Raw genomic sequence first — 55482 nt, 5'->3', positions numbered from 1 at the left:
GCCGGACGGATCCCTGGAGGGCCTCTGCGACCTCGCGACGGCGACCCTTCCGGACCAGGATCCGTACGACGACGTCACGCTCCTCCTCGTCCGGACCCGGTCTCTCAGCCCGGGCCAGATGGCCTCCTGGACCCTGCCCGATGACGCGTCCGTCGTCCGCAGCGCGCGTGACCTGGCGGAACGTCAGCTCGCGGAATGGGGCCTGCAAGGTCTTCAGGACGCCACGAAACTGATCGTCAGCGAACTCGTCACCAACGCCGTGCGCCACGGCACCGGCCCGATCGGGCTGCGGCTGATCCGGCACCGCTTCCTGACCTGCGAGGTTTCCGACACCGCCGTCCAGGGCCCGCATCCGCATCGCGCAGGCCCCACGGACGAGGAAGGGCGCGGCCTCTTCCTCGTCGCCAAGACGGCCCGCAGGTGGGGCTTTCGCGCGGTGCCGGACGGCAAGGTCGTCTGGGCCGAACAGGACCTCCCTCGTCCGCCCGTCCCCCGAGCGCTGCCTGCCTGAGGCGGGCCCATCGACTGCGCGGGGCGTCGTGCGCGGCCTCGGACCCCTCGTCCGGGGCGTTGGGGCATGTCAGTTCCGGCGGATCGCCGACAGCATGGACTGCCAGGACCGGTTCCGCTGGAAGGGCTTCTCGAAGATCTCGGAGAAGATCCAGGCAGCCAGGACCGACGTGGGCAGTGCCAGCGCCAGCGTCAACCAGAAGGTGGGCAGCCCGGGTGACACGTAGTGCGGGGCGATCTTCCGGACGACGGTCATGACGATGGGCAGATGGATGAGGTAGAGGCTGTAGGAAAAGCCGCCGAGGCTGCGCACGGGGCGCGTGGCCAGGAACCGCATGAGGGGGGCCGGCTCACCTGTCGCGACCGCGGCGATCAGCATCGTCATGGCGGGGACGACAGCGAGATCGACCCAGTAGTAGTGGTTCACCGTCCACGCCGGTCCCTCGGCGAGGATGAGTGACAGAGGCGGTACGGCGGCCAGCAGGGCCCCCCGGTGCCACGGCAGGCGCCGGATCCGTTCCGGTGCGACGACGACCCCCGCGCCGGCCAGACCGGCGACGAAGACCGGGGCGAGATTCGGAGTCAGCCAGTTCACGCCCTCGGCCGGGTCGGCGTGCGCCGCGGCCAGGCCGCGGACGACGGCGAGCAGCGCCACTCCCGTGACCAGGACCACCGCTCCCAGCCGCCGCCGGACCAGAAGGAGCAGCGGGAAGAAGAGGTACAGCTCCGCCTCCACGCCGATCGACCAGAAGGCCCCGTTCGGTGTCGGCGCCGTGATCACGTCCTGGAGCACGAGCCCGTACACCAGGATCGTTCCGCTGTTCGGCGGTCCGTAGTGCGAGGCCGCCACCACGAAATGAGCGACGAGCACGCTCAGTACGAGGGCCGCCCAGTACGGCGGAAGGATCCGCCAGGCGCGGCGGCGCAGAAAACGAGCGGCGCCGCCGAGTTGCCAGCCGTTGCGGGCCGGAGAGATCGCCAGCGAGAAACCGGACAGCACCAGGAAGAAGACGACTGCGAGGCGTCCGTACATCATCCAGCCGAGCCAGGCCGGACCCGAGTTGCCGGGGAACCCCGGAAAGGTCAGCAGCCAGCAGTGGAACAGGACGACATACAGTGCGGCCAGGCCGCGGAGGCCGTCCAGGCCCAGCACCTGGCCCGGGCCGCGCACCACATTCGGCGCGTCTCCTTCTCGCGCCGGGGCGGGCAACTCCAGAGCACTCCCGGTGGGAGGGTTCGACCCTAGGATCGCTCGCCCCTTTCCTCTGCCGTGCGGTCCCGGCTTCTCCCTGGTTCCGTGGGTGCAGTGCCACCCACGGTGACTGATACGTCGCAGATGGCCAGGAGGTTCAACGGGGAGCGCGGGACGTCCCCTCCTCGGCCGGAGCGGGACGCGTCGCGGTGTTCATGTCCTGCCGGGAGCGCCTCCGCATGGGTCGGCGGGCCCCATCACCCACGTGGTTCATACGAGTCGCGCGCCTTCTGACCCCGGCACAAGATCGAAGAACGCTGACGTCGCGTCACCCCGCGGCCGGCGTCGCCCTCTGCCCCCGCGTAAGGAGAAGTGCGCAGGATGACCACTACGTCTGAACGTATTTCAGCACCGGTGACGCGCAAGGCGTCGAGACGTGTGTCCCAGTCGGTCTTCGACGGCTCCCGCCTCAGGGTCGTACTGCTGGTGGACGTCTACGACGGAGCTCAGCAGCAGTTCCTGGAGGCGTACGAGCACCTGTGCAGTCAGGTCGCGTCCGTGCCCGGGCATGTCAGCGACCAGCTCTGCCAGTCCATCGAGAACCCCTCCCAATGGCTCATCACCAGTGAGTGGGAGAGCGCCCCGCCGTTCCTCGACTGGGTGAACAGCGAGGGGCATGTGCAGATGGTCCGGCCGCTGCACAGCTGTGTCCGGGACACCCGGTCGCTGCGCTTCCACATCGTCCGTGAGACCAGTGCGGCGGCCGCGGCCGACTCGGGTCCCCGCCAGCTGCAACTGGCGCCCCGGATCGGCGACGGAAGGATCCGTCATGCGATCACCTTCACCGTCAAACGCGGCAGCGAGGAGACCGTCGCCAGGATCCTCGCCGACTACGCCCCGCCGGAGGCGCAGGTCGACGAGAACACGCGGCTGTGCCGGACCACGCTGTTCATGCACGGCAACCGGGTCGTACGGGCCATCGAGGTGGAGGGCGACCTGCTCGCCGCGCTGCGTCACGTCGCCCGGCAGCCCCAGGTACGGGCCGTCGAGGAGGCCATCAACCCGTATCTGGAGGAGGAGCGGGATCTGACCGACGCCGAGGCCGCGCGGGTCTTCTTCACCCGTGCCGCCGTCCCCGCCGTCCACCATGTGACGGCGGACGAGGAGTGCCCGGAGGCGGTGCGCTACGCGCTGTACTACCCGGCCCGTCAGGGTCGCGGGATGGAGCTGGCCCGGCTGCTCGCGGAGCAGGACGAGGCGTCGGCGAACGACCCGAACTGCCCGGTGTGCCGCAGCACCGTCTTCCAGCGCGACGAGATCGTGGTGCGGCTGGTCGACGTACGGGGCGACCTGGACGGCGACCCGGTGCACTCCCTCGGCCGCGCCGACTCCGCGCGGGCGGCCGAACTGCTGTCGCTCCTCGACGGCGAGGCCGTGGGCGCGAACGGTTCGGCGCTGAAGAGCGGCGACGCCGCGCGCTTCCTCGAGCTCGCCCGCATGCAACTCGTCACCGACCGCCGGTCGGACCAGGCCTGACCGCCACCCGCGGGCCGTAGCGGCCGCGCCCCCCTGTCGACGCAGCACATCACCGGAGGAACGACGTGATCAAACCCCGGCCCCGGATCGTGAATCTCAGCGAGACCGAGCCCAACACCAAGCGCGGAGGCGATCTGCGCGCCATGCTCACCCCGGCCACGGTCGGCTCCACCAGCGGTTTCATGGGCGTGGCCATCGTGGCGCCCGGCGACCGCATCGGGGAGCACTACCACCCGTACTCCGAGGAGTTCGTCTACGTCATCTGCGGCCGCCTGGAGGTGGACCTGGACGGCGACCCCCAGCCGCTGCGGCCCGAGCAAGGGCTGCTGATTCCCGCCTACATGCGCCACCGCTTCCGCAACGTCGGTGACACGGAGGCCCGGCTCGTCTTCCATCTGGGTCCGCTGGCCCCGCGCCCGCAGCTGGGCCATGTGGACACCGAGGGCACCGACGCGGTTGCGGTCGCGGCGCCCTCGGCGGAGGCCGCCACCGTCCGGGCGGCCGAGCGAGACCAGGTCCGTTCATGACCCGGCGGGTGGCGGTCACCGGCATAGGCGTGGTGGCGCCGGGCGGCATCGGCGTCCCGGCGTTCTGGGACCTGCTCTCCAGCGGCCGTACCGCGACGCGGGGCATCACCTTCTTCGACCCGTCCAGTCTGCGTTCGCAGATCGCCGCCGAGTGCGACTTCGACCCGGCGGCTCATGGGCTGGACGCGGAGCAGGTGGCGCGCTGCGACCGGTACATCCAGTTCGCCCTGGCGGCCGGGGAGGAGGCGGTGCGTGACGCCGGCCTCGACACGGACCAGGAGAACCCCTGGCGGGTGGGGGTCTCCCTGGGCACCGCGGTCGGCGGCACCACCCGGCTGGAGCACGACTACGTCCTGGTCAGCAGCCACGGCGAGCGCTGGGACGTGGACCACCGGCAGGCGCAGCCGCATCTGCACCGCGCGTTCTCGCCGAGCACCCTCGCCTCGACGGTGGCGGAGCGCTTCGGGGCGCGCGGGCCGGTGCAGACCGTCTCCACGGGCTGCACCTCCGGGCTCGACGCGGTCGGCTACGCCCTGCACACCGTCCAGGAGGGACGGGCCGATGTGTGCATAGCCGGTGCCTCGGACTCGCCGATCTCGCCGATCACCATGGCGTGCTTCGACGCGATCAAGGCCACCTCCCCGAACAACGACGATCCCGCGCACGCCTCTCGTCCCTTCGACAACAACCGTGACGGGTTCGTCATGGGCGAGGGCGGCGCGGTGCTCGTCCTGGAGGAGCTGGAGCACGCCCGGGCCCGCGGGGCGCACGTGTACTGCGAGATCAGCGGCTATGCCACCTTCGGCAACGCCTACCACATGACCGGTCTGACCAGCGAGGGTCTGGAGATGGCGCGGGCGATCGACGAGGCGCTGGACCACGCGCGGCTCGACGGCTCGGCGATCGACTACGTCAACGCGCACGGCTCGGGCACCCGGCAGAACGACCGGCACGAGACCGCGGCGGTGAAGAAGGCCCTGGGGCACCACGCCTACGACATCCCCATGAGCTCCATCAAGTCGATGGTGGGGCACTCCCTGGGGGCGATCGGGGCGATCGAGGTGGTGGCCTGCGTGCTGGCCCTGGACCGACAGGTCGTACCGCCCACCGCCAACTACGAGACACCGGACCCCGAGTGCGATCTGGACTACGTGCCACGCGTGGCCCGCGAGCGCAGGCTGAACAACGTGCTCTCCGTGGGCAGCGGGTTCGGCGGGTTCCAGTCCGCGGTGATCCTGACCCGGCCGAGGGAGAGGACACGATGAGCGCACCGCATGGCAGGCGTGCCGGCGTCACCGGAATCGGCGTCGTCGCGCCCAACGGAACGAGCACCGACACCTTCTGGAAGGCCATCCAGGCGGGCGTCAGCGTCCTGGACCGGGTCACCCGGGAGGGGTGCGAGCATCTGCCGCTCCGGGTGGCGGGCGAGGTCCGGGGCTTCGAGCCGGCCGCGACGATCGAGGAGCGTTTCCTCGTCCAGACCGACCGGTTCACGCACTTCGCGATGGCCGCGGCCGATCTCGCGCTGGAGGACGCCCGGTTCGACCAGGCCGATCTGAGTGATTCCCCGTTCATCGCCGGGGTGGTCACCGCGGCCGGGTCCGGTGGCGGCGAGTTCGGGCAGCGGGAGCTGCAACGGCTGTGGGGGAAAGGCAGCCGTTTCGTCGGCCCCTACCAGTCCATCGCCTGGTTCTACGCCGCCAGCACCGGCCAGATCTCCATCCGCCGCGGGTTCAAGGGCCCCTGTTCGGTCGTCGCCGCCGACGAGGCAGGCGGTCTCGACGCTCTCGCGCACGCCGCGAGGGCGGTGGGTCGGGGCACCGATGTGATCGTGGCCGGTTCCACCGAGGCGCCGCTGGCGCCCTACTCGGGGGTCTGCCAGCTCGGGTACCCGGAGCTGAGCACGGCCTCCGACCCGGCCCGCGCCTACCGTCCCTTCACCGCCGACGCCTGCGGGTTCGTGCCGGCGGAGGGCGGCGCGATGCTGGTCGTGGAGGAGCTGGGCTCGGCCCGTGAGCGGGGCGTACCCGTGCGTGCCGTCGTCGCGGGACACGCGTCCACGTTCACCGGCGCCTCCTGCTGGGAGCAGTCCCGGGAGGGGCTCGCCCAGGCGATCCGCGGCGCCCTGGACGAGGCCGGCTGCGCCCCCGAGGAGATCGACGTGGTCTTCGCGGACGCCCTCGGCATCCCGGCGGCGGACCGGGCCGAGGCGCTGGCCATCGCCGACGTCCTGGGCGCGCACGGCAGCCGGGTGCCCGTCACCGCGCCGAAGACGGGCATCGGACGCGGCTACTGCGCGGCGCCCGTGCTGGACACGGCCGCGGCGGTGCTCGCGATGGAGCACGACCTGATCCCGCCCACCCCGCATGTCTTCGACCTCTGCCATGACCTCGACCTGGTGACCGTGCGCGCCCGTCCCGCCGAGCTGCGCACGGCGCTGATCCTCAGCCGGGGACTCATGGGTTCGAACTCGGCGCTCGTGCTGCGGCACAGCGCCTCCGACGCCTCCTAGGAGGTCCGCAGCCCACCACGACAACCCGCAGCAATCCCTGCGGAGACGTCAGCAGGAAGCATCAGCGAAGGAGAGAAAGCGCATGAGCGACCGCATCACCGTGGAAGAACTGGCCGAACTGATGAAGACGGCCGCCGGGGTCACCGTGGCCCCGCAGGACCTCGAACAGAGCTACGACTCGGGGTTCGAGGCCCTCGGCATCGACTCCCTCGGCCTGCTCGGCATCGTGGGGGAGCTGGAGAACCGGCACGGCACGCCGATGCCGCCCGACGCGGAACGCTGCAAGACCCCCCGCCAGTTCCTCGACCTCGTCAACACCACCCTCATGGCTGGAGCCTGACATGGCCGGACACACCGAGAACGCCATCACCATCGCCGCCCCGGTCGACCTCGTCTGGGACATGACCAACGACCTGGAGAACTGGCCCCGGCTGTTCAGCGAGTACGCCTCCTGCGAGGTTCTCGCGCGCGAGGGGAACCGGACGACCTTCCGGCTGACCATGCACCCCGACGAGAACGGCACGGTGTGGAGCTGGGTCTCGGAGCGGGAGACCGACCGTCCCACGCTCAGCGTCAAGGCCCGCCGCGTCGAGCCGGGCCCCTTCGCGTACATGAACATCCGCTGGCAGTACGAGGAGGTCACCGAGGGCACCCGGATGGTGTGGACGCAGGACTTCGAGATGAAGCCCGAGGCGCCGGTCGACGACGCCTGGATGACCGACAACATCAACCGCAACTCCAAGGTCCAGATGGCCCTGATCCGGGACCGGATCGAGCAGGTCGCCGCCGAGAACCGGCCCGCGCCGGCCCTCACCGACTGAGCCGGACGGAGAACAGGCCGATGCACCAAGCCCTGATCGTCGCCCGGATGGCCCCCGGCTCGGCCCCGGACATCGCCAAGGTGTTCGAGGACTCCGACCGGGGCGAGTTGCCGCATCTCGTCGGGGTCACCCGGCGCAGCCTCTTCCAGTTCGGCGATGTGTACATGCACCTGGTCGAGGCCGACCGGGACCCCGGTCCCGCCATCGCCAAGGTGGCCGGGCATCCGGAGTTCCGGGGCATCAGCGAGCGGCTCGCCGCGTACGTCAGCGCCTACGACCCCGCGACCTGGCGCTCGCCCAAGGACGCGATGGCGCGGCGTTTCTACCTCTGGGAGCGGGATGCCACCTCCTGAGCCGCCCATACGACCACCGGTCGCCGGCCCCGCGTGATGGACGCGGATCCGGCGACCGGTGCTGTGAGCGGTGTGCCCGCCGTGTGGTGTGCCCGCCGCGGCGGGTCAGGCGCGGACGGTGCAGTCGAACGCGTGCAGATAGGGGTTGACCGGGCGGACCTCCTCGATGACCAGCCCCGCGGCGGTCAGCCGGTCTACCATGCTCCGGGTGGTGTGCTTGGCGCCGCCCACGTTGAGGAGCAGCAGCAGGTCCATGGCGGTGCTGAACCGCATCGAGGGCGTGTCGTCGACGAGGTTCTCGATGACCACGACCCGCGCCTTCGGTCCGCCCGCCTCGACGACGTTGCGCAGCGTTCGCGCGGTGCTGTCGTCGTCCCACTCCAGGATGTTCTTGATGATGTAGACGTCGGCCCGGACCGGGATCGCCACCCGGCAGTCGCCGGGCACGATGGTCACCCGGTCGGCGAACTCCCCCTGCCCGCGCAGCCGGGGCACGGCGTTCGCCACCACGGGCGGCAGATCCAGCAAAGTGCCGTGCATCGAGGGGTACTTCTCCAGCAGGCTCGCCACCACATGTCCCTGGCCGCCGCCGATGTCCGCGACCGACGCACACCCCGTCAGGTCGAGGAACGCCGCGACGTCCCGGGCCGACTGCTCGCTGGAGGTGGTCATGGCCCGGTTGAAGACGTCGGCCGACTCCGGGGCGTCCTCGTGCAGATAGGTGAAGAACTCCTTGCCGTACAGGTCCTGGACGACGTTCCGGCCGGTGCGCACCGCCTCGTCCAGCCGCGGCCAGGCGGCCCAGGTCCAGGGCTCGGTGCACCACAGGGAGATGGAGCGCAGGCTGCCCGGGTCGTCCTCGCGCAGCAGCCGGGACATCTCGGTGTGCTCGAAGGTGCCGTCCTTGTGCTCGGTGAAGACGCCGTAGCAGCACAGGGCGCGCAGCAGCCGTCGCAGCGGGCGCGGTTCGGTCTTCACCGCGGCGGCGAGCTCCTCCGCGCTCATGGGGCTGTCCCCCAGCGCGTCGGCGACGCCCAGGCGGGCGGCGGCGCGGATCGCGGCGGCACAGGCCGCCCCGAACACGAGCTCCCTCAGCCGCATGGACGGCGGTGGGGCGGGGGTCGCGGTCGTCATGTGCCGTCCTTCCTCTCCGGGTCCGCCGGCGGGTGTCCCGACCCGACGAGCGCGGCCGGGCACGCCAGACCGGCGATATGGCGTTTCGTCATATTCTGTACGCTATGACCCCTTATGGAGGATAGAAAGCCGGGTCGGCCATCCGGTGGCGTGTCATGGTGAACGCGCGTGCGAGAGCGGGGGCGGTGGGCCCGCGCCGGCACGGGGGGCGGCCGGCTCGCCGGGCACGTCGATCGCGGGGCCGCCCATACTGGCGTATGTGGACCCGGTGATACGGCTGAGGCGTGGACTCGGAGCAGTGGCGGCATACGTCCGCAGTGCCCCGGGCACCTACCTCTGGCTGGCGGTCCTGTTCGTCACCACGGTCGCGCTGCACCACATGTCGCCGCGGGTCGAGGAGGACTTCCTGCGGCAGCGGTCCACCAACATCCACGAGCTGTCGTCCCACCCCGCCCGCGTGCTCATCACCAGCGCGATGTGGATAGACGGCGGCCACTGGCTGCCGTACGCCGTGCTCTACACCGCCTTCCACGCGCAGGCGGAGCGTTGGCTGGGCACCGCGCGCTGGCTGGCCGTGTGCGTCGCCGCGCATGTCCTGGCCACCCTCGCCAGCGAGGGAGCCCTGCTGCAGGCGATACGCCGGGGCGTCGCCCCGCTCTCCGCCGCCGACACCCTGGACATCGGGGTCAGCTACGCACTGGCCGGGGTCGTCGCGGTGCTCGTCTACCGGATCGCGGCGCCCTGGCGTTACGCCTATCTGGCGGTCGTCCTGACCGTGTACGCCGTCCCCTTCGTCCTCTCTCCCACCTTCACCGATTTCGGACATCTCATCTCGGTCCTGATCGGTCTCGGCTCTTATCCGCTGACCCGGAGCCGCGGAAAAGCATGGAATCCGAAGGAGACACTGGCCGCCCTCAGGAGTTAACGTCCGCCCCATGAACAGCGCAGCGAGCGGTGTCGTCAACGGCGGCATCTCCTTCTGGTACGCCGACGACGGCCTCCCTGCCCCGCGGGAGCCCCTGGCCGGGGACGCGACCGCCGATATCGTGATCGTGGGCGGCGGCTACACCGGTCTGTGGACCGCCTACTACCTGAAGAAGGCGGCCCCCTTCCTGCGCATCACGGTGCTGGAGCAGAGGTTCTGCGGCTACGGCGCCTCCGGGCGCAACGGGGGCTGGCTCTACAACGGCATCGCGGGCCGCGACCGGTATGCGCGACTGCACGGCCACGAGGCCGCCGTACGCCTGCAGAAGGCGATGAACGAGACCGTCGCCGAGGTCGTCCGGGCCGCCGAGGAGGAGGGGATCGACGCCGATGTGCGCGTCGGCGGCGTCCTGGAGGTCGCGTACACCCCCGCCCAGCTGGCCCGGCTGAAAGCGTTCCACGAGCACGAGCTGTCCTTCGGCGAGAAGGACCGCGAACTGTACGGCGCACGGGGGACCGCCGAACGGATCAGGGTCGCGCACGCGGTCGGCTCGTCCTGGACCCCGCACGGAGCGCGGCTGCAGCCGGTCAAGCTGGTCAAGGGCCTCGCGGCGGCCGTCGAGGCGCTCGGTGTGACGATCCACGAGGGCACGCCGGTCACCGAGATCCGCCCCAAGCACGCGGTGACGCCCTACGGCACGGTCCGCGCGCCCTATGTCCTGCGCTGCACCGAGGGGTTCACGGCGTCGCTGAAGGGACAGCGGCGCACCTGGCTCCCGATGAACTCCTCCATGATCGCGACCGAGCCGCTGACCGACGCCCAGTGGGCCGAGATCGGCTGGGAGGGGTGCGAGGCGCTCGGCGACATGGCGCACGCGTACATGTACGCGCAGCGCACCGCCGACGGCCGGATCGCGCTCGGCGGCCGCGGTGTGCCCTACCGCTTCGGCTCCCGCACCGACAACGACGGCCGTACGCAGCCCGCCACCGTCGAGGCGCTGCACGACATCCTTGTCCGCTTCTTCCCGTCGCTGGCCGGGGTGCGGGTGGCGCACGCCTGGTCGGGCGTGCTCGGGGTGCCGCGCGACTGGTGCGCCACGGTCACCCTGGACCGTGCGACGGGGCTCGGCTGGGCGGGCGGCTACGTCGGCTCGGGCGTCGCCACCGCCAACCTCGCCGCGCGGACCCTCCGCGACCTCGTCCAGCAGGACTCGGGCCAGGCCGGCGGGACCGATCTGACCGAGCTGCCGTGGGTGAACCACCGGGTCCGCAAATGGGAGCCGGAGCCGCTGCGCTGGCTCGGCGTGCACGGCATGTACACCACCTACCGAGCGGCAGACCGGCGTGAACTCACCGCTCCGGCCGCCGAGTCGTCGAAGCTGGCACAGTTCGCGGACCGGGTGGCCGGGCGGCACTGAACGACCTGCGAAATCCGCACCGACCGGCGCGGAAGGCGGGGACGGTGGGAGACGGCGCTTGCCGGATCCCGTCCCCGCCGTGTGACACTGCGCCCATGATCCGCACCGCCACCCCGGACGACATCCCCGTCCTGCACTTTCTGATCCGTGAACTGGCCGAGTACGAGAAGGCGCCCGACGAGGCCCGGGCGACCCAGGAGCAGCTGCGCGAGGCCCTGTTCGGCGACCGCCCGGCGGCGTACGCGCATGTCGCCGAGGAGGGCGGCGAGGTCGTCGGCTTCGCGCTGTGGTTCCTGAACTTCTCCACCTGGCGGGGCGTGCACGGGATCTATCTGGAGGACCTGTACGTACGTCCCGAGGCGCGGGGCGGCGGCCACGGCAAGGCGCTCCTGACGGAACTGGCCCGGATCTGCGTCGCCCGCGGCTATGAGCGCCTGGAGTGGTCGGTCCTGAACTGGAACCGCCCCGCCATCGACTTCTACGAGGCCCTGGGCGCCCGCCCGCAGGACGAGTGGACCGTGTACCGCCTGACGGACGGGGCCCTGGCCGACCTGGGGAAGCAGGTCTAGTCACCGGGCCCCGTGGGCTCAGGCGCCCTCGGCCACCCGGAGGCCCAACGCCGCCGCCAGCACGGGCGCCAGGTCCAGCAGCTGGGCATGGCTGATCACCGCGCCCGAGAGCCGGTCGGCCCCGCGGGTGATGTCCAGCTCCGCCGCACGGCGCAGATCCACGTCCACCAGGGTCGCCGCCGTGAGGTCGGCCCCCTTCAGCACGCAGTCCACGAACTCCACCCGCTCCAGCCGGGCGCCCCCGAAGTCCGGCTCGACCAGGACACAGCCCTCGAAGACGACGTCCTTGAGTCTCGCCCTGCGCAGATTCAGATAGTCGATCTTCCCGCCGCGCACCACCACCCGCTCCAGCACCGCGCCGTGCAGCTGCGTCCCGCCGAGCCGGGCGTCCACCAGCTCCACGTCGCGCAGGCTCGCCTCGGCGAGGTCCGTGCCCACGCCCCGTATCCCCGACAGGACGGAGTCCACCACGCGGGCGTGGTGCAACTGCGTCTCGTCCAGCGCGCAGCCCGTCAGCGCGCAGTCCAGGAACCGGGCACCCCCGCCGTCCTGTCCGGCGAGGTCCGTGTCCCGGAACTCCAGCCCGTCGTAGTCCCCGTCCGGCGTCAACTCGCCGTCCGTGAACGCCACCAGCTCCGGCAGCCGCACCTCCGGCCGCCGCGCCGGCTTCACCACCCGATCGTTCCGCACCATGCCCCCATGCTGCACCCCGCCACAGACAATCCCTCCCACCTGCGACGACACCCCCAAGGGCCAGCCCGGAGCGGCTTCGAGGGCGCGCGCAGGCCGAAGATGCGAGGCCTGCCGATCCATGGTCTTCTGACGGGGTGAGCGTCATCCCGAGGGGCGAGCCGGCGGGCCTCGACGACACGGATGACCCCCGCCGCTGGTGGGCCCTGGTGATCATCGCGCTCGCCCAGTTGATGGTGGTCCTGGACGCCACGATCGTGAACATCGCGATGCCGTCCGCCCAACGCGCGCTCGGCATCTCCGACGGCAACCGACAGTGGATGATCACCGCGTACACCGTGGCCTTCGGCGGGCTCCTCCTGCTCGGCGGCCGGATCGCGGACCTGGCGGGCCGCAGACGCACCTTCGTGGCCGGACTGGCCGGCTTCGCCGCGGCGTCCGCGCTGGGTGGCGCGGCCACCACGTCCGGCATGCTCTTCGGCGCCCGCGCGCTCCAGGGCGCCTTCGCCGCCGTACTGGCCCCGTCGGCGCTCAGCCTGCTCACGACCACGTTCACCCGTCCCGGGGAGCGCGGCAGGGCCTTCGGCGTCTACGGCGCGCTCGCGGGCAGCGGCTCGGCGATCGGGCTCCTGGCGGGCGGGCTGCTGACCGAGTATCTGAACTGGCGCTGGTGTCTGTACGTCAACGTGCCCATCGCGGTCTGCGCCGTCGTCGGCGGCCTGGTGCTGCTGCCCGCGGGGCCGCGCCACCCGGGCGCCCGGCTGGACGTCCCCGGCGCGCTGCTGGGCTGCGGGGGACTCGTCACGCTGGTCTACGGGTTCAGCGAGGCCGAGCCGCGGGGCTGGACCGACCCGCTGGTCCTCGCCCTGTTCGCGGCCGGCGCGGCGCTCCTCGGCGCGTTCGTGTGGTGGCAGGCCAGAGCGCCGCAGCCGCTGCTGCCCCTGCACATCGTCAGGGACCGCGACCGGGCGGGCTGCTTCGTGACGATGACCCTGGCCGTCATCGGCATGTTCGGGCTGTTCCTGTTCCTGACCTACTACTTGCAGGTCGTCCTCGGCTACTCGCCGCTGCGCACGGGCCTCGGCTATCTGCCGCTGACGGCGACGATCGTCGTGTGCTCGACGCAGATCTCGGCCCGTCTGCTGCCCCGGGTGGCACCGCGCCTGCTGATCGTGCCGGGCCTGCTGCTGGCGGCGGGCGGCATGGCGATCCTCACCCGGATCACCGTGGACTCGGACTACACGACCGCGATCCTGCCCGGACTGGTGCTGCTCGGACTCGGGATGGGCCTGACCTTCATGCCGGTCTTCGCGACCGCCACCGCCGATGTCGCGCCGCGCGACTCGGGGGTGACGTCGGCGACCGTCAACACCTCCCAGCAGGTGGGCGGTTCCATCGGTACCGCGCTGCTGAACACGATCGCCACGAGCAGTGCCACGGCGTACCTCGCCGCGCATCTGCCCGACCCCGCCCGGAGGCCGCTGGTCGTCCGCGAGGGCGTGGTCCACGGCTACACCGTCGCCATCTGGTGGGCGGCGGGCGTCATGCTGCTGGCGGGGCTGGTCGCGTGGGTGACCGTCAGGGCCGCGGCCCCGGCGCACGGGACCCGGGGGACGCCGCTGTCCAGGGACGTCCGGCGTCCGTAGCGCCCGGCGGCTCAGCCGAGGCGGGGGAAGCGGGACTGGAGGGTCCAGATCGCCGGGTTGTCCGCGAGGTCCTCGTGCAGGTCGGTGAGATCGGCGACGAGGTCGTGCAGGAAGTCCCGGGCCTCGCGCCGCAGTTCGGTGTGGGAGAAGGTCAGCGGGGGCTCGGACGCCGGGAGCCACTCCGCCTCGATGTCCACCCAGCCGAAGCGCCGCTCGAAGAGCAGCCGGTCGGTGGACTCGGTGAAGTCCAGCTCCGCCTGCTGCGGCCGGGCCGCGCGGCTGCCGAGCGGGTCCCGGTCGAGCAGTTCGACGATGTCGCACAGCGCCCACGCGAAGTCGAGCACCGGCACCCATCCCCAGGCTGTGGACAACTCCCGGTCCGCCTTGGTGTCGGCGAGATAGACGTCACCGCAGAACAGGTCGTGGCGCAGGGCGTGGACGTCCGCGCGGCGGTAGTCGGTCTGCGGGGGGTCGGGAAAGCGGTTGGAGAGGGCGTAGCCGATGTCGAGCACGGGGGCGATGGTGTCACGCCGTGGGCCGTCCCGCGCCCGGGGGCCGCCCCGTAAGATCGCGCGCGTGTCCCGGTTCATACGTCTTGTCCCCGCCGTGCTGCTGACCGTCACGCTCACGGCCTGCGGCGGCGGGGTGCACGGCACACCCGGCGGTCTCGGGCTGCACGACCCGTACTTCCCGCGTGCGGGCAACGGCGGGTACGACGTCACGCACTACGACCTGACCCTCGCCTACGACCCGGAGCACCGCCGGCTCACCGGCACGGCGGTGATCACGGCCCGCGCCACCGAGGACCTCTCCGCCTTCGACCTGGATCTCCAGGGGATGCACGTCGGCAGCGTCACCGTCGAGGGCCACGGCGCCCGCTGGAACCGCGCCGGACAGGAGCTGACCGTGCGCCCCCGTGACGACCTCGACCGGGGCGAGACGTTCCGCACGACGGTCCACTACTCCGGCACACCCGAGACCGTCACCGACCCGGACGGCTCCAAGGAGGGCTGGCTCAGGACCGACGACGGCGCCCTGGCGCTCGGCGAGCCGACGGGCTCGATGGCGTGGTTCCCCGGCGACGACCACCCGTCCGACAAGGCGACGTACGACATCGCGATCACCGTCCCCGAGGGGCTCCAGGCCGTTTCCAACGGCGAACCGGCGCGCGAGACCACCCGGGACGGCCGCACCACCTACGCCTGGCACACCTCCGAGCCGATGGCGACCTACGTCGCCACGGTGGCGATCGGGCACTTCACCGTCACCCGCTCCACCCTGAAGAACGGTCTGCCCGTGTATGTCGCCGTCGACCGGACGCAGACGGAGGCGAGCCGCGAGGTGTCGGCGCGGATACCGCAGATCATGGAGTGGGAGGAGGAGAACTTCGGTCCCTACCCCTTCTCCTCCGCCGGCGCGGTCGTCGCCCGTGAGGGCGCCGCGGGCTATGCCCTGGAGACCCAGAACCGCCCGGTCTTCCCCGGCGCGCCCGACACCGAGGCCCTCGTCCACGAGCTCGCCCACCAGTGGTACGGCGACTCCGTCACCCCGGAGAGCTGGCGGGACATGTGGCTCAACGAGGGGTTCGCGACCTACGCGGAGTGGCTGTGGCGCGAGGACCACGGCGGTGACACGGCCCAGCAGACCTTCGACTCGCTCTACCGGGGCGACTACTACGACGACGCGGACCAGGACAAGGCGATCTGGGCGTTCCCGCCCGCGAAGCCGTCGGGTGCCGCGCATGTCTCGGACAGCCCCGTCTACGAGCGGGGCGCGATGGTCCTGCAGAAGATCCGGCAGACCGTCGGCGACGACACCTTCTACGACATCATCCAGGGCTGGGCGGCGGCCCACCGTCACGGCAACGCGTCCACGGCCGACTTCACGGCGTACGTGGAGAAGAAGGCCCCGCACAAGGATTTCGCCCCCATCTGGCGGGACTGGCTGTACGGGGACGGGAAACCGCAGCATCCGTAGCGGCCGAACCCGGGCGGCCCGGTTCAGGCGGGCCGCAGCGCCTTGCGGAGCACGGTGCAGGGGCGGCCCTTCTGGAGGTCCGGGCGGTGCGCGACGGTCTCGTAGCCGAGCGACCTCCAGAAGGCGAGGCCACGGGTGTTGCCGTCCAGGACAGCGAGGCGTACGGCGGTCCGGCCCTCGGCGCGCAGGCGCTCCTCGACCAGCACGGCCAGGCGTCGGCCGTACCCCTGTCGCTGGAGGGCCGCGTCCACCATCAGCAGACCGATCCACGGGTCCGGGTCGGCCGGGTCGGGGTGGCGGGCCAGGGTGATCGCGATCCCCACCAGGCGCCCCTGGGCGCGGGCGAGCAGGACCTCCACGTCCGGGTTCGCCAACTCGTCGGCCAGTGCCGTCGCCACCTGTTCCGGGCGGATGTCGTCCGGGTCCGGGAAGTCGCCGCTGAGGGCGTGGTAGGCGCGGTGGGAGGCGTACAGCGCGGCGAGTTCGGTGAGCAGCGGGGCCGGGATGTCGTGGTCGGCGGAGAGGCGCAGGGGCTGGAGGATCACGGACGTCAACGTATCCCGCGCGGGTGTCCGGGGCCCGGGAGGCGACCGGAGCCCCCCGGCCGCGCAGCACCGCGGACGAGGGGCTCCGGGACGAGCGTTCCCGGCGTCAGACGTTGACGCCGAAGTCCTGGGCGATGCCGACCAGGCCCGAGGCGTAGCCCTGGCCGACCGCGCGGAACTTCCACTCCGCGCCGTTGCGGTAGAGCTCGCCGAAGACCATGGCCGTCTCCGTGGCCGCGTCCTCCGAGAGGTCGTAGCGCGCGATCTCCTGGCCGCCGGCCTGGTTGACGATGCGGATGTACGCGTTGCGCACCTGGCCGAAGTTCTGGGAGCGGGACTCCGCGTCGTAGATGGAGACCGGGAAGACGATCTTGTCGATGTCGGCCGGCAGCGCCGCCAGGTTGACGTTGATCGCCTCGTCGTCGCCCGCGCCCTCACCCGTGCGGTTGTCACCGGTGTGGACGATCGAGTTGTCCGGGGTCTGCTTGTTGTTGAAGAACACGAAGTGCTGGTCCGAGTAGACCCGGCCCTGCGTGTTGACCGCGATCGCGGACGCGTCCAGGTCGAAGTCCGTGCCGGTGGTGGTGCGGACGTCCCAGCCGAGGCCCACGGTCACGGCGGTCAGGCCCGGAGCCTCCTTGGTGAGCGAGACGTTGCCACCCTTGGACAGGCTTACAGCCATTGTTGGGAGTCCCTTCCCTCGGTACGTGTGCGGATGAAGCTACCGCCACCCATAGGAACGCCAAGAGGGGTACATATGGTTCCGGGTCTCTTTACCTTTTTTACCTTCCGTGGGAAATCCGGGTGACGCGGACCCGGTGGAGCCGGGAACATGGACGTCATGTCCGGTCCTCACGTCATCCGCGGCTCCGTCTCGCTTCCCGAGGCCGAGCTGATGTGGCGTTTCTCGCGCTCCTCCGGGCCCGGCGGACAGCATGTCAACACCAGCGACACACAGGTGGAGTTGCGTTTCGACCTCGCGCGCACCGAGGCGCTGCCGCAGGTGTGGAAGGAGCGGGCCCTGCGCCGGCTGGCGGGGCGGCTCGTCGACGGCGTCGTCACCGTCCGCGCCTCGGAGCACCGCTCGCAGTGGCGCAACCGCGAGGCCGCGGCCGTACGCCTGGCCTCCCTGCTCGCGGAGGCGACGGCTCCGCCGCCGAAGCCGCGCACGCCTACCCGGATCCCCCGGGGCATCAACGAACGCCGGCTGCGGGAGAAGAAGCGGCGCGGCGAGACCAAGCGCGGCCGCACCGGCCGGGACTGGGGCTGAACGCTAGCCCAGGTGGCGGTACCGCCCCCGGAAGTACAGGAGCGGCCCGCCCTCCGCGCTCGGCACCTGCGCCGTGAGGACCCGGCCGATCACCAGGGTGTGGTCGCCCGCCCGCACGCGCTGTTCCGTGCGGCACTCCAGGGTCGCGAGCGCGCCGCCGACCAGCGGTGCGCCGGAGGCCTCCCCGCGGGTGTGGGCGAGGTCCTCGAACAGGAGCCGGTCGCTGATGCGGCCTTTCATCGCGAAGCGGCCCGCGATGTGCCGCTGGCTCTCCGTGAGTACCGAGACGGCCCACAGGGGCTGTTCGGCGAGCAGGTCGTCCATCCGGGAGTCCTCGCGCAGGCTGACCAGCACCAGGGGCGGGTCCAGGGACACCGACATGAACGCGTTGGCCGTCATCCCGACGTCCTCGCCGCTGGGCCCCTCCGGGTCCAGCGCGGGCTCGTGCGCGGTCACCAGGACCACGCCCGTGGCCAGCCGGGACATGGCCGCGCGGAACTCGTCGTTGCTCACCCCCTCAGGATGCCCGGAGGTGGGCGGGACGGCGGTCAGCGGCGGGGCGAGCGGAGTGTTCAGCACACAGGAACGCTAGTAGGCACCCGCCGGGCGCCACATCGGGCCCGGGGCCGAGGCGGGACCTAGGTCCGGCGGCCGAGACGGCGGAAGGTCCGGCCGTTCCTCATGATCCCAACGTGACTCCGGGCACGCTCAGTTGGCACGTATGATCACAGTGTCTGCATGCAGTGACGAATTGTGTTCGTGGAATGCGTCGAAAAAGCGCGGAATCCCTACTCAATTGTTCATCTTTTTCTGTGACTTGAGTCACAGGGGCCTTATTTTGTTGACCCTGTGTACCTAGTGAGCAGCGCGCTGTGATTCAGTGGCGGGGACGCTGCATGACGCTACACCCGGAGTACTCCGAGTAGCGCACCGAGGACGACCGAGAGAACCGTAGGACGCCGAAGCATCCCTGGAGTTGCTGCGAGACCTCGAGGGGAGGGGGCGAATGGAGGCCGAGTCGGAGCCGTATGTCCGCCTGGCCACCCTGCGGCAGCTGCACCAGGTGATGGCGGACATGAACACCGCCCGCAGCCTTGCGGACACGCTGCAGACCGTCGCCGACGGCATCGTCACCGGCCTCGGCTTCGAGCTGGCGGCCGTCAACCTCGTACGCCAGGACGGCGACCTCGTCGTCGCCGCGCTCGCCGGGAACTCCGCGGCCGAGGCGCTCATCACCGGCCGCGTCGGCTCCCGCGCCTCCTGGGAGCGCAGGCTGTCCATGGGCGAGGCCTGGGGCGATCTGCGGTTCATATCGCACACCGAGGGCTGGGTCCTCGACGAGGACGACGTCCCGCAGTGGTACACCGACGGCCCGGAGCCCCGCTTCGAGGACGAGTGGCACCCCTCCGACCGCCTCTTCGCGCCGATGTACACGCCCGGCGTCCAGGGCGGCCCCGGCGAGCTGATCGGCGTCATCTCCGTGGACCGCCCGCGCAACGGGCGGCGGCCCGGCGCCTGGGGTCGCGAGGCGCTCCAGATGTACGCCTTCCAGGCCGCCATCGCCATCAGCAACGCCCGGCTGAGGGCCAACATGCAGCGGGCCCTGGTCCGCCTGGAGCGGGAGCAGCAGGCCCTGAGGGCCAGCGAGGAGTCCTTCCGGCAGGCCTTCGAGTACGCCCCCTCCGGCATGGCCATCGCCGAGATGGGCGGCGACCAGCACGGGCGGATCCTGCGCACCAACGACGCCCTGTGCCGGCTGCTCGGCAGGCCCGCCTCCGCCATGCGCCGCTACTCGTTCTCCGACCTCGTCCACCCCGAGGACATCGGCACCCTGCTGCGCACCTCCGCCGAGGGCGGCCGGGCCGAGCTGAGGCTCGGGCGGCGGGACGGCACCTATGTATGGGTGTCCCTGCGCAACTCCGTCGTCGCGGACGCCGCCGACGGGCCCCGCTTCCTGCTCACCCACGTCGAGGACATCGAGGAGCGCAAGCGCCGTGAGCTGCAGCTCGCGCACCGCGCCTCCCACGACTCGCTCACCGGTCTGCCCAACTCGGCCGAGCTGCGCTCCCGGCTGTCGGCCCGGATCTGCCAGCGGCCGCAGTCCCTGCCGCCGGGCGCGGCCGAGTCGCTGGACGCCGCTTACGCCGCGTACGAGACCGATCACCCGGCGGCGTACGACGGGAGCGGGCACGCCTTCGACTTCCACACCGGCCCGGGGCCCCTCGACGCCTTCGACCACCATGTGCACTCCGTCGCCCCCGACCGGGACACCGACGACGGCACCAAGGGGCTCGCGGTGCTCTTCTGCGACCTCGACGGATTCAAGTCGATCAACGACCGCTTCGGGCACAACGCGGGTGACGCCGTCCTCATCGAGGTCGCCCGGCGGCTCAGCCGCGGCGTGCGCGACGGGGACACGGTGGCCCGGCTCGGCGGCGACGAGTTCGTCGTCCTCGCGGACGGACTCGGCAAGGCCGACGCCCAGGACCTCGCCGTACGGCTGCGCAACGAGATCATCCAGCCGATCCGGGTGGACGGCCGCGCCATGCGCGTCGGCGCCAGTTTCGGCATCGGCTGGGCCCACTGCGGAATGACGGCGGACGAAGTGTTGAAATCCGCTGACGAACGGATGTACGTGGAGAAACGATCTCGTCCCAAACAGCATCGACGCGCGGGATAGACCCAGCTCAGTGCAGGGGTGATGGGAAGAACAGCCGTGCGGTGCCCGTGAAGCGGGTAGGCTCGCCATTCAGCCACATACGCATCTTGACCCGCACCTGTTGAGGAGACCTAGGGATGACGCCCGGCAACAACGGCGCGAGCACGCCCGAGGACGAGGACCCGTTCGGCTACCTCTACGCCGACGGGCAGGCCAACGGCGCCCAGCCGCCGACCGGCAGCTACGGCTACCCGGGATCCGTCAACAGAGTCCGCGCGGTCGGCGAGCGCCAGTACGGCCAGCCGCAGGCCCAGGCCCCCACGGCCGCCTACGGGCAGGTGCCCCAGCAGCAGGGCTACGGCCAGCCGAACGCGCACTACGCCGCGCCCGAGACCCAGCCGGGCGGCGCCCCCACGACCCGGCAGGCGCCGGCGGGACCGGGCGGCGGGGGCCGGGGCCGGGGCCCCAACACCAAGGGCCTGCTGATCGGCGCGATCGCGGTCGTCGCCGCGGTCGTGATCGGCATCGGGGTCGCCATGATGGGCGGCAACGGCAACAAGAAGGACACGGCGGGCGGCGCGTCGAGCGGCCCCACCACCTCGCAGAGCGGCTCCCCGAGCGCGTCGTCGTCGGCCTCCGCGGCCGCCGGTGAACTCCCCAAGATCGACGCCAAGGCCCTGCGACTGGAGGGCGGCACGACCACGGCCTCCGACGTGAAGGGCGCCAAGGCGGACGGCGGGATCTATGTGGCCGGCTTCAACGCCGTCGGCGCGGCCGTGACCTGGAGCGTGGACGTCCCCGCGAACGGCAAGTACACGCTGCACACCGGCTACGGCGTGCCCGGCGTCGACGCCACCGCCACCCTCACGATCAACGGCACACCGCTGGACAGCCCCCTGAAGCTGGCGAACTGGGCCCAAGCGCCCCAGGGCGACTGGGAGAAGGGCTGGACCAAGACCTACAACTACATCCAGCTCAACAAGGGCACCAACACGATCCGGATCTCCTGCGAGCAGGGGAACCAGTGCAACGCCAACCTCGACCAGCTCTGGCTGACGAACGGCTGGTCCAAGAACTAGCCGACGTCACGCGACGGCTGGTCCAAGAACCAGGGCGTCACGCGGCCGTCGCCTCACCGGTGACGGCCACCCGGTCCAGCAGCTCCTCGTAGGCGTGGCGGTCGAACTCGCCCGCCACCGGGGCCAGGACGGTCGCCGCGGACAGGGCCACCGCCCGGGCCAGACGGGCCGGCCAGGGCAGGTGTTCCACCAGGCCCGACAGCAGGCCCGCGACCGCCGAGTCGCCGGCGCCCGTCGGGTTGCCCGGGATCCGGCGCGGCGGCACGGCCCGCCAGCGGCCCTCCGCGTTCACGGCGAGCAGGCCCTCCGCGCCCAGTGAGGCGACCACCGTGTGCGCCCCGCGCCTACGGGCGTCCCGGGTGGCCTGCAACGGCTCGTGAGAGCCGGTGAGTTCGGCCAGCTCGTCGGCGTTCGGCTTGACGATGTCCGGGCGGGCCGCCACCCCGCGGCGCAGCGGCTCCCCACTGGTGTCGAGCAGAACGGGGACCCCCATCGCCCGTGCGGTGCGCACCAGTTGGGCGTACGCGCCCACCGGCACCCCCGGCGGCAGGCTGCCGCACAGAGCCACCGCCGTCGCCGAGCGCACCAGGTCCGCGTAGACGTCCAGGAAGGCCGACCACTCGGCCGGCGCTATCACTGGGCCCGGCTCGTTGAGCTGGGTGGTGTCGCCGGTCCTCTCGTCGACCACCGCGACGGTGCGCCGGGTCGAGCCCGCCACCGGGACGAGCGCGTCGACGACCCCGGGCGTGTGGGTGAGCTGGTCCTTCAGGGAGCGGCCTGTCGCGCCGCCCGCGAAGCCCGTGGCCGTCACCTTGTGGCCGAGCGCGGCGAGCACCCGGGCCGTGTTCAGGCCCTTGCCGCCGGGCCGTTCGGTCACCTCGGTCACCCGGTGCGCGGTGTGCGGCCTGAGCGCCCGTACGCGATAGGTGATGTCGAGAGCGGTGTTCAGCGTGACCGTCAGGATCACCTGGGGACCTCCCTCGAATGTCGTGACGGCGTGTCCGGTGGTTGCGCACGGCGGTTCCCCGCGTGCGGAATCCCAGGATGCGCCCGCCGTCGGCGGTGTGCGGAGGCTCGATCATGCCAAATGAGTCGGCGGTCGGCCCAGTCCCCGGATCGACCGCCGTGCACCAACAAACGGATGAATCATCCCAGTTGGGGATCGACCACCCATGCGCCGCGGCGCATCACCCCCTTGAGGGCGAACTCCTCGTCCAGCAGCACCAGGTCGGCGTCCTTGCCGGGCTCCAGGGAACCCACCCGGTCGTAGACGCCCAGCAGCCTGGCCGGATTGGCCGAGACGGCGGCGACGACGTCCTGCACCGGCAGCCGGTCGACGGTGACCGCCCGCCGGAATGCGCGGTCCAGGGTGAGCGTGGAGCCCGCGATCGATCCGCCCTGCACCAGACGTGCTACCCCGTCGGTCACCTCCACCTCCAGCGGGCCGAGCATGTACCGCCCGTCGCCGCTGCCCGCCGCGTCCATCGCGTCCGTGATGAACGCGACCCGTGCGGCGCCCGCGTGATGGAACGCCAGCTGGAGGGAGGCCGGGTGCAGATGGGTGCCGTCGTCGATCAGCTCGACCGTGATCCGCGCGTCCTCCAGGAGCGCCGCGATGGGCCCCGGGGTGCGGTGGCCGAGCGGCGGCATGGCGTTGAACAGGTGCGTCGCGACGGTGGCGCCCGCGTCGACGGCCTCCACCGTCTGTTCGTAGGTCGCGTCCGTGTGCCCGATCGCCGCGATCACGCCGTGCTCCGCGAGCAGGCGCACGGAGTCGATGCCGCCGGGCAGTTCGGTGGCCAGCGTGACCATCTTCGCCCGGCCGCGGGCCGCGTCGATCAGCTTGCGGACCTCCGCCGGCTCCGGGTCGCGCAGCAGCTTCTCGGAGTGCGCGCCCTTGCGGCAGGGCGAGATGAACGGCCCCTCGAAGTGGATCCCGGCGATGTCGCCCTGCTCTGCCAGCTCGGACAGCAGTCCGGCCTGCCGGGCGAGGACGTCCATGTCGTCGGTGACGGTCGAGGCGACGAGGGTGGTGGTGCCGTGCAGCCGGTGGGTGCGGACTGCCGTGAGGACCTCCTCGGCCGTGCCGGAGAAGGACGCCCCGCCACCGCCGTGGTTGTGCAGGTCGACGAAGCCCGGGACCAGCCAGTGGCCCCGTACGTCGACGGTCTCCGCGTCCGGGATGGGGGTCCCCCCTGGACGGAGCCTGTCGGAGTCCTTGGGGGAGGTGTCGGTGATCCGCGTGCCCTCCACGACGACGCGGCCGTCGTCCACGATCCCGGTGGGCAGTACCACCCGGGCACCTGCGAGAACCTTGCTGGGGGCCATCAGGCGGTTACCTCCGAGCGGTCAGTGGTGTCGAGGAGATCCCAGGCGAGGAGTCCCGCGCCCAGGCATCCGGCGGTGTCCCCCAGCGCCGCGGGGACGACCGAGGGCGGCTTCTGGAAGGTGAGCCGCTGCCGGACGGCGTCCCGCAGCGGCGTGAACAGGGTGTCGCCCGCCTCGGCGAGTCCCCCGCCGACGATGATCGTGCGCGGGTCCAGCAGGGTCAGGGCGGTGACCAGGCCGTCGGCGAGCGCGTCCACGGCCTCCTGCCAGATCCGGACGGCGTTCGGCTCCCCGGACGTGACGGCCCGTGCGCAGTCGGCCGCGTCGGCCTCCGGGTCCCCGGACGCCTCGGCCCAGGCCTCGCTGACGGCCGCCGCGGAGGCGTAGCGCTCCAGGCAGCCGGCCTGGCCGCAGGGGCAGGGGGCCCCGCCGGGCCGTACGACGACATGGCCGATCTCGCCCGCGAAGCCGTGCGCCCCGGCCTCCACCCGGCCCTCGATCCCGATGGCGCCCGCGATGCCGGTGCCGAGCGGGACGAACAGAAAGCGGTCGGCGCCCTTGCCCGCGCCGAGGCGCCCTTCGGCGAGGCCGCCGGTGCGCACGTCGTGCCCGAGGGCGACGGGCGCGCCGGACAGCCGGCGGCTGAGTAGATCGCGCAGCGGCACGTCACGCCAGCCGAGGTTGGCCGAGTAGGCGGCGACGCCGCGGTCGGCGTCCACGATGCCGGGCACCGCGACGCCCGCCGCGGCCGCGGGTTCGCCGAGGTGGTGCTCGCCGTGCGCGCGCAGTTCGGCGGCGAAGGCGAGGATCGACTCCACCACGGCGTCGGGTCCGCGTTCGCGGCCGGTGGCCCGGCGCGCCCGGTGCAGCAGCTCACCCCCCGCGCCGACCAGGGCGGCCTTCATCCCGGTGCCGCCCACGTCGAGGGCGATGACATGTCTCACGGAGACAGTGTGGGCCCTGGACCCGGAAGAGGTCTAGTCCACTCACGTGGTGTAGACCTTATGCAGTTGATATTCCGAATGGCGAGACAGCAGGGTTGGGCAAGAGCAGTGCAGGGGCGCGGGACGCGTAGGACGACGTGGCACAAGGGTCTGATCGCGGGGGTGTCCGCACTGGGCATGACAGCGGTACTGGCGGGCTGCGGGGGCTCGTCCGGCTCGGGGGACGTGACGCTGCGGCTGGTGGCCGCGGACTACGGTGACTCCTCGGCCAACAGCTCCAAGAAGTACTGGGACGACCTGGTCCGGGGCTTCGAGGCGGAGCACTCCGGGACCAAGGTCGAGGTCAGCGTCTACTCCTGGAACGACGTGGACCGCAAGGTCAAGGAGATGGTGGCCGCGGGCCACGCGCCCGACATGGCGCAGATCGGGGCGTACGCGGACTACGCGGCGGCGGGGAAGCTCTACCGGGCGGACGAGGTGCTCTCCATCCCCGTCCAGGCGGACTTCGCCTCGGAGCTGAGCGACGCGGGCAAGGTGAACCGCACGCAGTACGGCATGCCGTTCGCGGCGTCCACGCGGCTGCTCTTCTACAACAAGACGCTGTTCGCGCAGGCGGGGATTCAGCCGCCCACGAACTGGCACGAGCTGGCGGCGGACGCCGGGGCGCTCAAGGCCAAGGGGGTGAAGTTCCCCTACGCGCTGCCGCTCGGCCCGGAGGAGGCGCAGGCCGAGACGATGCAGTGGCTGCTCAGCGGCGGGGCCGGCTATCTGGACGGGTTCGGCTCCTACGACATCGACTCCGCGCAGAACGTGGGCACCTTCACCTGGCTGAAGGACGACCTGGTCGGCAAGGGGCTGACGGGTCCGGTGCCGCCGGGCCGGCTCAACCGCGCCGACGCCTTCGCCGCCTTCACCCGCGGCGAGGTCGGCATGCTCAACGGCCACCCCTCCCTGATGAAGATGGCCCGGGCCAAGGGCGTGGACTTCGGCATGGTGCCGATGCCGGGGGTCGACGGACGGGCGAAGTCCACGATGGGTGTGACCGACTGGATGACCGCCTTCAAGCAGAACGGCCACCAGGACCAGGTCCGCGAGTTCCTCGACTATGCGTACGACGAGAAGAACGTGCTGGACTTCTCGCGCGAGTACGACCTGCTGCCGGTCACCAGCTCGGCGCAGGAGGCGATGGCGGCGTCCCCGCGGGACGCCGACCTGGAGCCCTTCCTTCAGCAGCTGCCCAGCGCGGAGCTGTACCCGGTCGGCAAGACGTCCTGGGCGGGCGTCAGCGCCCAGATCAAGAAGGAGATCGGTGGGGCCGTCAGCCCGGACGGCAGCCCGTCGGCCGTCCTCGACCGGATCCAGCGGGCGGCGGTGACGGCGGACAGCGCCACCGGCTGAGCCGTCCGCTCTGTCGGCCCCTGCGGCTACCGTTCCCCCATGGAAGAGCTGAACCCCCGAGAAAAGGCCGTCCTCGCCCTGGAGGGGCGCAGCTTCTCCGGGCCGGGAGCCAAGGAGCGGGCCATCCGGGAGCAGCTGGGCCTCGCCCCCGTGCGGTACTACCAGCTGCTCAACGCCCTCCTCGACGACCCGAGGGCGCTCGCCCACGCCCCGGTCACCGTCAACCGCCTGCGCCGCGTCCGCGACTCCCGCCGCACCGAGCGCTGACCGCGCCGAGTGCTGACCGCGCCGAGCGCGCACTGCCGGGAGCGGGGCGCGCCGGGGTGCGCGGCGCGTGTGCCGGTGCGTCTGCCGGAGTCGGGAGTGGGTCCGGTCCTGCGCGGATAGGGTCGACGCATGGGCAGCCATACGGACTCCTTGCCGACGCCCGTCACCCCGGCCGGGCGCGACGGTCTCGACGCCATCCTCGCCCGTCCCGAGCGGGCCGTACTCGCCTTCGACTTCGACGGGACGCTCGCCCCGATCGTCCCCGACCCCGACCAGGCCCGCGCCCACCCGGACGCGGTCCCCGCCCTCGCGGCGCTCGCCCCCAAGGTCGCCTCCGTCGCGGTGGTCACCGGTCGCCCGGCCGGCGTCGCCGTCCGCCACGGCGGCTTCGCGGGCGTACCCGGACTCGACCACCTCGTCGTCCTCGGCCACTACGGCGCCGAACGCTGGGACGCCCGCACCGGCACCGTCAACGCCCCCGCCCCGCACCCGGGGGTCGCCGCCGTCCGCGCCGAACTCCCCGGCTTCCTGGACGAGATCGGTGCCTGGCGCGGCACCTGGATCGAGGAGAAGGGGCGCGCCGTCGCCGTGCACACCCGCCGGTCCGACGATCCGCAGGCCGCCTTCGAGGCCCTGCGCGAACCCCTCACCGACCTCGCCACCCGCCACGGACTGATCGTCGAACCCGGCCGCCTGGTCCTGGAACTGCGCCCGCCGGGCATGGACAAGGGAGTGGCCCTGTCGGAGTACGTCCGGGAGACGGGCGCCGGAGCGGTCATGTACGTGGGGGACGACCTCGGCGACCTCCCTGCCTTCGCCGCCGTCGAGAAACTCCGCTCCGACGGCGTACCCGGCCTGCTCGTCTGCAGCGGCAGCGAGGAGGTCACCGAACTGGCCGACCGGGCGGACCTCGTGGTCGACGGCCCGGAAGGCGTCGTAGGACTGGTGACCGCTCTTGGCGACCGCATGACGGACCGCCCCTGAGGCCTCGAGGGACTGAGGGCCGCGGTCCCGCCGGGCGCGGTCCTCAGCCCTCCAGCGCGGCCAGCTGATCCAGGAACCAGCGGGCCGGGGGCAGCGCGGTGGCCTGCGCGGCCAGCCGCTTGGTGCGTTCCGCGCGCTCCGCGGGACTCATCGACAGCGCCTCGTGCAGCGCCTGGGCCGTGCGCACGATGTCGTACGGGTTCACGGTCACCGCGTCCTCGCCCAGCTCCTCGTACGCCCCGGCCTCCCGGGAGAGCACCAGCACACAGCCCTCGTCCGAGACCACCGGCACCTCCTTGGCGACCAGGTTCATGCCGTCCCGGATGGGGTTCACCAGGGCCACGTCCGCCAGCCGGTACGCGGCGAGCGAGCGGGCGAAGTCGTCCTTGACGTGCAGTTCCACCGGGGTCCAGCCGAGGGTGCCGTAACGGGAGTTGATCTCCGCCGCCACCCGCTGGACCTCCGCCGTGTAGTCGCGGTAGACCGCCAGGTCCTGCCGGGACGGGTAGGCGAACGCCACATGGACGACACGTTCGCGCCACTCCGGACGCGACCGGAGCATTTCCTCGTACGCCAGCAGCCCGCGCACGATGTTCTTCGACAGCTCCGTGCGGTCCACCCGCACGATCGACTTGCGGGGCATGCCGTCGGGGGCCGAGCCGATCTGCTCCCGCAGGGCCCACATCCGCTCGTCCACATCCGGCCGGTGCGCCCGCTCGCGCAGGAACTCGGCGTCGGCGCCCAGCCCGTGGACGCCGATGCGCGTGCCCGAGGGGATGCCGGGGCCGAGGACCGCGTGGCAGCAGTCCGTGAACGCGTCGGCCCACCGCTGGGTGAGGAACGCCGCCCGGTCCGCGCCCAGGATCCCGCCGAGCACCTGCGCGGCGATGTCGTCGGGCAGCAGACGGAAGTACTCCGGCGGTGCCCACGGCGTGTGCGAGAAGTGGCCGATCCGCAGGTCGGGGCGCAGCTCGCGGAGCATCCGGGGGGTCAGGGTGAGGTGGTAGTCCTGGACCAGGACCGCCGCGCCCTCGGCGGCCTCCTCGGCCAGTGCCTCGGCGAACGCCCGGTTGTAGGTCTCGTAGGCCGCCCACTGCCGCCGGAACTCCGCGTCGAAGACCGGCTCCAGCGGTGTCTGGTACAGCATGTGGTGCACGAACCACAGGACCGAGTTCGCGATGCCGTTGTACGCGTCCGCGTGCACCTGCGCGTCGATGTCGAGCATCCGTACGCGCTGGCCGCCGGTGTCGGCCGGATCGAGCCTGCCCGCGGTGCGCCGTACGGCCTCCCGGTCGCTGTCGGTCAGCGCGGAGCAGACCCACACCGCGTCCGTGTCGGGGCCGATCGCCGACAGGCCGGAGACCAGTCCGCCCCCGCCGCGCCTGGCCGTGAGCTGTCCGGTCTCGTCCAGCACGTACGAGACCGGGCCGCGGTTGGACGCCACCAGAACGGAAGCCGCATTCGAAGCCATGCCACGAAACCTAGCCCGCACCGAAAACGCTCAAACGTTCCCTTCGGCCGTCTGCGGAACCGTATACAAAGGGGGGCCGTGGGCCGGGTTCCCCCGGGGTGCGCCCGGACCCGGACGGCTCAGGCCGCCCGCCGGTGCGCGTACTCCGGGATCTCCGCCATCGGTGGCCGCTCCTCCGTGTCCACCGGGTACGTCCGCGGCTCGAAGCGGCCCTCGACCCGCTCGAACTGGGTGAGGGCGGGGCGCACCAGATGGCCGCGAGCCAGCCGCAGCTGCGCGGTGCGGTAGATCTCCGCGGCCATCCGGCCCAGCGCCTGGCCGTCCTGGTGGCGGTGCAGGCGCACCCCGACGTCGACCTGGGCCAGGGCGTCCAGGCCCACCAGATGCAGCGCGTCGACCAGCATGCCCAGCTCCACCCCGTACCCGACCGGGAACGGGAGCCGTTCCAGCAGTGAGCGGCGGGCGGCGTACTCGCCGCCGAGCGGCTGGACGAAGCCGGCCAACTGCGGCCAGTGCATGTTGAGCAGCGGGCGCGCCATCAGCTCGGTGACCCGGCCGCCCTGGCCGGCCGCCGCGCCGGAGGCGGGCTCGCCGGGCAGGGCCAGCGGCCGGTCGTACATCGCCTTCACGAGGTCCACGCCCGGGTCGGTGAGCAGCGGGCCCACGATCCCGGAGACGAAGTCCGAGGAGAACTCCCTCAGGTCCGCGTCGACGAAGCAGACGATGTCCCCGCGGGTGACCAGGAGCGAGCGCCACAGCACCTCGCCCTTGCCGGGCACGGCCGGAATGCGCGGCAGGATGGTGTCGCGGTGCACCACTGTCGCGCCGGCCGCCGCGGCGACCTCGGAAGTGCGGTCCGTGGAACCGGAGTCGACGACGACGATCTCGTCGACGAGCGGAACCTGCTGCATCAGGTCATGACGGATCACGGCGACGATCTCGCCGACCGTCTCCTCCTCGTTCAGCGCGGGCAGCACCACGCTGACCGACGAGCCCGAGGCGCGTTTGGCGGCCAGCATCTGGTGGATCGGGCGATCGGTCACGGACCAGGAGCGGGTGCTCAGCCAGCGCTCGACTTCTTCCAGCACGGTCTGCGGCTCCTCACATGCGGTGATCCATCTCGCGGGTCGGACGACTATCTCAACTGTCCTGGCCTTCGGTTACAGTCTTGAACAACGCCGGTGACCATCGCATGTCGGGGGTCGCCGCTGCTCATAGCAGTGAAAAAACCGCATACAGCTCATCCAGAGGGGCAGAGGGACACGGCCCGATGAAGCCCCGGCAACCCTCCAGCCGGTTCTCGTAGATCCATGTGATCGTTTCCGCGAGGCTCCCGGCTAGGGAAGGTGCCAAATCCGTCTCACGGCGAGATGCGTCGTGAGGAAGATGAGGAGAAAGGGCCTCGCCTGCCATGGCTGTGCAGTCAGTTGTAAGCAGCACCGACTCCGTGAATCTCGGACCCGCCGCCGCCCTGTCCTGCCGCGAGTGCGGCCATCGGGTGTCCCTCGGCCCGGTCTTCGCCTGCGAGGAGTGTTTCGGCCCGCTGGAGATCGCCTACGACTTCTCGGGCTACGACACCGAGGAGCTGCGCAAGCGCATCGAGGCGGGACCCGCGAACATCTGGCGCTATGCGCCGCTGCTGCCGGTTCCGGCGGACGTCGCCGACAAGCCGAACCTCAACCCCGGCTGGACCAAGCTGGTCAAGGCCGACAACCTGGCGCGCGAGCTGGGCGTGACCGGCGGTCTGTATGTGAAGGACGACTCCGGCAACCCGACGCACTCCTTCAAGGACCGCGTGGTCGCCCAGGCGCTGGAGGCGGCGCGCGTCTTCGGCTTCACCACCCTCTCCTGCTCCTCCACCGGCAACCTGGCGGGCGCGGTGGGTGCCGCGGCGGCCCGGGCAGGCTTCCGTTCCTGCGTCTTCATCCCGCACGACCTGGAGCAGGGCAAGATCGTCATGGCCGCGGTCTACGGCGGCGAGCTGATCGGCATCGAGGGCAACTACGACGATGTGAACCGCTTCTGCTCGGAGCTGATCGGCGACCCGGTCGGCGAGGGCTGGGGCTTCGTCAACGTCAACCTGCGGCCGTACTACGCGGAGGGGTCCAAGACCCTGGCGTACGAGATCGCCGAGCAGCTCGGCTGGCGGCTGCCGGACCAGATCGTGGTCCCGATCGCCTCCGGCTCCCAGCTCACGAAGATCGACAAGGGACTCCAGGAGCTGATCAGGCTCGGGCTGGTCGAGGACCGCCCGTACAAGATCTTCGGCGCCCAGGCCGAGGGCTGCTCCCCGGTGTCGACCGCGTTCAAGGCGGGCCACGACGTCGTACGGCCGCAGAAGCCGGACACGATCGCCAAGTCGCTGGCGATCGGCAACCCGGCGGACGGTCCCTATGTCCTCGACATCGCGCGCCGCACCGGCGGGGCCGTGGAGGACGTGACGGACGCGCAGATTGTGGACGCCATCAAGCTGCTCGCCCGCACCGAGGGCATCTTCGCGGAGACGGCGGGCGGTGTGACGGTGGGCGTGACCCGCAAGCTGATCGAGAGCGGTGTGCTCGATCCGACGAAGACGACCGTCGTGCTCAACACCGGCGACGGTCTCAAGACCCTGGACGCGGTGGCGGGCACGGGCCTCACCGCGACGATCCGTCCGAACCTGGACTCCTTCCGAGAGGCTGGCCTCGCATGAGCGTGACCGTTCGCATCCCCACCATCCTGCGCACCTACACCGGAGGCCTCGCCGAGGTCGCAGCCGAGGGCGCGACCCTCGCCGAGGTCATCGCCGACCTGGAGAAGAAGCACACCGGTATCGCCGCCCGCGTCCTCGACGACCAGGGCAAGCTGCGCCGCTTCGTCAACGTGTACGTCAACGACGACGACGTCCGCTTCGAGCAGGGCCTGGAGACGGCCACCCCGGACGGCGTCGGCGTCTCCATCATCCCGGCTGTCGCGGGCGGCTGACGGCCGTTCATCCCCGCGCGACCATTACCCTCGGTAAGGTCGAGCACCGAGAGTTCACTGGATTGCCCTCTCCGTGAGACAAGCGGAGGGGGCAATTCTGCATGGTTGAGCACGGTACAGTTGGGGAACTCGCTCCCCGTTTTCCGGTCGGGCAACCGGTGTCCCTGCCGCCCGTCCGACAAGAAGCAGCCAAAGTGGGCAGGGGTTTTGCGCCATCCATTCCTTTTGTCGGGCCCGACTTGCCCTGAATTCGGGTGAATTCTCGGTACATTCCCGACCGGTCGTGCCCGGAATTCTCGTCCGATTGACCTGTTGCACACGGCAGTTGGACAGATACATTCAGCCGCGGTCGACGCGTTCCGGCGCACGCCCCCAACCGTTGGGGGGTGAGGTCTGACCCGGATCCGCGAAGTGTGGATCTGTGCAAGGGCCAGTAATAGGGGAGTTAGGCATGGCTCAGGGCACCGTCAAGTGGTTCAACGCGGAGAAGGGGTACGGCTTCATCGCGGTCGACGGTGGTGCGGATGTATTCGTCCACTACAGCGCGATCCAGATGGACGGTTACCGCACCCTGGAAGAGGGTCAGCGGGTCGAGTTCGAGATCTCGCAGGGTCAGAAGGGGCCGCAGGCGGACATGGTCCGTCTGGCCGGCTGAGTTGCGCGCCGACGACTGAATTGTTCGACGTGTCGAGGGGCTCGTATCCCGTACGGGGTGCGAGCCCCTCGGTCTGTCCGGAATCCGGTGGGTCCCGGCGCGCGGCGGGGGCGCACGGCAGTCGCGGCGAGGCCCTCTGCGCGCCCTCCGACGAGCCCACCTCGCGGGCGCGTCTTGCACTCGGAGGGGGCGAGTGCTAATCATTGGCGTTAGCACTCTGAAGGTGAGAGTGACAAAGAAGGACCGGGTCGGTGAGGCCGCGGACCGGGTGGGGCAAGGAACCACCGGCCGGGGCCGTCCGTCGCGGGCGCGGGCGCGGTCCGAAGTAATCACCCCCAGTCCTGGAGGGACCACTTCACATGGCCAAGATCATCGCGTTCGACGAGGAGGCGCGGCGCGGCCTCGAGCGCGGCATGAACCAGCTCGCGGACGCCGTGAAGGTGACGCTCGGCCCCAAGGGTCGCAACGTCGTCCTCGAGAAGAAGTGGGGCGCCCCCACGATCACCAACGACGGTGTCTCCATCGCCAAGGAGATCGAGCTCGAGGACCCGTACGAGAAGATCGGCGCCGAGCTGGTCAAGGAAGTCGCCAAGAAGACGGACGACGTCGCCGGTGACGGTACGACCACCGCGACCGTGCTCGCCCAGGCGCTGGTCCGCGAGGGCCTGCGCAACGTGGCGGCCGGTGCCAACCCCATGGCTCTGAAGCGCGGTATCGAGAAGGCCGTCGAGGCCGTCTCCGCCGCCCTGCTGGAGCAGGCCAAGGACGTCGAGACCAAGGAGCAGATCGCCTCCACGGCCTCCATCTCCGCCGCCGACACCCAGATCGGCGAGCTCATCGCCGAGGCCATGGACAAGGTCGGCAAGGAAGGCGTCATCACCGTCGAGGAGTCGCAGACCTTCGGTCTGGAGCTCGAGCTCACCGAGGGCATGCGCTTCGACAAGGGCTACATCTCGGCGTACTTCGCCACCGACATGGAGCGTATGGAGGCGTCCCTCGACGACCCGTACATCCTGATCGCCAACTCCAAGATCGGCTCCGTCAAGGACCTGCTCCCGCTCCTGGAGAAGGTCATGCAGTCGGGCAAGCCGCTGCTGATCATCGCCGAGGACGTCGAGGGCGAGGCCCTGTCGACCCTGGTCGTCAACAAGATCCGCGGCACCTTCAAGTCCGTCGCCGTCAAGGCCCCGGGCTTCGGCGACCGCCGCAAGGCCATGCTCGGCGACATCGCCATCCTCACGGGCGGCGAGGTCATCTCCGAGGAGGTCGGCCTCAAGCTGGAGAACGCGACCCTGGACCTCCTGGGCCGCGCCCGCAAGGTCGTCATCACCAAGGACGAGACCACGATCGTCGACGGCGCCGGCTCCCCGGAGCAGGTGCAGGGCCGCGTGAACCAGATCCGCGCCGAGATCGAGAACAGCGACTCCGACTACGACCGCGAGAAGCTGCAGGAGCGCCTGGCGAAGCTGGCCGGCGGCGTGGCCGTCATCAAGGCCGGTGCCGCCACCGAGGTCGAGCTCAAGGAGCGCAAGCACCGCATCGAGGACGCCGTTCGCAACGCGAAGGCGGCCGTCGAGGAGGGCATCGTCGCCGGTGGTGGCGTGGCCCTGCTCCAGGCCTCCCAGGTCTTCGAGAAGCTGGAGCTCGAGGGCGACGAGGCCACCGGTGCCGCCGCCGTCAAGCTGGCGCTCGAGGCCCCGCTGAAGCAGATCGCCGTCAACGCCGGCCTCGAGGGCGGCGTCGTGGTGGAGAAGGTGCGCAACCTGACCCCGGGTCACGGCCTGAACGCCGCGACCGGCGAGTACGTCGACCTGGTCAAGGAAGGCATCATCGACCCGGCGAAGGTGACCCGTTCCGCGCTGCAGAACGCCGCCTCCATCGCCGCGCTGTTCCTCACCACCGAGGCCGTCATCGCCGACAAGCCGGAGAAGGCCGCCGCGCCCGCCGGTGGCGGCATGCCGGGCGGTGACATGGACTTCTGATCGACCTGGTCGATCACCGTCCTGACCGAGGGCGGCACCCCCTGTTCGACAGGGGGTGCCGCCCTCGGGCGTGTCCGGGGTCACGCCGTGGTGGGCCGGGGACGCGGAATGCGAGGTACCGCTCGGCGGTTGTTTTATGGGATGCAACAATGCGTGTGCACATACCAACCGGTTAGCAGCGTCACCCACGAGGAGCCCACGTGACCGTCGCCCCCTCTCCCGCCTCCCGCGCGGCCCAGATCCTGTCCCGGCCGATCACCCTCAACGGCCTCACGGTCCCGAACCGGATCGCGATGGCCCCGATGACCCGCATGTTCTCCACGGACGGCGTCCCCGGGGAGGACGTCTCGGCGTACTACGCCCGCCGTGCGGCCGCCGGTGTCGGTCTGATCGTCACCGAGGGCACCTACGTGGGCCACGCGTCGGCGGGTCAGAGCAGCCGGGTGCCGCGCTTCCACGGCGAGGAGCAGCTGGCGGGCTGGGCGAAGGTCGCCGAGGCGGTGCATGCGGCGGGCGGCACGATCGTCCCGCAGCTGTGGCACGTCGGCATGGTCCGCGAGGAGGGCCGGCCGCCGTTCGCCGACGCCCCCGCCGTCGGCCCCTCGGGTCTGCGCATCGGCGCCACCGAGGCCACCGGCAAGGCCATGGACCGGGCCGACCTGGACGCCGTGATCGGCGCGTTCGCGCAGGCCGCGGCCGACGCCGAGCGCATCGGCTTCGACGGTGTGGAGATCCACGGCGCCCACGGCTACCTTGTCGACCAGTTCCTGTGGGAGGGCACCAACCGCCGTGCCGACGCCTACGGCGGCGACCCCGTGGCCCGTACGAAGTTCGGTGCGGAGGTCGTGGCCGCCGTACGGGAGGCGGTCTCGCCGGAGTTCCCGGTCATCTTCCGCTACTCGCAGTGGAAGCAGGACGCCTACGACGCCCGGCTCGCGGAGACCCCCGAGGAGCTGGAGGCGATCCTGACCCCGCTGGCCGCGGCCGGTGTCGACGTCTTCCACGCCTCCACCCGCCGCTACTGGCTGCCGGAGTTCGACGGTTCGGACCTCAACCTGGCGGGCTGGACCAAGAAGCTCACGGGCAAGCAGGTCATCACCGTCGGCTCGGTGGGTCTGGACGGCGACTTCATCAACGCCTTCCAGGGCGACGGCGCCCCGGTCAAGGCCATCGACAACCTCCTGGACCGCCTGGAGGCGGAGGAGTTCGACATGGTCGCGGTGGGCCGAGCCCTGCTCCAGGACCCCGAGTGGGCGGCGAAGGTCCTGGCGGGCCGGTTCGACGAACTGGAGTCGTACGACGCGGCGGCGGTGCAGACCCTGTACTGATCCGCGCCCGGCCGGTACCGCTCCCGTCGGGCGCGGTACCGGCCGCAGCGGCCCGCCACCGGAGGAGGGGCTCTCGCAGAGGATTTCCTTTGCTTAAGTCAATCAATCGACTTAAGATTGACTGAGTCAATCACGCTTGCGCTCCGACGAAGGCACCCTTCATGTCCGACGCACCCGCCCGGCCCGCCGAGGCCGGGCCGTCCGCGGCGCCGAGATCGAACGTCCTGGTCGCGGTGCCCGCCTTCGGCGGCATCGTGGTCTCGCTGATGCAGATCCTGGTGATCCCGATCGTCCCCGAGCTGCCGAAGCTCCTGGGCGCCTCCTCCTCGGACAGCCACCCCGGTGATGGGCCGCCTCGGAGACATGTACGGCAAGCGCCGCATGCTGCTGACCGGGCTCGCGATGCTGGTCGCCGGCTCGGTCACCGTCGCCCTCAGCGACGCCCTCACCCCGGTGATCGTGGGACGCGCCCTCCAGGGCCTCGCCTCCGGTGTCATCCCGCTCGGCATCAGCATCATGCGCGACGAACTGCCCGCCGAACGGCTGGGTTCGGCGACCGCGATGATGAGCGCCTCGCTCGGTGTCGGCGGCGCCCTCGGCCTGCCCGCCGCCGCGGTCATCGCCGAGAACTTCCCCGGCGTCCGCCGGGTGCGCGGCGGAGTGGTCCCGTGGTGACGGGATCACCCGCCGCGCGCCGTTCGTTACGGGAACGGGCACACCGTGCGCCGTTTCTCGCGATCGAGCAGTGGAGGTCATCGATGACGTCATCCGGGTCCCTCGCTCCGGGCGCCGACACGTCCGCTCCCGTGGTGCGCACCGCCGCCGGTGCCGTCCGCGGACGCCGGGAGGACGGACTCGCGGTCTTCCGCGGTATCCCGTTCGCCGAGCCACCGGTGGGCGAGGGGCGCTTCGCGGCGCCGCGGCCGGTGCGCGCCTGGGACGGCACCCGCGAGGCGTACAGGTTCGGCCCGCCGCCCCCGCAGGAGGCCGGGATCCAGGGCCGTGCCCGCCCGGTCGACGCCGCGCTCGGCGACGACTGGCTGACCGTCAACGTCTGGACACCGGACCTCGATCCGGCCGCCCGCCGACCGGTCATGGTGTGGATCTACGGCGGCGCCTACAAGGTCGGCCACGCCGGCAGCCCCGGCTACGACGCCCGGCACCTCGCCCGGGACGGCGACCTCGTCGTCGTCACCTTCAACTACCGCGTCGGCGTGGAGGGGTTCGCCCGTATCCACGACGCTCCCGCCAACCGGGGCCTGCTGGACCAGGTCGCGGCCCTGGAGTGGGTGCGGGACAACATCGCGGCGTTCGGCGGCGACCCCGACCAGGTCACCGTCTTCGGCGAGTCGGCCGGCGCCGGCTCGGTCGCCGCGCTGCTGGCCATGCCCCGCGCGGCCGGACTGTTCCGGCGGGCGATCGCCCAGAGCGTGCCGGGCACGTACTTCTCGGACGAGTTGGCGCGGGACATCGCGACCGCTCTCGCCGCGGAGGCGGGGCTGTCCCCGACGGCCGCCGCTCTGGCGGCCGTGGACCCCCGCCGGCTGACCGACGTGGGAGAGGCGCTGGGCGCCAAGATGGCCCAGTACCAGGACCGGTGGGGACAGGCCGCCCCCACCGCGACCCCCTTCTCCCCGGTCGTCGACGGCGAGGTGCTGCCCACCACGCCCTGGCGGGCGCTGGCGTCGGGCGCGGGCCGGGACATCGATCTGGTCACCGGGCACAACCGGGAGGAGTTCCAGCTGTTCCTGGTCCTCGGCGGAATGCTCGGGAAGATCACTGATGAGCAGGTGACGGGGGCCCTGCGGCTGCTCGCGCCGGGCCCGGACGGCGAGCGGGCCTACCGGGACGCGTTCCCGGACACCACGGCCGACGAGATGTACGAGCGGATCCAGTCCGACTGGCTCTTCCGCATGCCCACGCTGCATCTGGCCGAGGCGCAGACGGCGGGCGGCGGGCGGGCGTTCGCGTACGAACTGACCTGGCCGGCCCCGGGCAGCGGGGGAGTGCTGTGCGCCTGCCACGGGCTCGACATCCCGCTGGTGTTCGGCACGTTCACCGCCGACCTCGGCGCCCTGCTGTTCGCGGGCGCGGACCCGACACCGGAGGCCGAGGCGCTCTCGGCCCGCTTCCGTGCGTCCTGGACGGCGTTCGCCCGGACCGGGGACCCGGGCTGGCCGGCCTACGACACCGGGCGACGGCAGGTGCAGATCCTCGACGCACAGCCGACGGTCACGGCGTACCCGGAGGAGCGGTCGCGGCGCATCTGGGAGGGCTACGAGTTCTCCGAACTGCCGCTGCTCGGGTGAGACGGCGCCTTCCCCTCGCGTGACGGACCATGGAAGCCGGTGCCGAACGCCGAAGCCCGACCGCCCGGAGACCGCCGATGACCCAGCCCCCGCTTCCCGGAGTCCTCGCCGACGTCGCGCCGGTCCTGGACCACTGGGGCTATCCGGCCGTCGCCGGGCTGGTGTTCCTGGAGGACTTCGGCGTGCCCGTCCCCGGCGAGACGATCCTGATCGTCGCCGCCGTGTACGCGGGCGCGGGCCGGCTGAACCTGATCCTGGTGGCCGTCATCGCCTTCGTCGCCGCGGTGGCCGGCGACAACGTCGGCTATGCGATCGGCCGCTTCGGCGGCCATCGGATGGTGGAGCGCTACGGCCGCTACGTCCTGCTCACCCCGGCCCGCGTCGCCAAGGCGGAGGCCTTCTTCGCCCGGCACGGCAGCAAGATCGTCGCCGTGGCGCGGTTCGTCGAGGGGCTGCGCCAGGCGAACGGCATCATCGCCGGGCTGGCCGAGATGCCCTGGCGGCGTTTTCTGCTCTTCAACGCGCTCGGCGCCGCCCTGTGGGTCGGGGTGTGGGTCACGTTCGGCGCCCTCGCCGGATCCCATCTGGAGACGCTGTACCCGGCGATCGCTCGCTACGAGTTGTACTTCCTCGTCGCGCTGGCCGTCCTCGTGGTGCTCCTCGTCGCCCGCCATCTGCACCGCCGCCGCAAGGAGCGGGCCGAGGGGTAGTACGAGGGCAGGGGCGGCCGCGCCCCGGTCAGTCCGCCGCCTTCTCCAGTGCCGTACGCAGACGGCCGTCGCTCTCGGCGAGGAGCCGGGCCGCCGTCGGGCCGTCCACCGCGCCGAGGATGGTCAGGATCGCGTTCTTGACCTCGCCGTCCGTGGCCGCGAGAGCCTGTTCGATCTCCTTGTCGTCGGCGCCCGTCGCGAGCGCCACGATGCGCCGGGAGCGGGCGCGCAGCTTGTCGTTGGAGGCGCGCACATCGACCATCAGGTTCCCGTACGTCTTGCCCAGCCGGATCATCGTGATCGTCGAGATCATGTTGAGGACCAGCTTCTGCGCCGTGCCCGCCTTCAGCCGGGTCGAACCGGTCAGCAGTTCGGGGCCGACCACGATCTCGATGCCGTGGTCGGCGGCCGCCGCGAGGGGGCTGTCCGCGTTGCAGGACAGGCCGACCGTGAGCGCGCCGGCCGCCCGGGCGTGCTCCACCGCGCCGAGTGCGTACGGCGTGCGCCCCGAGGCCGAGACGCCGACCACCGTGTCACGGGCCGTCAGCCCCAGTGCGTCGAGGTCCTGGGCCGCCAGCTCCCGGGAGTCCTCCGCACCCTCCACCGAGGTCACCATCGCGCCGGGGCCGCCCGCGATCAGTCCCACCACCTGCGAGGGGTCCGTGTTGAAGGTCGGCGGGCACTCGGAGGCGTCGAGGACGCCGAGCCGCCCGGCCGTGCCCGCACCCGCGTACACCAGCCGCCCGCCCCGGGCCGTCCGCTCGGCGACGGCGTCGATCGCGGCGGCGATCTGCGGCAGCCGCGCGGCGACCGCGGCCGGCACGGTCGCGTCCTCGCCGTTCATGATCCGCGCGATCTCGAAGGTCGGCAGCCGGTCGATCTCGGCCAGCTCGGGACGGAACGCCTCGGTGGTCAGGGACTCCAGCTCTGCTCGCAGATCACGCGGGTGGGACGAGGAGGTCATCGGGCGCGGCTCTTTCCGGTGCGGCACTGCTCTGAGGGGAGGACGGGCTATCTCTTCGTCGCGCCGCGGGGGTGGTGACGGTGTGCCAGGGCCTCGTAGGACGCGGCCAGTGCCGGTGCGGCGGCCTCGTACGTGCGCTGTGCCACGCCGACGAACAGGCAGTCCACCACGAGGAGCTGGCTGGTGCGGGACGACATCGCGGCCGGCCTCAGTTCGCTCTCGCGCGCGGTGGAGGTGGTCAGGACGTGGTCCGCGTACTGCGTGACGGGCGCGTCCGGACGGCCGGTGACCGCGACGGTGGTCGCCCCGCGCTCGAAGGCCACCCGCAGCGGTTCGATGACGTCGCCGGTGGAACCGGAGTGCGTGATCGCGATCGCCACGTCCTTGGCGCGCAGTTGCACGGCGTTGGTGACCGCGAGATGCGGATCGCTGTGCGCATGGGCTATGAGCCCTATCCGCAGCAGCTTCTGGACGAGGTCCTGGGCGACGAGCCCGGACGCCCCTATGCCGTACACATCGATACGGCGGGCGCCGGCGAGCGCGGTGACGGCGGCGCCGAGCTGCACGGTGTCGAGACCGGCCGCGGTGTCGGCGAGGGTCTGCTGCTCGTCGTAGGCGAGTTTCGCGACGACGTCCGCGATCGGGTCGTCGACCGCGATGTCGGCGGTGACGGACGGGGCGCGGCCCGACTGCTGCTGGGCGGCGAGGCCGGCGAGGGCCAGCCGCAGGTCCCGGTAGCCCGGATAGCCCAGGAGGCGGGCCGTACGCACCACGGTGGCCTCGCTGGTGCCGGTGCGCTCGGCGAGACCGGTGACCGTGAGCGCCGCGCACCCGGCCGGGTCCCCGGCGACCGCCTCGGCGACGCGCTGCATGGACCGGGTCATGGAGGGCGCCAGGGTACGCACCTTGGCGGCGAGGGCGGCGGGAGCGGGCGGCGCGTCCTGGCCCGATGAACCGCGGAAAGTTTCCTTCACACGCTGGGTCACAATGTGAAAGATATTTTCCGTTCGGACGTCCGGTCAAGAGTTGCGCACAATGGGGGCATGGATCCCATCAGCCCCCTGGAGCAGGCCCTGCACGCGGCCCGGGCCCTGGTGCTCGCCGACCTGATCGCGGGCGAGGTCGCCGAGGCGGATGTCGTCTCGCTCGTCGAGGACTCCGTCGCCCAGCGGCGATGGTGGGTCGAACAGTGGCCCGACGGCATGGACTACGTCGCCGGGCTCGTCGCCCAGGACGTCCAGGACGCCCTGCTGGAGCGGTACGGACGCTGGCCGCTGTGCCCCGTCTGCGGCTCCGGCGACCCGCACGCCCTCGACGTCGAGCCCGAACTCGGAGCCGATCCGCACTGGGTGTGCCCGAAGGCGGGCGTGAAGGTCGCGGCGGTGGGATTCCTGGGGCGGGCCACGGGCGGGATGCCGTCCTCGTGACGGTCTATATCGACCCGCCCACCTGGCCGGGCCACGGCCGGCTGTGGTCCCACCTGGTCAGCGATGTCTCGTACGACGAACTGCACCGGTTCGCCGAACGGCTGGGAGTGCCGCGCCGGGCCTTCGAGCGCGACCACTACGACCTGCCCTCCCACCGCTACCCGGACGCCGTCCGGGCGGGCGCGGTGGAGGTGGACAGCCGCGAGGTGGTGCGCCTGCTGCACGCCTCCGGCCTACGGCGGCGCAAGGGCACGGCCGCCGCGCGCCGGTCAGCCTTCTAGGGGGCGCCTGACAGTTCCCGCCGGGCGCACGACGCCTGGCACGGCACCTCGCCGCGTTGTCGGATCACCCGAGTACGTCCAGTACGCGGGCGATCCTCCGCCTTGCGATGCTCCCCCACTGCCTGAAAGGCGTGGGGGCACCCCCAGCACCGGACGCCGCGCGCTGCTCCGACGCGAATTGTCAGACACCCCCTAGCTCGTACGCCACCTGCGTGCCGTTCTCGCCGGTCGTGCCCACCCGCCGGAACCCGGCGCGCGAGACCACCGCGTGCGAGGCGTGGTTGTCCTCGTTCACGACCGCGTGCAGGGCGCGGACGTCGTCCCGGACCAGGGCCCGTGCCGTCAGGGCGCGCAGGGCCTCGGTCGCGTAGCCCTGACCGCGGGCGGCCTCCGCCAGGTCGTAGCCGACCTCCGCGCGGCCGTCCTCGTCGGGGGCGCCGTGGAAGCCCATGCCGCCGATCGCGCGGCCGTCCTCCTTGCGTACGAGGATGTACAGGCCCCACTCCGGCCGGTACATCCCGTTCTCGTACGCGGCCACCACCATCCCGGAGGCTTCCCGCGTGCCGTGGAAGGGCCCGCCCTCGATCCACTCGAACCCCCCGTCTCCGCCCAGGAACAGATCACGGGCCGCCGCGGGCGTGACGCCCTCCAGGGTCAGGCGTTCCGCCGGGACCACTGGGGTGTTGTGCCAGCGCCACTCGGTGACCGGGGCGCGGCCGGGCAGATCGCCGCGTCCGGTGGCCCACAACAGGGTGGGCCAGGGCGCCGGTCCGGGCTGGACCTGCGGGAAGATCCGGGTCAGGACGTCCTCGCACAGCTCGGCGGGCGCCTCGTACGCGAGCCCCAGACCCTCGGCGATGTCATGGGTGTGCAGCAGGACTTCAACGATGCCCATCGCGGCAAAGCCCTCGCGGTTCACGCTGCGGAAGGGATACGGGTGGAAGGCGCGCACCCCCGGCGGGGTGGTCCGGACGGCCGCGGAGAGCAGGGCGCCGGTCGCCTCGATGACATCCAGCGCGCCCGCCGCGTCGGTGCCCTCGTCGAGGGTGATGTCGAAGGGCACGTACGCGTCCTGTGCCCGGCCCGCCAACTGCCCGGCGTAGGCGACGAGATCGCCCGCGATGTGCTCCGCGGTCCGCAGGCAGCTCCACTCCAGCCGCCCGGCCTTCACCCCGTCCCAGTCCCGGTCCGTCGCCGTGCGCAGCAGCCTCGTACAGCTCGCCACGGCCTCTTCCACCCGTTCCCCACCCATGCTCCGCATGCGGGCAGGCTAGGAGACCGCCCGTGCTCAGGTCGACAGCATTTCCAGTTCCGAGGCGATGTTGTAGCGGGCCGTCGCCTCCCAGTGGTCCTGCCCGTACGGGGTGTGGAACAGCCTTGGCAGGCCGAGGAGTTCGCGCAGGATCGCGGAGCGGCCCGTGCGGAAGGCGTCGCCCGGGACGAAGCCGTACTCCTCGCGGACGGCGGCGGTGTAGGCGGCGTACGCGGACGGGGGCGCCGCGAGGATCGCGAGGTCGGCGTCGCACAGCACCTGGCCGTCGCGGTCGTCGTCGGCCGGGGCGTGGGTGACGGTGAGCCGGACCAGCCGGGCGACCTCGGCCGTCCGCTCCTCGGTGACCCCGGCCTCGGGCAGGGCGCGTTCGGCGAGTCGGGCGGAGCGCTCCTCGTTCTCGGAACGGTCGGGCAGATAGACGGCGTCGTGGAACCAGGCGGCCAGCCGCACCACGTCGGGATCGTCCGCGTGCTCCCGCAGCACGTCGATGTGGTCGAGGACCGCGGTGAGATGCGCGAGCGTGTGGTACCGGCGCTGCGGCTCCTGCCAGCGGGCGAGCAGGTTCTCGGCGTACGGGGCGGGATCGGGACCGCCGGCCGGTCCCCGGGCCCCTTCGAGGGCCCGGGTCCAGCGTGCGCGCAGGGCTTCGAGATCGGCCATGCCGCCATTGTCCTCGTGGTGGCGCGGTGGTTCGACCGGGGAGTGCTGTGCGTGGTGCCGCACGGGCCCTTCAGGGACTACGCGCTGTCCTCGCGTTTCCAGAGGCTGCCGGTGAAGGCACGTGGCCGGATCGAGGCGAAGGGTTCGTCGAGGGAGTCGAGTTGGGTCAGGTACGCGGCCTTCGCTCGGCCGATCTCCTCGAGGCGCCGCTCGAAGGCCCGCTGTTCCGTGAGCGGCGGCAGGCTGATGGCGGTGGTGGTCGCCCCGGTGACCCGCGGGAGGACGTGGGCGGCGCGCCACCCGCTTCAGCCCCTCGGCGCTGACGGCGCCGTAGAACGCGTCACTCATGTGCACCATGGCCACGCCGTCCTCGACGTACGCCTCGACCAGGAAGCCGGCGGTGCCGCAGGCGGGGTCGCAGATCTCGTCGCGGAGGCTGGGCTCGGTCATCTCGGCCATCAGCCGGACGATGTGCCGGGGGGTGCGGAACCGTCCGTTCTGCCCGGCGGTGGCGATCTTGCCGAGCATGTACTCGTACAGGTCGCCGTTGGTGTCCTTGTCCTGCAAGGGGATGCCCTCCAGGAGGAGGACGACCCTGGAGAGCAGGCCGGGGGTCGGGACGGTGAAGCGGGCGTCCTGTGGTGCGCGTACGTGGAGTCCTCGCCGTCCAGGGTGCGCAGTTGGGGGAAGACCTTGTCGGCGACCGTGCGGTACATCCGCGCCGGTTCGTCGTCCTTGAAGTTCCCCCAGCGCAGGTCCTGTTGATCAGGGCCGAAGAAGGGGGCGGAGTCCGGGACGCCGCGCCGGCACGTCCGGTCCCTGGCCGTCTGGAACTCGTCGAGGCGGCGGACGAAGAGCAGATGGGTGATCTGTTCCAGCACCTCCAGCGGGTTGGAGATGCCACCGGTCCAGAAGGCGTCCCAGACGCGGTCCACCGTGCTCCTCAGCGCGCCCGTCATCGCGCGGGGATCCTACGGCGATGCGGCAGGACCGGACGGCGCGGAAGGGCCGGCTCGGCCGGTGCCGTCTCCCTGTGGGCGTCCCGTCGTCGTACGCTTGGATTGGACTAGACCTGTAGTCGCTCCAGGGAACACCAACGAAAGGGGTCCTATGAGCTCGCGTGCAGTCCTGGAGGTGATCGCCCTCGGTCCCGAGGACGCGGTCGCCGCCCAGGCCGGAGGTGCGGACCGCCTCGAACTGGTCACCGACATCGCCGCCGACGGGCTGACCCCGCCGGTCGCGGCCTTCGCCGGGATCCGCGACGCCGTCGACATCCCGCTGCGCGTGATGCTCCGGAAGCGGGACGGGTTCGCGGCCGGTGACGCCGGGGCGCTCGCCCGTGCCGCGTGCGAGCTGCGCGCGGCCGGTGCCGACGAGTTCGTGCTCGGGTTCCTCGACGAGGACGGCGGGCCCGACCTGGAGAACGTGGAGCGGCTGCTCGCGGAGCTGGACGGCTGCCGCTGGACCTTCCATCGCGCGATCGATCACGCCGCCGACCGGGACGCCCTGCGCAAGCAGCTCGCCGAGCTGCCGGGCCTGGACACCTATCTCACCGCGGGCTCGTCCGACGGTGTGGACGACGGTCTGCCCACCCTGGTCGCCGAGGCCGCCCGGCACGGTGAGCCCGGCTACACCCAGCGGCTCATGGTCGGCGGCGGCCTCCGCCTCGAGCACGTCCCGCGGCTGCGCGCCGCCGGCGTGGACGCCTTCCACATCGGCGGCGCGGCCCGCCCGGCCGGCTGGACCGGGCCGGTCTCCGCGCAGGCCGTACGGGAGTGGCGTACGGCCCTCGACGGCTGATCTCAGCCGAGCTCGGGCGGCAGCGGGGCCGCGTGGGTCACGATCAGGCCCGAGACGGCACGGGTCAGGGCCACATACAGACGGCGCAGGCCCGTCCGCTCGTCCGGCTCGCCGTCGACGACCGCCTGCGGCTCGTCGAGGACCACGTAGTCGTACTCCAGACCCTTCGCGAGGGACGCCGGGACGAGGGTCAGCCGGGTCTCCTCGGTCGTCTCCTCGCCGGGGCCGAGGTAGCCGATGCCCGCGGCGGTGAGCGCCTCGGCGAGCACGGGGACCCGGGCGTCGGCCGCGATCAGGCCGATCGAGCCCTCGTGGCGCAGGGACTGCATGCAGGCGGCGACCACGTCGGCGGTGTCCGTGACCGGGCGCACCTCGAAGGAGCCCGGGCTCTCCCGGACCGACGCCACGGGCGTGAGCCCGGGCGCGATGTGCGGCAGCAGCCGGGAGGCGTAGGTGATCACGTCGGTCGGCACACGGAAACCGGCCGTCAGCTCCTCGATCATCGCGTCCTGCTTGCCCAGGTGGGCGAGCGCCTCCTCCCAGCTGCGGGTCGCCCAGGGGGTGGTGCCCTGGGCGAGATCGCCGAGCACGGTCGCCGAACCGGTGGTGCAGCGCCGGCCGACCGCCCGGTACTGCATCGGGGAGAGGTCCTGCGCCTCGTCGAGCACGACATGCCCGAGCGAGTGCGTGCGCTGGACCAGGTCGGTGGCCTCGTCGATCAGCACGGCGTCCGCGGGCGACCAGCGGGCGGACTTCACCGAGCGCACCGGCTTCGTCCAGAGGATCTCCTTCTGCTCGTCGTCGTCGAGCAGCCCCGCGGCGTGCCCGGCGAGGAACTCGGCGTCCGTGAGCAGCCGCAGGACCAGCTTGGCCGGGTCGACCGGCGGCCAGATCGCCTTGACCGCCGCCTTCACGGCGGTGTTGCGGGCCACGGCGTCCTGCACCCGGTCGTCCGGCGCCTCCCCGGCCCGCTCCATCTGGACCAGCACGGCGTGCGCGATCCGCTGCGGCAGGGCCTCGCGGGCGGCGCCGTAGCGGATGTCCCGGTCGAGCAACTCCCGGACGATCTGCTCGAGTTCGTACGCGGACACGCGCCAGCGCCGGGAGCCGCGCACCACCACGACGGGCTCCGTGGGAAGCGTCACATGCGCGCGGACGGCCCGCCGGAGCACCTCCGCCATGCGCGCGTCGCCCTTGACGACGGCGGCGGCCGCCGCGTCCGTCCCGCGGACCTCGACATGCGCCACGAGGTCGTCCACCGTCGCCTGCCGCACCTCCAGCTCGCCGAGCGCGGGCAGCACCTGCTCGATGTAGTGCAGGAAGGACGCGTTCGGTCCGATGACGAGGGTGCCGGTGCGGGCGAGCCGCTCGCGGTGGGCGTAGAGGAGATAGGCGACCCGGTGCAGGCCGACGGCCGTCTTTCCGGTGCCGGGGCCGCCCTGCACACAGACCGTGCCCGAGAGCCCGGACCGCACGATCTCGTCCTGCTCGGGCTGGATCGTGGCCACGATGTCGCGCATCGGGCCGACGCGCGGGCGCTCGATCTCCTGCTGGAGCAGCTTGCTGGCGGCGCCGGTCTCGGCGGGGTCGGACAGATGCTCGTCCTCGTACGCCGTGAGGTCGCCGCCGGTGTAGCCGAAGCGGCGGCGCAGCCCGATGTCCATCGGGTCCTTCTTCGAGGCCCGGTAGAACGGCTGGGAGACGGGCGCGCGCCAGTCGATCACCATCGGGTCGCCGTCGGCGTCGTGCACATGCCGGCGCCCGATGTAGAAGCGCTCGCCCTCGGCGCCCTCCGCCTGGTCGGCCCCGGGAGCGTGCAGATAGTCGAGGCGGCCGAAGAACAGCGGCGTGTGGCTGAGGTCGGCGAGGGCCTTGATGCGCTCGTCGATCTGGCGGGCGAGCACCGCGGCGTTGACCCAGTTCGCGGTGACATCGCGGATGTCGAGGTTCTCCACGTCCTCGCGCATCGCGCGCAGCGCGGCCCGGGAGGCGGCGAGGTGGGAGCGTTCGCGGGAGAGGGGGTCGGCGTCGGAGAGGCCGGGGCGGGGGTCGGGGGCTGACGGGGTGGACACGGAAAGCTGCCCTCCGGGGCGGTGGCTGCGTCGCGAGGACGGGTGGCGGTGGTGCCGTCCGGTTTCCGGCCGGACGACGGCTCTCCGTGAAGGGAGGCGGGCAAGAGAGGAGATTTTAGGTGACGGCGTCCGTGGCGGCCAGTGGATTTCCCGGCGCCCGGGGCCGCCCGCGACCGGCGCCCCGGTGACGGGCGGGCCGTGTCCCCCTAAGGGCCCCTAGGGGGAGGGGTCCCTCCGGAGTACGACACCGGGGGACCGGAAGGGGTACGGGAGAGCCGCGCAGGTTACGTCCTTGGGCCGACGCCATTCGGGGCCGGTGGTTCCACCATGGATACATGAGCGCAGTGACCTTCACACCCGCCCGGCACGGCCCGCCGACCGGTGCCACCGCCCTGGAGGGCAAGCACCGGCGTCATCGCCTCGGGGACGCCCTGCGCGCCGCCAAGGTGTTCCTGGGCGCCGCGATCGACGTGGTCCTCCTCGGCGAGTACGGGGAGGAGTCGGGAGTCCGCAGCCGCCGGTGACGGCGGTTCGCCGGGCACTTCCCGCCCCAGCCGGGCTCCGCCGCCCGGACGCAAGGGGGCCGGCCCGCATCCTGACGGACCGTGACCCCTCGTGCGCCTGCTGTGACTTCGGGGTTCTCGACCCTCAGTTCTCGGCCAGCAGTTCGTCCGCGTCCATGATCCGGTACGCATAGCCCTGTTCCGCCAGGAAGCGCTGACGGTGGGCGGCGAAGTCCTGGTCGATGGTGTCGCGGGCGACCACCGAGTAGAAGTGCGCCTGGTGGCCGTCGGCCTTCGGGCGCAGCACCCGGCCCAGCCGCTGGGCCTCCTCCTGGCGCGACCCGAACGTCCCCGACACCTGGATGGCGACGGTCGCCTCCGGCAGGTCGATGGAGAAGTTCGCGACCTTGGAGACGACGAGCACGTTGATCTCGCCCTCGCGGAAGGCGTCGAAGAGCTTCTCGCGCTGCACGTTGGAGGTCTCGCCCTTGATGACGGGCGCGCCCAGGTGCTCGCCCAGCTCGTCCAGCTGGTCGATGTACTGGCCGATGACCAGGATCTGCTGCCCCGCGAAGCGCCGCACCAGCGCCTCGGTCACCTTCCGCTTGGTGTCGGTGGTGGCGCAGAAGCGGTACTTCTCCTCGGTCTCGGCGGTGGCGTACGCGAGCCGCTCGGAGTCGGTGAGGTTCACCCGCACCTCCACGCAGTCGGCGGGGGCGATATAGCCCTGGGCCTCGATCTCCTTCCAGGGCGCGTCGAACCGCTTGGGCCCGATGAGGGAGAACACGTCCGACTCGCGGCCGTCCTCGCGCACCAGCGTCGCGGTCAGCCCGAGCCGGCGGCGCGCCTGGAGGTCCGCCGTGAACTTGAAGACGGGCGCGGGCAGCAGATGCACCTCGTCGTAGACGATGAGTCCCCAGTCGCGGGAGTCGAACAGCTCCAGGTGCGGGTAGACACCCTTCCGCTTGGTGGTGAGCACCTGGTACGTGGCGATGGTGACCGGCCGGATCTCCTTGCGCGTACCGGAGTACTCGCCGATCTCGTCCTCGGTGAGCGAGGTCCGCTTCACCAGCTCGTGCTTCCACTGCCGGGCGGAGACGGTGTTGGTGACCAGGATCAGGGTGGTGGCCTTGGCCTGGGCCATGGACCCGGCGCCGACCAGGGTCTTGCCCGCGCCGCAGGGCAGCACGACGACTCCGCTGCCGCCGTGCCAGAAGTTCTCCACGGCCTGCTTCTGGTAGGGCCTGAGCGCCCAGCCGTCCTCGGCCAGCTCGATCGGGTGCGCCTCGCCGTCGACGTATCCCGCGAGGTCCTCGGCGGGCCAGCCCAGCTTGAGCAGTACCTGCTTGATCTGCCCGCGCTCGGAGGGATGCACGGCGACCGTGTCCTGGTCGATCCGGGTCCCGACCAGCGGGGCGATGCGCTTGGACCGCAGCACCTCCTCGAGCACGGGCCGGTCGGTGGTCGTCAGGACCAGACCGTGGGCCGGGTGCTTGCTGAGGGTCAGTCGTCCGTACCGGTCCATGGTCTCGGCGATGTCGACGAGCAGGGCGTGCGGCACCGGATAGCGGCTGTACTGCACGAGGGCGTCGACGACCTGCTCGGCGTCGTGCCCGGCGGCCCGGGCGTTCCACAGCCCGAGCGGGGTCACCCGGTAGGTGTGGATGTGCTCGGGCGCCCGCTCCAGTTCGGCGAACGGCGCGATGGCGCGACGGCAGTCGTCGGCCTGCTCGTGATCGACTTCGAGAAGCAGGGTCTTGTCGGACTGAACGATGAGCGGACCATTCACGCGCGGCACCCTTTCCGTGTGGCCAACAGCTCGGCCAAACGTCCAGTGTGCCTCATCCGGGGGTGATCACAGTTGGTCGTCCGCCAGCTCGGCCACTCCCGTGACCCGGTGCAGCGGATAGGTGCGGACCTCGTCCGCCGTGTGGTCGTACGCCGTGACGAAACCGCCCTCCACCCGCAGCGGGGCGATGACCCGCTGGGAGGCGGTGCCCTCGGCGTTGACGTAGCCGATCCACAGGGCGGTGCCGGTGAGGACGGCGGCCTGCATGGTGGCCAGGGTCTCGGCGGAGGTGGTGCGCGGCAGGTCGCCGTCGGCGGCGGGCTCCGGGCCGGGCTTGCGGGCCGCCGTCGAGGCCAGGTCGCCGGCCCGGATGGCGCGCAGCGCCGCGGTCAGGAGTGTCGCGTCGGGCGTCGGCGGCCCGTCCGGGACCGGCTCCGGCGCGGTGCGGGGCGGGGTGCGGTGGGCATGGGCCCGGGTGATCAGGACGTCGCCCTCCGCGGACTCCGCGGCCGGGGCGAAGCCCATGGCGCGCAGCCCCTCCAGGAGTGTCGCCGGGTCGGCCCCCGCGGCGAGGACCGTCGGGGCCAGCCGGCGCAGGCGCAGCGAGGCGGAGCGCTTGTCGGCGAGGATCTCGTTCAGCACGCTGTCGTCGTCGCAGCGCACATACGCCGAGGCCGCCCCGACGCGCAGATGCCCGTGCCTGCGCGCCACGTCGTCGATCAGATAGGCGAGCGGCTGCGGCACCGGAGTGCGGGAGTGCGCGGTGAGGAACGCGTGCAGATCGCTCGCGCTGCGTCCCGCGTCCAGGGCGCGGCGCACGGAGGCGGGCGTGAAGCGGTAGACCGTCGCGCCGCCCTTCGACTCGACGTCCGCGAGCACCCCGAGCATGTCGGCCAGCGGCCGCTGGAGCGGACCGGGGGCCACCGCCGTCAGGTCCGCCTGGAGCAGCACATGGTCCAGCGGCTCGGGCAGCAGCGGGGCGAGCAGCGTCGCGGCGCGGTCGGCCGCCGCCGCCCGGTCGGCCGCCGTGAGGGGCTCGCGGAGCGCGGGAGGGTGGTGCCGGTGGTGCACCGGGAGCTTGTCGCCGGGGCCGGCCGGCTCGGCGGCCGGGGCGTGCTCCGCGGCGTCACCGAGCAGCGCACGGCCGTGCGCGGACAGCGCCCCGCGGCCCGTGACACCCAGCAGCTCCGCCTCGGACAGCGCCCACTCGGCGAGGCGGCCGCGCAGGTCCTCCGCCGTGGGCTGGGCGCCGCGCAGCGGGCGTTCCCAGCGGAGCCGGGCGAGGACCGAGTCGTGGCCGGCCGCCGCGCCCTCGGGCAGGCCGGCGAGCAGGGCCAGCACCCGGTGGCGGACCTCGGGGGCGGCGGAGCGGTCAAGCCCGGGGCCGAGCGCGGACAGTGCGCGGTCCTTCGCGTCCCGGCCGCCGACCAGGCCCGGCGCGCGGGTCGCCGCCAGCCAGGCCGTGGCCAGCCGGGTCCACCGCACGGCGGGGGGCAGTTCGAGCCACTCGTCGTACGCCGGGGTCGCCGCGTACCGCTCGTCCGCCTCGCCGTCGGAGGCCAGCAGACCCGCCGCGTAGGCGAGTTCGACCCAGAAGGCGGCCATGGGCTCGGGCACGTCGAGCGCCACCGCGGTCCGCTTCAGGTCGCGCACGCTCAGGCCGCCCGCGCGCAGCACCGAAGGACCGCCCTCGTCCCAGTCCTTCAGCAGCTCCTCGACGGTCGCGAGCGCGGTGTACGCCTGCCCGGCCGCCGTCGCGTCCACCATCTGCGGACGGTGGGTGGCGGCGGTCGTGAGGGCGGGCGGCAGCGGCTCGGTGTGCCGGTGGGCGCGGCCGGACCGCAGATGCAGGGCCACCTCCCGGGGCAGGACGACGGTCCCCGGGGCGGTCGGCAGCAGCAGCCCGCGGTCGAGCAGCCAGCGCAGCCGCGGCGCGGGATCCGGGGTGACCTGGCCGTACGGCGGTCCCCACACCAGGCGGGTCAGCACCTCGAGGGACTCGGCGGGGGCGGTCGCGAGAAGCGCGGCCATCCGGGTGCGGTCGGCGAACAGGGCGGTCAGGGAGGCCGTCGCGGACACGGCGTCATGGGTGCTGGGCAGCCCGGTGACCGTAAGGATCTCCTGGACCCGGCCCGGGGACATGCCGGAGGCGGCCTCGGCGACGGTCGGGCCGAGACCGGTGGGCGAGGGGTGCTGCGGGGACGGGGAGAGCAGCTCCCGGGCCGTGCGCACGAGGCGGAGGCGGTCGTCGGGGCCCCAGGCCAGGGCCTGTTCGCGCAGGACGGCGAGGGCGCGGGGGAAGGCCTCGGCGACGGCCGGGTCGGCCTCAGCGCCGCCGTCCCCGGCCATCAGATCCAGCAGTTCGTCGTACGACGCCGGGTCCGGGGCCACGGCCAGGGCCTCCGCCGTCTGGAGGGCGAACCGGTCGAGGCGCTCCAGCGCGCGGACGACGCTCGCCCGGGTGGCGGCGCGGGTCGCGAGCTGGGTGAGGTCGGTGGGGACGGGGGTGATGAGGTCCGGGCGGGCGCGCAGGAGGGCGGACAGGGAGGCGTCGTCCCGCGCACGCAGGGACTCGGCCAGTGAGCGGGGCGCGGCGGCGCCGGTGCCCGCGGCTTCCTTGCGTGAGCGCTGCTCGGGGGTCATCCGGTCAACCGTAGCGGGTGACCCCCCTTCCTAGCCCGTCCGGCACCTGAGGAGCGGGCCGGCCGGGCCGTGGCGGCCGGCGGGGCCGACGGGAGATCCGGGCGCAGCTCACGGGAAGCGTCCGCCGGGATACGGTACGTACCGACAGCGGCCCACCTCGGAGGGGCTTCGTGGGGATCGAGAGCGACCAGATCGTCTTCGACTATCTGAGCCGGGTCGGAGACGTGGCCCAGCAGCGTCAGCTGCCGTCGGCCGCGCGGATGCGGCTCGTGTCCGGGCTGCGCGAGGAGATCGACCGGCGGCGGGCGAAGTCCCCGGTGGACAGCCCGGCAGCCGTCCGGCGCATCCTCGACCGGCTGGGCACCCCGGACGAGGTCGTGGCCGCCGCCTCCGAGGACACCTCGGGCGGTGCCGTGCCGAGCCGTCCCGCGGCCGTCCCCGAGCAGCGGTCGAAGGGCTTCGAGGACTCCGGCCGCCCCAGGGGCCTGCGCCGTGTCGTGCCCCGCCCCCGCCCCGCCGAGCCCGGCCCCGCGGGCCCGCCCCGGAACGCCGCCTCACCGCCGCATCTGGCCGGTGCCGACGAGCTGGGCGACAGCGCCGTCCGGCCCGACTGGTGGCGGGTGGACGGCGCCCCCGGCGGCGGGTTCGCGCTCGGCGACCCCGTACCGGGGTTCACGGGCGGGGTGGAGATCCCCGAACTGCTGAAGCCGCCGCCCGCGCCGGGCGGTGGGCCGAAGCCGGACGGCGGCGGGGAACCGGCCGGCAAGGAGCCGAAGGGGAAGGAGCCGGCCGCGGCGGAACCCGTCGTCGAGGCCGCCCCCGCCGCCAAGGAGCGCGCCGCCCGCCGTCGGCTGCCCCTGCTCACCGCCCGGAGCAACCCGCTGCTGCTGCTGGCCGCCGGGCTCCTCGTCGCCGGGGCCGTGCTCGGCAACTGGTTCACCCTCGGTCTCGGCTGGCTGATCGCCTGGGGCTCGCGCCGGCTGACCCCCGCCGAGTCCAAGTGGGCGGTCATGGTGCTGCCCGGTCTGGCCGTCGCCTCGGGGATCGTCTGGCTCTGGGGCCGCACCAGTGGCCGCTGGGGCGATCCGATCGCCCAGGGGCACATGAACGACGCCGTCGCCCAGACCTGGCCCTGGGTGGTGCGGGGAGCGGCCGTCGCCTCGGCCCTGTATCTGGTGTGGCGGTCGCAGCGGCAGAAGTGAGGCACGGTCCGGCGGGCGGAGCCGCCTCCGGTGCCCACCCGGGGCGCTGGGACAATGGCTCCCATGACGTCTCGCGCCCTCACCGTCGGCTTCGACCTCGACATGACCCTGATCGACTCCCGGCCCGGGATCCACGCCTGCTACCGGGAGCTGTCGGCGCGGACGGGAACGTACATCGACGCCGACCTCGCGATCACCCGGCTCGGGCCCCCGCTGGTGGACGAACTGGTCAACTGGTTCCCGGCGGAGCGGATCGACGAGACGGCCGATCTCTACCGCGCGATGTACCCCGCTATCGCGATCGCCGCGACGCCCGCCCTGACCGGCGCCCGTGAGGCGATCGAGGCCGTGCGGGCGGCCGGCGGGCGCGCGATCGTCGTCACCGCCAAGTACGAGCCCAACGCGAAGCTGCACCTGGAGCACCTCGGGATCGAGCCGGACGAGGTGATCGGCGACCTGTGGGCGGAGCAGAAGGCGGAGGCGCTCCTGGAGCACGCGGCCGGCGTCTACGTCGGCGACCACGTCGGGGACGTGCGCGGCGCCCGCAAGGCCCGCGCGTACTCGGTCGCCGTGGCCACCGGCCCCTGCCCCGCCGAGGAACTGCGGGCGGCGGGCGCGGACGTCGTCCTCGCCGACCTGACCGAGTTCCCCGCCTGGCTGACGGAGTACGCGGCCCGGTAGAGCGACGGACCCCGGCGGTCCGTCAGGAGAGCCTCGGTCCGCCGGGACGACGCCCGTCCGTCAGGAGCGTGCCTCGCGGGCCCGTTTGCGGCCCTGCGCGATCGAGCGCAGCAAGCCCGCGCCGGCCAGCAGGAAGCCGACGGCCATGAGCATGCTCAGGCCGTACAGGAACGTCGGGAAGGGCTTCGTCCCGAGCAGGAGCGGGGCCACGGTGACCAAAGTGGCCACCGCTCCGATGAAGAAGACGATCGCACCGGCACGGATCAGCCGGTCGCCGGCCGCGGCGGAATTCGCTTGGGTTTCGTCACGCACCGGACCAGGGTAGTTCCCGTCGCGAGGAACGACTCGGCGACGTCTTGCCACCGGCCCCCGGACCATTAGCCTTGGTACCGGCGGGTCCGGGGACCCGCTGCAGTGCTCTTCAGAGCGGTTTCCCGAAATACTTTGCAGACGCAGTTTCCGACGAGTACGAGGACGAGGACAGACGTGCCTACCGGCAAGGTCAAGTGGTTCAACAGCGAGAAGGGCTTCGGCTTTCTCTCCCGCGACGACGGCGGCGACGTCTTCGTCCACTCCTCGGTTCTCCCCGCCGGAGTCGATTCCCTGAAGCCGGGACAGCGCGTGGAGTTCGGAGTGGTCGCCGGTCAGCGCGGTGACCAGGCGCTGTCCGTCACCCTTTTGGATCCGACGCCCTCGGTCGCGGCCGCCCAGCGCAAGAAGCCGGACGAACTGGCCTCCATCGTCCAGGACCTGACGACGCTCCTGGAGAACATCACCCCGATGCTGGAGAAGGGCCGCTACCCCGAGAAGGCCTCCGGCAAGAAGATCGCGGGCCTGCTGCGCGCGGTCGCCGACCAGTTGGACGTCTGAGCGCGCGCGAGCCGGTCCGGAGCCCCCGTCAGGGGAACGCCAGCGCCTTCGGGCCGAGGGACGGCACCAGCCCCTCGGCCGCCGCGCGTGTGAGCAGGCCCCGGACAGCGGCGTAGCCGTCCTCGCCCAGGTCCGCGGTGAACTCGTTGACGTACAGCCCGATATGCGCGTCCGCCACCGCCGGATCCATCTCCTGGGCGTGCTCCATGACATATGCACGGGAGGCCTCGGGGTCGTCCCAGGCCGCCCGCACGGAGGCCCGGGCGGACTCGGCGAGCAGCTTCAGCGTGTCCTCGCCCAGCGAGCGCCTGGCGATGATCGCGCCCAGCGGGATGGGCAGCCCTGTCGTGGCCTCCCAGTGCTCGCCCATGTCGGCGAGCTTGTGCAGCCCGTAGTTCTGGTAGGTGAACCGGGCCTCGTGGATCACGAGCCCGGCGTCGACCTTCCCGTCCCGCACGGCCGGCATGATCTCGTGGAACGGCATGACGACGATCTCGCCGACGCCTCCCGGCACGGTGTCCGCGGCCCACAGCCGGAAGAGCAGATACGCCGTCGACGTCTCGCTCGGCACGGCGACCGTCCGCCCGGTGAGCGGGGCGTCCGGCTCCCGGGTGA

The 55482-nt window shown here is 72.0% G+C and carries 55 protein-coding genes, 2 pseudogenes and 1 riboswitch (2 of these 58 only partly in view); of the genes and pseudogenes, 34 read left to right on the top strand and 23 right to left on the bottom strand.

All coding sequences use genetic code 11. The features are described from left to right. Positions 1-511 carry the 3' portion of a SpoIIE family protein phosphatase gene (locus ACFYX0_RS13865; RefSeq protein ID WP_388970032.1) on the top strand. The gene continues 1967 nt to the left of window position 1, outside the view, so 511 of the gene's 2478 nt are visible here — the last part of the coding sequence; the start codon falls outside the window, past its left edge; the stop codon is at positions 509-511. A gap of 69 nt (positions 512-580) precedes the next feature. Here ACFYX0_RS13865 and ACFYX0_RS13860 read toward each other — a convergent pair whose 3' ends face one another. Continuing rightward, positions 581-1684: an acyltransferase family protein gene (locus ACFYX0_RS13860; protein WP_388970030.1), complete on the bottom strand. Its 1104-nt coding sequence runs from the start codon at positions 1682-1684 to the stop codon at positions 581-583. A gap of 399 nt (positions 1685-2083) precedes the next feature. Here ACFYX0_RS13860 and ACFYX0_RS13855 point away from each other — a divergent pair, with 399 nt between their 5' ends. The 7 genes from ACFYX0_RS13855 to ACFYX0_RS13825 all read left to right on the top strand — a co-directional run bounded on the left by ACFYX0_RS13855 (position 2084) and on the right by ACFYX0_RS13825 (position 7451). Next, on the top strand, positions 2084-3238 hold the full coding sequence (locus ACFYX0_RS13855) for a SchA/CurD-like domain-containing protein (RefSeq protein ID WP_388970028.1): 1155 nt from the start codon (positions 2084-2086) through the stop codon (positions 3236-3238). A 65-nt stretch (positions 3239-3303) separates the two neighbouring features. After that, positions 3304-3765 carry a cupin domain-containing protein gene (locus tag ACFYX0_RS13850; RefSeq protein ID WP_311694500.1) on the top strand — a complete coding sequence of 154 codons (462 nt, stop codon included), beginning with the start codon at positions 3304-3306 and terminating at the stop codon, positions 3763-3765. Next, positions 3762-5030: a beta-ketoacyl-[acyl-carrier-protein] synthase family protein gene (locus ACFYX0_RS13845; protein ID WP_355923325.1), complete on the top strand. Its 1269-nt coding sequence runs from the start codon at positions 3762-3764 to the stop codon at positions 5028-5030. The genes ACFYX0_RS13850 and ACFYX0_RS13845 overlap by 4 nt, the downstream gene beginning before the upstream one ends. Beyond that, positions 5027-6277: a ketosynthase chain-length factor gene (locus ACFYX0_RS13840; RefSeq protein ID WP_388970026.1), complete on the top strand. Its 1251-nt coding sequence runs from the start codon at positions 5027-5029 to the stop codon at positions 6275-6277. Before ACFYX0_RS13845 ends, ACFYX0_RS13840 begins: the two co-directional genes overlap by 4 nt. An 82-nt stretch (positions 6278-6359) precedes the next feature. Further along, the gene (locus ACFYX0_RS13835) at positions 6360-6617 is read left to right on the top strand and encodes an acyl carrier protein (RefSeq protein ID WP_311694503.1); all 258 of its coding nucleotides are present in this window, start codon (positions 6360-6362) and stop codon (positions 6615-6617) included. A gap of 1 nt (position 6618) precedes the next feature. After that, entirely contained in the window at positions 6619-7098 is a 480-nt protein-coding gene (locus ACFYX0_RS13830; RefSeq protein ID WP_388970024.1) for an SRPBCC family protein, read from the top strand. 20 nt (positions 7099-7118) lie between these two features. Continuing rightward, positions 7119-7451 carry a TcmI family type II polyketide cyclase gene (locus tag ACFYX0_RS13825; protein ID WP_355923331.1) on the top strand — a complete coding sequence of 111 codons (333 nt, stop codon included), beginning with the start codon at positions 7119-7121 and terminating at the stop codon, positions 7449-7451. A 105-nt stretch (positions 7452-7556) separates the two neighbouring features. Here the strand turns inward: ACFYX0_RS13825 and ACFYX0_RS13820 are convergent, their stop codons facing one another. Continuing rightward, positions 7557-8585 (bottom strand): methyltransferase, encoded by a 1029-nt coding sequence (locus ACFYX0_RS13820; RefSeq protein ID WP_355923333.1) that lies wholly within the window; start codon positions 8583-8585, stop codon positions 7557-7559. Positions 8586-8883: 298 nt separating this feature from the next. Between ACFYX0_RS13820 and ACFYX0_RS13815 the strand changes: the two genes are divergently transcribed. The 3 genes from ACFYX0_RS13815 (at position 8884) to ACFYX0_RS13805 (ending at position 11496) form a co-directional block, all read left to right on the top strand. Further along, a complete protein-coding gene (locus ACFYX0_RS13815; protein WP_388970022.1) occupies positions 8884-9510 on the top strand; it encodes a rhomboid-like protein in 627 nt (208 codons plus the stop codon). 10 nt (positions 9511-9520) lie between these two features. Then, a complete protein-coding gene (locus ACFYX0_RS13810) occupies positions 9521-10927 on the top strand; it encodes an NAD(P)/FAD-dependent oxidoreductase (protein WP_388970020.1) in 1407 nt (468 codons plus the stop codon). A 95-nt stretch (positions 10928-11022) separates the two neighbouring features. Beyond that, positions 11023-11496 (top strand): GNAT family N-acetyltransferase, encoded by a 474-nt coding sequence (locus tag ACFYX0_RS13805; RefSeq protein WP_388970018.1) that lies wholly within the window; start codon positions 11023-11025, stop codon positions 11494-11496. Positions 11497-11514: 18 nt separating this feature from the next. Here the strand turns inward: ACFYX0_RS13805 and ACFYX0_RS13800 are convergent, their stop codons facing one another. Beyond that, positions 11515-12189 carry a pentapeptide repeat-containing protein gene (locus ACFYX0_RS13800; RefSeq protein ID WP_355923340.1) on the bottom strand — a complete coding sequence of 225 codons (675 nt, stop codon included), beginning with the start codon at positions 12187-12189 and terminating at the stop codon, positions 11515-11517. A 134-nt stretch (positions 12190-12323) separates the two neighbouring features. On the opposite strand from ACFYX0_RS13800, the gene ACFYX0_RS13795 reads away from it, so the two are divergent. Continuing rightward, complete coding sequence (locus tag ACFYX0_RS13795; protein WP_388970016.1) at positions 12324-13832, top strand: MFS transporter; 1509 nt, start codon at positions 12324-12326, stop codon at positions 13830-13832. A gap of 11 nt (positions 13833-13843) precedes the next feature. On the opposite strand, the gene ACFYX0_RS13790 is transcribed toward ACFYX0_RS13795, so the two are convergent. Next, positions 13844-14344 (bottom strand): hypothetical protein, encoded by a 501-nt coding sequence (locus tag ACFYX0_RS13790; protein ID WP_311694512.1) that lies wholly within the window; start codon positions 14342-14344, stop codon positions 13844-13846. Between the two features lie 7 nt (positions 14345-14351). Between ACFYX0_RS13790 and ACFYX0_RS13785 the strand changes: the two genes are divergently transcribed. Further along, the gene (locus tag ACFYX0_RS13785) at positions 14352-15809 is read left to right on the top strand and encodes a M1 family metallopeptidase (protein WP_388970064.1); all 1458 of its coding nucleotides are present in this window, start codon (positions 14352-14354) and stop codon (positions 15807-15809) included. A 23-nt stretch (positions 15810-15832) separates the two neighbouring features. Here the strand turns inward: ACFYX0_RS13785 and ACFYX0_RS13780 are convergent, their stop codons facing one another. Together ACFYX0_RS13780 and ACFYX0_RS13775 are read right to left on the bottom strand one after the other, a co-directional pair. After that, complete coding sequence (locus tag ACFYX0_RS13780; RefSeq protein WP_388970014.1) at positions 15833-16354, bottom strand: GNAT family N-acetyltransferase; 522 nt, start codon at positions 16352-16354, stop codon at positions 15833-15835. Between the two features lie 106 nt (positions 16355-16460). Next, complete coding sequence (locus ACFYX0_RS13775; protein WP_355923348.1) at positions 16461-17036, bottom strand: TerD family protein; 576 nt, start codon at positions 17034-17036, stop codon at positions 16461-16463. Positions 17037-17186: 150 nt separating this feature from the next. Between ACFYX0_RS13775 and arfB the strand changes: the two genes are divergently transcribed. Next, positions 17187-17624, top strand: a complete 438-nt coding sequence (gene arfB, locus ACFYX0_RS13770) for an alternative ribosome rescue aminoacyl-tRNA hydrolase ArfB (RefSeq protein ID WP_311694515.1) — start codon at positions 17187-17189, stop codon at positions 17622-17624. Between the two features lie 3 nt (positions 17625-17627). On the opposite strand, the gene ACFYX0_RS13765 is transcribed toward arfB, so the two are convergent. Beyond that, complete coding sequence (locus ACFYX0_RS13765) at positions 17628-18203, bottom strand: flavin reductase family protein (RefSeq protein ID WP_388970012.1); 576 nt, start codon at positions 18201-18203, stop codon at positions 17628-17630. Positions 18204-18630: 427 nt separating this feature from the next. On the opposite strand from ACFYX0_RS13765, the gene cdgB reads away from it, so the two are divergent. Beyond that, the gene (cdgB, locus tag ACFYX0_RS13760) at positions 18631-20304 is read left to right on the top strand and encodes a diguanylate cyclase CdgB (protein ID WP_355907268.1); all 1674 of its coding nucleotides are present in this window, start codon (positions 18631-18633) and stop codon (positions 20302-20304) included. 116 nt (positions 20305-20420) lie between these two features. Continuing rightward, entirely contained in the window at positions 20421-21362 is a 942-nt protein-coding gene (locus tag ACFYX0_RS13755; RefSeq protein ID WP_388970010.1) for a CBM35 domain-containing protein, read from the top strand. 37 nt (positions 21363-21399) lie between these two features. Here ACFYX0_RS13755 and ACFYX0_RS13750 read toward each other — a convergent pair whose 3' ends face one another. From ACFYX0_RS13750 to ACFYX0_RS13740, 3 genes are all read right to left on the bottom strand, one after another. Beyond that, a complete protein-coding gene (locus ACFYX0_RS13750) occupies positions 21400-22329 on the bottom strand; it encodes a 1-phosphofructokinase family hexose kinase (protein WP_355907262.1) in 930 nt (309 codons plus the stop codon). Between the two features lie 179 nt (positions 22330-22508). Then, entirely contained in the window at positions 22509-23690 is a 1182-nt protein-coding gene (nagA, locus tag ACFYX0_RS13745) for an N-acetylglucosamine-6-phosphate deacetylase (protein WP_388970008.1), read from the bottom strand. Beyond that, on the bottom strand, positions 23690-24634 hold the full coding sequence (locus ACFYX0_RS13740) for an ROK family protein (protein ID WP_388970006.1): 945 nt from the start codon (positions 24632-24634) through the stop codon (positions 23690-23692). The genes nagA and ACFYX0_RS13740 overlap by 1 nt, the downstream gene beginning before the upstream one ends. Positions 24635-24811: 177 nt before the next feature. Here ACFYX0_RS13740 and ACFYX0_RS13735 point away from each other — a divergent pair, with 177 nt between their 5' ends. The 3 genes from ACFYX0_RS13735 (at position 24812) to otsB (ending at position 27283) form a co-directional block, all read left to right on the top strand. After that, a complete protein-coding gene (locus ACFYX0_RS13735) occupies positions 24812-26032 on the top strand; it encodes an extracellular solute-binding protein (RefSeq protein WP_388970004.1) in 1221 nt (406 codons plus the stop codon). 39 nt (positions 26033-26071) lie between these two features. Further along, positions 26072-26299 (top strand): DUF3263 domain-containing protein, encoded by a 228-nt coding sequence (locus tag ACFYX0_RS13730; protein WP_355907250.1) that lies wholly within the window; start codon positions 26072-26074, stop codon positions 26297-26299. Between the two features lie 129 nt (positions 26300-26428). Then, complete coding sequence (otsB, locus tag ACFYX0_RS13725) at positions 26429-27283, top strand: trehalose-phosphatase (protein ID WP_388970001.1); 855 nt, start codon at positions 26429-26431, stop codon at positions 27281-27283. 43 nt (positions 27284-27326) lie between these two features. Here the strand turns inward: otsB and ACFYX0_RS13720 are convergent, their stop codons facing one another. Together ACFYX0_RS13720 and ACFYX0_RS13715 are read right to left on the bottom strand one after the other, a co-directional pair. After that, on the bottom strand, positions 27327-28754 hold the full coding sequence (locus ACFYX0_RS13720) for a trehalose-6-phosphate synthase (protein WP_388969999.1): 1428 nt from the start codon (positions 28752-28754) through the stop codon (positions 27327-27329). A 119-nt stretch (positions 28755-28873) separates the two neighbouring features. Next, entirely contained in the window at positions 28874-29842 is a 969-nt protein-coding gene (locus ACFYX0_RS13715) for a glucosyl-3-phosphoglycerate synthase (RefSeq protein ID WP_388969997.1), read from the bottom strand. Positions 29843-29991: 149 nt separating this feature from the next. Then, positions 29992-30147: riboswitch (SAM riboswitch) on the top strand. 18 nt (positions 30148-30165) lie between these two features. Between ACFYX0_RS13715 and thrC the strand changes: the two genes are divergently transcribed. From thrC to ACFYX0_RS13675, 8 genes are all read left to right on the top strand, one after another. Next, a complete protein-coding gene (gene thrC / locus ACFYX0_RS13710) occupies positions 30166-31446 on the top strand; it encodes a threonine synthase (protein WP_388969995.1) in 1281 nt (426 codons plus the stop codon). Then, positions 31443-31718 (top strand): MoaD/ThiS family protein, encoded by a 276-nt coding sequence (locus tag ACFYX0_RS13705; RefSeq protein WP_388969993.1) that lies wholly within the window; start codon positions 31443-31445, stop codon positions 31716-31718. The genes thrC and ACFYX0_RS13705 overlap by 4 nt, the downstream gene beginning before the upstream one ends. Positions 31719-32169: 451 nt before the next feature. Next, entirely contained in the window at positions 32170-32373 is a 204-nt protein-coding gene (locus tag ACFYX0_RS13700) for a cold-shock protein (RefSeq protein WP_009339379.1), read from the top strand. A 359-nt stretch (positions 32374-32732) separates the two neighbouring features. After that, complete coding sequence (groL, locus tag ACFYX0_RS13695; protein ID WP_234511055.1) at positions 32733-34355, top strand: chaperonin GroEL; 1623 nt, start codon at positions 32733-32735, stop codon at positions 34353-34355. Positions 34356-34555: 200 nt separating this feature from the next. Further along, on the top strand, positions 34556-35683 hold the full coding sequence (locus ACFYX0_RS13690) for an NADH:flavin oxidoreductase (RefSeq protein WP_388969991.1): 1128 nt from the start codon (positions 34556-34558) through the stop codon (positions 35681-35683). A gap of 345 nt (positions 35684-36028) precedes the next feature. Continuing rightward, the gene (locus ACFYX0_RS13685; protein ID WP_388969989.1) at positions 36029-36358 is read left to right on the top strand and encodes an MFS transporter; all 330 of its coding nucleotides are present in this window, start codon (positions 36029-36031) and stop codon (positions 36356-36358) included. Positions 36359-36441: 83 nt separating this feature from the next. Then, positions 36442-37992 (top strand): carboxylesterase/lipase family protein, encoded by a 1551-nt coding sequence (locus ACFYX0_RS13680; protein WP_388969987.1) that lies wholly within the window; start codon positions 36442-36444, stop codon positions 37990-37992. Between the two features lie 77 nt (positions 37993-38069). Further along, a complete protein-coding gene (locus ACFYX0_RS13675; protein ID WP_388969985.1) occupies positions 38070-38702 on the top strand; it encodes a DedA family protein in 633 nt (210 codons plus the stop codon). 28 nt (positions 38703-38730) lie between these two features. Here the strand turns inward: ACFYX0_RS13675 and murQ are convergent, their stop codons facing one another. Together murQ and ACFYX0_RS13665 are read right to left on the bottom strand one after the other, a co-directional pair. Further along, on the bottom strand, positions 38731-39666 hold the full coding sequence (gene murQ / locus ACFYX0_RS13670) for an N-acetylmuramic acid 6-phosphate etherase (RefSeq protein ID WP_355907221.1): 936 nt from the start codon (positions 39664-39666) through the stop codon (positions 38731-38733). 47 nt (positions 39667-39713) lie between these two features. Further along, positions 39714-40652 (bottom strand): MurR/RpiR family transcriptional regulator, encoded by a 939-nt coding sequence (locus ACFYX0_RS13665; RefSeq protein WP_355907218.1) that lies wholly within the window; start codon positions 40650-40652, stop codon positions 39714-39716. Between the two features lie 57 nt (positions 40653-40709). On the opposite strand from ACFYX0_RS13665, the gene ACFYX0_RS13660 reads away from it, so the two are divergent. Both ACFYX0_RS13660 and ACFYX0_RS13655 read left to right on the top strand, forming a co-directional pair. After that, a complete protein-coding gene (locus ACFYX0_RS13660; RefSeq protein WP_311694536.1) occupies positions 40710-41093 on the top strand; it encodes a hypothetical protein in 384 nt (127 codons plus the stop codon). Continuing rightward, a complete protein-coding gene (locus ACFYX0_RS13655) occupies positions 41090-41374 on the top strand; it encodes a DUF4031 domain-containing protein (RefSeq protein ID WP_355907214.1) in 285 nt (94 codons plus the stop codon). The genes ACFYX0_RS13660 and ACFYX0_RS13655 overlap by 4 nt, the downstream gene beginning before the upstream one ends. A 181-nt stretch (positions 41375-41555) precedes the next feature. Here ACFYX0_RS13655 and ACFYX0_RS13650 read toward each other — a convergent pair whose 3' ends face one another. From ACFYX0_RS13650 to ACFYX0_RS13635, 4 genes and pseudogenes are all read right to left on the bottom strand, one after another. After that, entirely contained in the window at positions 41556-42635 is a 1080-nt protein-coding gene (locus ACFYX0_RS13650) for a GNAT family N-acetyltransferase (protein WP_388969983.1), read from the bottom strand. A 27-nt stretch (positions 42636-42662) separates the two neighbouring features. Continuing rightward, positions 42663-43307, bottom strand: a complete 645-nt coding sequence (locus ACFYX0_RS13645) for a hypothetical protein (RefSeq protein WP_388970062.1) — start codon at positions 43305-43307, stop codon at positions 42663-42665. 435 nt (positions 43308-43742) lie between these two features. Then, positions 43743-43835: pseudogene (locus ACFYX0_RS13640) on the bottom strand (hypothetical protein); the annotation flags it as partial. 197 nt (positions 43836-44032) lie between these two features. Next, positions 44033-44266 (bottom strand): annotated as a pseudogene (locus ACFYX0_RS13635) (type I restriction-modification system subunit M N-terminal domain-containing protein); the annotation flags it as partial. Between the two features lie 151 nt (positions 44267-44417). Here ACFYX0_RS13635 and ACFYX0_RS13630 point away from each other — a divergent pair. Further along, positions 44418-45107, top strand: coding sequence for a copper homeostasis protein CutC (locus ACFYX0_RS13630; protein WP_388969981.1), 690 nt, complete (start codon positions 44418-44420; stop codon positions 45105-45107). 2 nt (positions 45108-45109) lie between these two features. Here ACFYX0_RS13630 and ACFYX0_RS13625 read toward each other — a convergent pair whose 3' ends face one another. After that, positions 45110-47179 carry a HelD family protein gene (locus ACFYX0_RS13625; RefSeq protein ID WP_388969979.1) on the bottom strand — a complete coding sequence of 690 codons (2070 nt, stop codon included), beginning with the start codon at positions 47177-47179 and terminating at the stop codon, positions 45110-45112. A 335-nt stretch (positions 47180-47514) separates the two neighbouring features. Here ACFYX0_RS13625 and ACFYX0_RS13620 point away from each other — a divergent pair, with 335 nt between their 5' ends. After that, positions 47515-47703: a hypothetical protein gene (locus ACFYX0_RS13620; RefSeq protein WP_355907196.1), complete on the top strand. Its 189-nt coding sequence runs from the start codon at positions 47515-47517 to the stop codon at positions 47701-47703. A 124-nt stretch (positions 47704-47827) separates the two neighbouring features. On the opposite strand, the gene ACFYX0_RS13615 is transcribed toward ACFYX0_RS13620, so the two are convergent. Then, a complete protein-coding gene (locus ACFYX0_RS13615) occupies positions 47828-49471 on the bottom strand; it encodes a DNA repair helicase XPB (protein ID WP_388969977.1) in 1644 nt (547 codons plus the stop codon). 66 nt (positions 49472-49537) lie between these two features. Beyond that, entirely contained in the window at positions 49538-52114 is a 2577-nt protein-coding gene (locus tag ACFYX0_RS13610; RefSeq protein ID WP_388969975.1) for a helicase-associated domain-containing protein, read from the bottom strand. A gap of 170 nt (positions 52115-52284) precedes the next feature. On the opposite strand from ACFYX0_RS13610, the gene ACFYX0_RS13605 reads away from it, so the two are divergent. Beyond that, complete coding sequence (locus ACFYX0_RS13605; RefSeq protein WP_388969973.1) at positions 52285-53316, top strand: hypothetical protein; 1032 nt, start codon at positions 52285-52287, stop codon at positions 53314-53316. Positions 53317-53379: 63 nt separating this feature from the next. Beyond that, the gene (locus ACFYX0_RS13600) at positions 53380-53997 is read left to right on the top strand and encodes an HAD family hydrolase (protein ID WP_388969971.1); all 618 of its coding nucleotides are present in this window, start codon (positions 53380-53382) and stop codon (positions 53995-53997) included. 60 nt (positions 53998-54057) lie between these two features. Here the strand turns inward: ACFYX0_RS13600 and ACFYX0_RS13595 are convergent, their stop codons facing one another. Next, positions 54058-54309 carry a hypothetical protein gene (locus ACFYX0_RS13595; RefSeq protein ID WP_311694547.1) on the bottom strand — a complete coding sequence of 84 codons (252 nt, stop codon included), beginning with the start codon at positions 54307-54309 and terminating at the stop codon, positions 54058-54060. 174 nt (positions 54310-54483) lie between these two features. On the opposite strand from ACFYX0_RS13595, the gene ACFYX0_RS13590 reads away from it, so the two are divergent. Beyond that, the gene (locus tag ACFYX0_RS13590) at positions 54484-54867 is read left to right on the top strand and encodes a cold-shock protein (RefSeq protein WP_311694548.1); all 384 of its coding nucleotides are present in this window, start codon (positions 54484-54486) and stop codon (positions 54865-54867) included. A gap of 28 nt (positions 54868-54895) precedes the next feature. Here the strand turns inward: ACFYX0_RS13590 and ACFYX0_RS13585 are convergent, their stop codons facing one another. Beyond that, on the bottom strand, positions 54896-55482 hold the 3' portion of the coding sequence (locus tag ACFYX0_RS13585; protein WP_388969969.1) for a 1,4-dihydroxy-6-naphthoate synthase. The gene runs 274 nt beyond the window's last position; the window shows 587 of its 861 coding nt (coding positions 275-861); the start codon falls outside the window, past its right edge; it ends in the stop codon at positions 54896-54898.

It is taken from the genome of Streptomyces sp. NPDC002573 (assembly GCF_042889625.1).
Lineage (GTDB): Bacteria > Actinomycetota > Actinomycetes > Streptomycetales > Streptomycetaceae > Streptomyces > Streptomyces gibsoniae.
This window is presented reverse-complemented; position numbering and strand designations above follow the sequence as displayed.

What these genes read in the sequence shown, in the direction of transcription:
- nagA (WP_388970008.1), bottom strand. Translation starts at nt 23,690, where the DNA reads ATGGCCCCCAGCAAGGTTCTCGCAGGTGCCCGGGTGGTACTGCCCACC.
- ACFYX0_RS13660 (WP_311694536.1), top strand. Translation starts at nt 40,710, where the DNA reads ATGGATCCCATCAGCCCCCTGGAGCAGGCCCTGCACGCGGCCCGGGCC.
- otsB (WP_388970001.1), top strand. Translation starts at nt 26,429, where the DNA reads ATGGGCAGCCATACGGACTCCTTGCCGACGCCCGTCACCCCGGCCGGG.
- ACFYX0_RS13825 (WP_355923331.1), top strand. Translation starts at nt 7,119, where the DNA reads ATGCACCAAGCCCTGATCGTCGCCCGGATGGCCCCCGGCTCGGCCCCG.
- ACFYX0_RS13835 (WP_311694503.1), top strand. Translation starts at nt 6,360, where the DNA reads ATGAGCGACCGCATCACCGTGGAAGAACTGGCCGAACTGATGAAGACG.
- cdgB (WP_355907268.1), top strand. Translation starts at nt 18,631, where the DNA reads ATGGAGGCCGAGTCGGAGCCGTATGTCCGCCTGGCCACCCTGCGGCAG.
- ACFYX0_RS13810 (WP_388970020.1), top strand. Translation starts at nt 9,521, where the DNA reads ATGAACAGCGCAGCGAGCGGTGTCGTCAACGGCGGCATCTCCTTCTGG.
- ACFYX0_RS13610 (WP_388969975.1), bottom strand. Translation starts at nt 52,114, where the DNA reads ATGACCCCCGAGCAGCGCTCACGCAAGGAAGCCGCGGGCACCGGCGCC.
- ACFYX0_RS13830 (WP_388970024.1), top strand. Translation starts at nt 6,619, where the DNA reads ATGGCCGGACACACCGAGAACGCCATCACCATCGCCGCCCCGGTCGAC.
- thrC (WP_388969995.1), top strand. Translation starts at nt 30,166, where the DNA reads ATGGCTGTGCAGTCAGTTGTAAGCAGCACCGACTCCGTGAATCTCGGA.
- arfB (WP_311694515.1), top strand. Translation starts at nt 17,187, where the DNA reads ATGGACGTCATGTCCGGTCCTCACGTCATCCGCGGCTCCGTCTCGCTT.
- ACFYX0_RS13720 (WP_388969999.1), bottom strand. Translation starts at nt 28,754, where the DNA reads ATGGCTTCGAATGCGGCTTCCGTTCTGGTGGCGTCCAACCGCGGCCCG.
- ACFYX0_RS13820 (WP_355923333.1), bottom strand. Translation starts at nt 8,585, where the DNA reads ATGACGACCGCGACCCCCGCCCCACCGCCGTCCATGCGGCTGAGGGAG.
- ACFYX0_RS13620 (WP_355907196.1), top strand. Translation starts at nt 47,515, where the DNA reads ATGAGCGCAGTGACCTTCACACCCGCCCGGCACGGCCCGCCGACCGGT.
- ACFYX0_RS13675 (WP_388969985.1), top strand. Translation starts at nt 38,070, where the DNA reads ATGACCCAGCCCCCGCTTCCCGGAGTCCTCGCCGACGTCGCGCCGGTC.
- ACFYX0_RS13730 (WP_355907250.1), top strand. Translation starts at nt 26,072, where the DNA reads ATGGAAGAGCTGAACCCCCGAGAAAAGGCCGTCCTCGCCCTGGAGGGG.
- ACFYX0_RS13680 (WP_388969987.1), top strand. Translation starts at nt 36,442, where the DNA reads ATGACGTCATCCGGGTCCCTCGCTCCGGGCGCCGACACGTCCGCTCCC.
- ACFYX0_RS13845 (WP_355923325.1), top strand. Translation starts at nt 3,762, where the DNA reads ATGACCCGGCGGGTGGCGGTCACCGGCATAGGCGTGGTGGCGCCGGGC.
- ACFYX0_RS13735 (WP_388970004.1), top strand. Translation starts at nt 24,812, where the DNA reads ATGACAGCGGTACTGGCGGGCTGCGGGGGCTCGTCCGGCTCGGGGGAC.
- ACFYX0_RS13600 (WP_388969971.1), top strand. Translation starts at nt 53,380, where the DNA reads ATGACGTCTCGCGCCCTCACCGTCGGCTTCGACCTCGACATGACCCTG.
- murQ (WP_355907221.1), bottom strand. Translation starts at nt 39,666, where the DNA reads ATGACCTCCTCGTCCCACCCGCGTGATCTGCGAGCAGAGCTGGAGTCC.
- ACFYX0_RS13840 (WP_388970026.1), top strand. Translation starts at nt 5,027, where the DNA reads ATGAGCGCACCGCATGGCAGGCGTGCCGGCGTCACCGGAATCGGCGTC.
- ACFYX0_RS13800 (WP_355923340.1), bottom strand. Translation starts at nt 12,189, where the DNA reads ATGGTGCGGAACGATCGGGTGGTGAAGCCGGCGCGGCGGCCGGAGGTG.
- ACFYX0_RS13650 (WP_388969983.1), bottom strand. Translation starts at nt 42,635, where the DNA reads ATGCGGAGCATGGGTGGGGAACGGGTGGAAGAGGCCGTGGCGAGCTGT.
- ACFYX0_RS13685 (WP_388969989.1), top strand. Translation starts at nt 36,029, where the DNA reads ATGGGCCGCCTCGGAGACATGTACGGCAAGCGCCGCATGCTGCTGACC.
- ACFYX0_RS13755 (WP_388970010.1), top strand. Translation starts at nt 20,421, where the DNA reads ATGACGCCCGGCAACAACGGCGCGAGCACGCCCGAGGACGAGGACCCG.
- ACFYX0_RS13645 (WP_388970062.1), bottom strand. Translation starts at nt 43,307, where the DNA reads ATGGCCGATCTCGAAGCCCTGCGCGCACGCTGGACCCGGGCCCTCGAA.
- ACFYX0_RS13805 (WP_388970018.1), top strand. Translation starts at nt 11,023, where the DNA reads ATGATCCGCACCGCCACCCCGGACGACATCCCCGTCCTGCACTTTCTG.
- ACFYX0_RS13785 (WP_388970064.1), top strand. Translation starts at nt 14,352, where the DNA reads ATGGTGTCACGCCGTGGGCCGTCCCGCGCCCGGGGGCCGCCCCGTAAG.
- groL (WP_234511055.1), top strand. Translation starts at nt 32,733, where the DNA reads ATGGCCAAGATCATCGCGTTCGACGAGGAGGCGCGGCGCGGCCTCGAG.
- ACFYX0_RS13700 (WP_009339379.1), top strand. Translation starts at nt 32,170, where the DNA reads ATGGCTCAGGGCACCGTCAAGTGGTTCAACGCGGAGAAGGGGTACGGC.
- ACFYX0_RS13705 (WP_388969993.1), top strand. Translation starts at nt 31,443, where the DNA reads ATGAGCGTGACCGTTCGCATCCCCACCATCCTGCGCACCTACACCGGA.
- ACFYX0_RS13855 (WP_388970028.1), top strand. Translation starts at nt 2,084, where the DNA reads ATGACCACTACGTCTGAACGTATTTCAGCACCGGTGACGCGCAAGGCG.
- ACFYX0_RS13630 (WP_388969981.1), top strand. Translation starts at nt 44,418, where the DNA reads ATGAGCTCGCGTGCAGTCCTGGAGGTGATCGCCCTCGGTCCCGAGGAC.
- ACFYX0_RS13775 (WP_355923348.1), bottom strand. Translation starts at nt 17,036, where the DNA reads ATGGCTGTAAGCCTGTCCAAGGGTGGCAACGTCTCGCTCACCAAGGAG.